This window comes from Collinsella aerofaciens, assembly GCF_040920445.1.
In the GTDB taxonomy this organism is placed as follows: Bacteria; Actinomycetota; Coriobacteriia; order Coriobacteriales; family Coriobacteriaceae; genus Collinsella; species Collinsella aerofaciens_BH.
This window is the reverse complement of record NZ_JBCOTQ010000002.1, coordinates 1-57,671: the sequence shown is the minus strand read 5'-3', so window position 1 is coordinate 57,671 and position 57,671 is coordinate 1. Positions and strand designations below refer to the sequence as shown.

General features: G+C 60.7%; 48 protein-coding genes, 1 tRNA gene and 1 pseudogene (1 of these 50 running past the window's edge). 5 read left to right on the top strand and 45 right to left on the bottom strand.

The window, feature by feature from the left end; translation table 11 throughout:
* Positions 1–1,696, bottom strand: the 5' portion of a protein-coding gene (gene alaS / locus AB5405_RS00555) for an alanine--tRNA ligase (RefSeq protein WP_343000847.1). It extends 962 nt beyond the left edge of the window; the window shows 1,696 of its 2,658 coding nt (coding positions 1–1,696); the start codon lies at positions 1,694–1,696; its stop codon lies beyond the left edge, outside the window.
* 194 nt (positions 1,697–1,890) lie between these two features.
* Between alaS and AB5405_RS00550 the strand changes: the two genes are divergently transcribed.
* Positions 1,891–2,130 (top strand): hypothetical protein, encoded by a 240-nt coding sequence (locus AB5405_RS00550; protein ID WP_368137205.1) that lies wholly within the window; start codon positions 1,891–1,893, stop codon positions 2,128–2,130.
* Between the two features lie 6 nt (positions 2,131–2,136).
* Here the strand turns inward: AB5405_RS00550 and AB5405_RS00545 are convergent, their stop codons facing one another.
* From AB5405_RS00545 to ileS, 11 genes are all read right to left on the bottom strand, one after another.
* Positions 2,137–3,549 (bottom strand): AI-2E family transporter, encoded by a 1,413-nt coding sequence (locus tag AB5405_RS00545; protein WP_368137204.1) that lies wholly within the window; start codon positions 3,547–3,549, stop codon positions 2,137–2,139.
* On the bottom strand, positions 3,546–4,337 hold the full coding sequence (locus AB5405_RS00540; protein ID WP_117564127.1) for an RNA polymerase sigma factor SigF: 792 nt from the start codon (positions 4,335–4,337) through the stop codon (positions 3,546–3,548). The genes AB5405_RS00545 and AB5405_RS00540 overlap by 4 nt, the downstream gene beginning before the upstream one ends.
* 1 nt (position 4,338) lies before the next feature.
* Complete coding sequence (locus tag AB5405_RS00535) at positions 4,339–4,716, bottom strand: ATP-binding protein (RefSeq protein WP_271737801.1); 378 nt, start codon at positions 4,714–4,716, stop codon at positions 4,339–4,341.
* Positions 4,709–5,296 (bottom strand): hypothetical protein, encoded by a 588-nt coding sequence (locus AB5405_RS00530; protein ID WP_343000850.1) that lies wholly within the window; start codon positions 5,294–5,296, stop codon positions 4,709–4,711. Before AB5405_RS00530 ends, AB5405_RS00535 begins: the two co-directional genes overlap by 8 nt.
* Before the next feature lie 100 nt (positions 5,297–5,396).
* Entirely contained in the window at positions 5,397–6,746 is a 1,350-nt protein-coding gene (locus AB5405_RS00525) for a replication-associated recombination protein A (RefSeq protein ID WP_271807288.1), read from the bottom strand.
* 60 nt (positions 6,747–6,806) lie between these two features.
* Positions 6,807–8,054, bottom strand: a complete 1,248-nt coding sequence (locus AB5405_RS00520; protein ID WP_368137203.1) for a deoxyguanosinetriphosphate triphosphohydrolase family protein — start codon at positions 8,052–8,054, stop codon at positions 6,807–6,809.
* A gap of 31 nt (positions 8,055–8,085) precedes the next feature.
* Positions 8,086–8,508, bottom strand: coding sequence for a prepilin peptidase (locus AB5405_RS00515; protein WP_195625080.1), 423 nt, complete (start codon positions 8,506–8,508; stop codon positions 8,086–8,088).
* An 81-nt stretch (positions 8,509–8,589) separates the two neighbouring features.
* On the bottom strand, positions 8,590–9,885 hold the full coding sequence (locus AB5405_RS00510; protein ID WP_368137202.1) for a glycosyltransferase family 2 protein: 1,296 nt from the start codon (positions 9,883–9,885) through the stop codon (positions 8,590–8,592).
* A gap of 82 nt (positions 9,886–9,967) precedes the next feature.
* Positions 9,968–10,981 carry an RluA family pseudouridine synthase gene (locus AB5405_RS00505; RefSeq protein ID WP_271807284.1) on the bottom strand — a complete coding sequence of 338 codons (1,014 nt, stop codon included), beginning with the start codon at positions 10,979–10,981 and terminating at the stop codon, positions 9,968–9,970.
* A complete protein-coding gene (lspA, locus tag AB5405_RS00500; protein WP_368137201.1) occupies positions 10,981–11,508 on the bottom strand; it encodes a signal peptidase II in 528 nt (175 codons plus the stop codon). Before lspA ends, AB5405_RS00505 begins: the two co-directional genes overlap by 1 nt.
* Positions 11,509–11,953: 445 nt before the next feature.
* Complete coding sequence (gene ileS, locus AB5405_RS00495; RefSeq protein ID WP_438265623.1) at positions 11,954–14,731, bottom strand: isoleucine--tRNA ligase; 2,778 nt, start codon at positions 14,729–14,731, stop codon at positions 11,954–11,956.
* A 510-nt stretch (positions 14,732–15,241) separates the two neighbouring features.
* On the opposite strand from ileS, the gene AB5405_RS00490 reads away from it, so the two are divergent.
* On the top strand, positions 15,242–16,324 hold the full coding sequence (locus AB5405_RS00490; RefSeq protein ID WP_217107867.1) for an iron-containing alcohol dehydrogenase family protein: 1,083 nt from the start codon (positions 15,242–15,244) through the stop codon (positions 16,322–16,324).
* Positions 16,325–16,372: 48 nt separating this feature from the next.
* Here the strand turns inward: AB5405_RS00490 and AB5405_RS00485 are convergent, their stop codons facing one another.
* Both AB5405_RS00485 and ftsH read right to left on the bottom strand, forming a co-directional pair.
* Positions 16,373–16,828 (bottom strand): 2-thiouracil desulfurase family protein, encoded by a 456-nt coding sequence (locus AB5405_RS00485; RefSeq protein WP_217107866.1) that lies wholly within the window; start codon positions 16,826–16,828, stop codon positions 16,373–16,375.
* Positions 16,829–16,903: 75 nt separating this feature from the next.
* Entirely contained in the window at positions 16,904–18,796 is a 1,893-nt protein-coding gene (gene ftsH / locus AB5405_RS00480) for an ATP-dependent zinc metalloprotease FtsH (RefSeq protein WP_195520463.1), read from the bottom strand.
* 122 nt (positions 18,797–18,918) lie between these two features.
* On the opposite strand from ftsH, the pseudogene AB5405_RS00475 reads away from it, so the two are divergent.
* Positions 18,919–19,373: pseudogene (locus AB5405_RS00475) on the top strand (cob(I)yrinic acid a,c-diamide adenosyltransferase).
* A 129-nt stretch (positions 19,374–19,502) separates the two neighbouring features.
* On the opposite strand, the gene AB5405_RS00470 reads toward AB5405_RS00475, so the two are convergent.
* The 4 genes from AB5405_RS00470 to thyA form a co-directional block, all read right to left on the bottom strand.
* The gene (locus AB5405_RS00470; protein WP_368137198.1) at positions 19,503–20,852 is read right to left on the bottom strand and encodes an MATE family efflux transporter; all 1,350 of its coding nucleotides are present in this window, start codon (positions 20,850–20,852) and stop codon (positions 19,503–19,505) included.
* Between the two features lie 124 nt (positions 20,853–20,976).
* Positions 20,977–21,891 (bottom strand): TrmH family RNA methyltransferase, encoded by a 915-nt coding sequence (locus tag AB5405_RS00465; protein ID WP_195362283.1) that lies wholly within the window; start codon positions 21,889–21,891, stop codon positions 20,977–20,979.
* Positions 21,892–22,000: 109 nt separating this feature from the next.
* Positions 22,001–22,519: a dihydrofolate reductase gene (locus AB5405_RS00460; protein WP_368137197.1), complete on the bottom strand. Its 519-nt coding sequence runs from the start codon at positions 22,517–22,519 to the stop codon at positions 22,001–22,003.
* A gap of 9 nt (positions 22,520–22,528) precedes the next feature.
* Entirely contained in the window at positions 22,529–23,377 is an 849-nt protein-coding gene (gene thyA / locus AB5405_RS00455) for a thymidylate synthase (RefSeq protein ID WP_368137196.1), read from the bottom strand.
* A 166-nt stretch (positions 23,378–23,543) separates the two neighbouring features.
* Here thyA and AB5405_RS00450 point away from each other — a divergent pair, with 166 nt between their 5' ends.
* Entirely contained in the window at positions 23,544–24,308 is a 765-nt protein-coding gene (locus AB5405_RS00450; protein ID WP_368137195.1) for a DUF134 domain-containing protein, read from the top strand.
* Positions 24,309–24,423: 115 nt separating this feature from the next.
* Here AB5405_RS00450 and ffh read toward each other — a convergent pair whose 3' ends face one another.
* The 26 genes from ffh to AB5405_RS00320 form a co-directional block, all read right to left on the bottom strand.
* A complete protein-coding gene (ffh, locus tag AB5405_RS00445) occupies positions 24,424–25,899 on the bottom strand; it encodes a signal recognition particle protein (protein ID WP_368137194.1) in 1,476 nt (491 codons plus the stop codon).
* A gap of 10 nt (positions 25,900–25,909) precedes the next feature.
* A complete protein-coding gene (gene ftsY, locus AB5405_RS00440; RefSeq protein ID WP_117769597.1) occupies positions 25,910–26,827 on the bottom strand; it encodes a signal recognition particle-docking protein FtsY in 918 nt (305 codons plus the stop codon).
* A complete protein-coding gene (smc, locus tag AB5405_RS00435) occupies positions 26,827–30,363 on the bottom strand; it encodes a chromosome segregation protein SMC (RefSeq protein WP_368137193.1) in 3,537 nt (1,178 codons plus the stop codon). Before smc ends, ftsY begins: the two co-directional genes overlap by 1 nt.
* Before the next feature lie 10 nt (positions 30,364–30,373).
* Positions 30,374–31,099, bottom strand: a complete 726-nt coding sequence (rnc, locus tag AB5405_RS00430; protein ID WP_138112385.1) for a ribonuclease III — start codon at positions 31,097–31,099, stop codon at positions 30,374–30,376.
* Between the two features lie 3 nt (positions 31,100–31,102).
* Positions 31,103–31,345 carry an acyl carrier protein gene (locus AB5405_RS00425; protein ID WP_055286398.1) on the bottom strand — a complete coding sequence of 81 codons (243 nt, stop codon included), beginning with the start codon at positions 31,343–31,345 and terminating at the stop codon, positions 31,103–31,105.
* Positions 31,346–31,469: 124 nt separating this feature from the next.
* On the bottom strand, positions 31,470–32,489 hold the full coding sequence (gene plsX, locus AB5405_RS00420; RefSeq protein WP_368137192.1) for a phosphate acyltransferase PlsX: 1,020 nt from the start codon (positions 32,487–32,489) through the stop codon (positions 31,470–31,472).
* 87 nt (positions 32,490–32,576) lie between these two features.
* Positions 32,577–32,756, bottom strand: a complete 180-nt coding sequence (rpmF, locus tag AB5405_RS00415; RefSeq protein WP_022094017.1) for a 50S ribosomal protein L32 — start codon at positions 32,754–32,756, stop codon at positions 32,577–32,579.
* A 64-nt stretch (positions 32,757–32,820) separates the two neighbouring features.
* Complete coding sequence (locus AB5405_RS00410) at positions 32,821–33,375, bottom strand: YceD family protein (RefSeq protein WP_368137191.1); 555 nt, start codon at positions 33,373–33,375, stop codon at positions 32,821–32,823.
* On the bottom strand, positions 33,375–33,872 hold the full coding sequence (locus AB5405_RS00405) for an ATP synthase subunit B family protein (RefSeq protein WP_040358176.1): 498 nt from the start codon (positions 33,870–33,872) through the stop codon (positions 33,375–33,377). Before AB5405_RS00405 ends, AB5405_RS00410 begins: the two co-directional genes overlap by 1 nt.
* A gap of 68 nt (positions 33,873–33,940) precedes the next feature.
* Positions 33,941–34,438 carry a pantetheine-phosphate adenylyltransferase gene (gene coaD / locus AB5405_RS00400; RefSeq protein WP_368137190.1) on the bottom strand — a complete coding sequence of 166 codons (498 nt, stop codon included), beginning with the start codon at positions 34,436–34,438 and terminating at the stop codon, positions 33,941–33,943.
* Positions 34,431–35,087: a 16S rRNA (guanine(966)-N(2))-methyltransferase RsmD gene (rsmD, locus tag AB5405_RS00395; protein WP_368137189.1), complete on the bottom strand. Its 657-nt coding sequence runs from the start codon at positions 35,085–35,087 to the stop codon at positions 34,431–34,433. The genes coaD and rsmD overlap by 8 nt, the downstream gene beginning before the upstream one ends.
* Positions 35,084–37,261 (bottom strand): ATP-dependent DNA helicase RecG, encoded by a 2,178-nt coding sequence (locus AB5405_RS00390; protein ID WP_368137187.1) that lies wholly within the window; start codon positions 37,259–37,261, stop codon positions 35,084–35,086. The genes rsmD and AB5405_RS00390 overlap by 4 nt, the downstream gene beginning before the upstream one ends.
* A gap of 10 nt (positions 37,262–37,271) precedes the next feature.
* Positions 37,272–38,933 carry a DAK2 domain-containing protein gene (locus AB5405_RS00385; protein WP_368137186.1) on the bottom strand — a complete coding sequence of 554 codons (1,662 nt, stop codon included), beginning with the start codon at positions 38,931–38,933 and terminating at the stop codon, positions 37,272–37,274.
* Positions 38,934–38,960: 27 nt separating this feature from the next.
* Positions 38,961–39,317 carry an Asp23/Gls24 family envelope stress response protein gene (locus AB5405_RS00380; protein ID WP_022093773.1) on the bottom strand — a complete coding sequence of 119 codons (357 nt, stop codon included), beginning with the start codon at positions 39,315–39,317 and terminating at the stop codon, positions 38,961–38,963.
* A 195-nt stretch (positions 39,318–39,512) separates the two neighbouring features.
* Positions 39,513–39,587, bottom strand: a tRNA-Asn gene (locus AB5405_RS00375).
* Between the two features lie 188 nt (positions 39,588–39,775).
* Positions 39,776–41,125: an RNA polymerase sigma factor RpoD gene (gene rpoD, locus AB5405_RS00370; RefSeq protein ID WP_368137185.1), complete on the bottom strand. Its 1,350-nt coding sequence runs from the start codon at positions 41,123–41,125 to the stop codon at positions 39,776–39,778.
* A 110-nt stretch (positions 41,126–41,235) separates the two neighbouring features.
* Positions 41,236–43,344, bottom strand: a complete 2,109-nt coding sequence (gene dnaG, locus AB5405_RS00365) for a DNA primase (protein WP_368137184.1) — start codon at positions 43,342–43,344, stop codon at positions 41,236–41,238.
* Positions 43,337–44,344 (bottom strand): riboflavin biosynthesis protein RibF, encoded by a 1,008-nt coding sequence (gene ribF / locus AB5405_RS00360; protein ID WP_368137183.1) that lies wholly within the window; start codon positions 44,342–44,344, stop codon positions 43,337–43,339. Before ribF ends, dnaG begins: the two co-directional genes overlap by 8 nt.
* A complete protein-coding gene (truB, locus tag AB5405_RS00355; protein ID WP_368137182.1) occupies positions 44,341–45,273 on the bottom strand; it encodes a tRNA pseudouridine(55) synthase TruB in 933 nt (310 codons plus the stop codon). Before truB ends, ribF begins: the two co-directional genes overlap by 4 nt.
* Positions 45,274–45,288: 15 nt before the next feature.
* Positions 45,289–46,332, bottom strand: a complete 1,044-nt coding sequence (locus AB5405_RS00350; protein ID WP_195568053.1) for a DHH family phosphoesterase — start codon at positions 46,330–46,332, stop codon at positions 45,289–45,291.
* The gene (gene rbfA, locus AB5405_RS00345; RefSeq protein WP_316370072.1) at positions 46,325–46,735 is read right to left on the bottom strand and encodes a 30S ribosome-binding factor RbfA; all 411 of its coding nucleotides are present in this window, start codon (positions 46,733–46,735) and stop codon (positions 46,325–46,327) included. The genes AB5405_RS00350 and rbfA overlap by 8 nt, the downstream gene beginning before the upstream one ends.
* A gap of 11 nt (positions 46,736–46,746) precedes the next feature.
* Positions 46,747–49,461, bottom strand: coding sequence for a translation initiation factor IF-2 (infB, locus tag AB5405_RS00340; RefSeq protein WP_195362080.1), 2,715 nt, complete (start codon positions 49,459–49,461; stop codon positions 46,747–46,749).
* A 91-nt stretch (positions 49,462–49,552) separates the two neighbouring features.
* Positions 49,553–50,800 carry a transcription termination factor NusA gene (nusA, locus tag AB5405_RS00335; protein ID WP_368137180.1) on the bottom strand — a complete coding sequence of 416 codons (1,248 nt, stop codon included), beginning with the start codon at positions 50,798–50,800 and terminating at the stop codon, positions 49,553–49,555.
* Between the two features lies 1 nt (position 50,801).
* Positions 50,802–51,296, bottom strand: a complete 495-nt coding sequence (rimP, locus tag AB5405_RS00330; protein WP_368137179.1) for a ribosome maturation factor RimP — start codon at positions 51,294–51,296, stop codon at positions 50,802–50,804.
* 257 nt (positions 51,297–51,553) lie between these two features.
* A complete protein-coding gene (gene leuS / locus AB5405_RS00325; protein ID WP_368137178.1) occupies positions 51,554–54,130 on the bottom strand; it encodes a leucine--tRNA ligase in 2,577 nt (858 codons plus the stop codon).
* A gap of 259 nt (positions 54,131–54,389) precedes the next feature.
* Positions 54,390–55,901, bottom strand: a complete 1,512-nt coding sequence (locus AB5405_RS00320) for an IMP dehydrogenase (protein WP_368137177.1) — start codon at positions 55,899–55,901, stop codon at positions 54,390–54,392.
* 193 nt (positions 55,902–56,094) lie between these two features.
* On the opposite strand from AB5405_RS00320, the gene AB5405_RS00315 reads away from it, so the two are divergent.
* Positions 56,095–56,439 (top strand): winged helix-turn-helix domain-containing protein, encoded by a 345-nt coding sequence (locus tag AB5405_RS00315; RefSeq protein ID WP_368137176.1) that lies wholly within the window; start codon positions 56,095–56,097, stop codon positions 56,437–56,439.
* Positions 56,440–56,571: 132 nt separating this feature from the next.
* On the opposite strand, the gene AB5405_RS00310 is transcribed toward AB5405_RS00315, so the two are convergent.
* Positions 56,572–57,564, bottom strand: coding sequence for a PLP-dependent transferase (locus AB5405_RS00310; protein ID WP_368137174.1), 993 nt, complete (start codon positions 57,562–57,564; stop codon positions 56,572–56,574).
* Positions 57,565–57,671: the final 107 nt, after the last annotated feature.

Sequence of the window (57,671 nt, the reverse complement as noted above, 5' to 3'; positions counted from 1 at the left end):
GCAGGAAGCCACGGCGCTCGGCGTCGAGCGCGGCGGTAACAGCGGCACCGACAGTCAGCGTGCCATCGGCAACGTGCGCGACGTGGGCATACAGGCCGTTGTGGTTCTTGGTGTCGGCAACGGTCAGAACAACGCCCTCAGCGGAAAGCTTGCCGGCGTCGCCCTGCTGGCCGCCCATCTCGGCATAGAACGGGGTGCGGTCGAGCACGACCTCGACGTCCTCGCCGGCGGCAGCGGAATCGACGGACTCGCCGTTGCGCACGATGGCGACAACCTTGGCGCCCTCGATCACATCGTTGTCATAGCCGTCGAACTCGGTCGCAGCGACCTTGTCGGAAAGCTCGACCCACACATCGTTGAAGCTGCCCCAGGCATCGCCCTTGGCGTTAGCGCGGGCGCGGGCCTTCTGGTCCTCCATGCAGGCAGTAAAGCCGTCCATGTCGACGTCGTGACCGGCGGTGCCGGCGATCTCGACGGTCAGGTCGATGGGGAAACCAAAGGTATCGTGCAGCTTAAAGGCGACATCGCCCGGAAGCACAGCGCCCTCGGCAAGCGCTGCCAGAGCCTCGTCCAGGTAAACGCGGCCGTTGTCGAGCGTCGTGGAGAAGCGCTCCTCCTCGGAGGCAACGATACCCTTGACGAGCGCGACGTTCTTGAGCAATTCGGGATAGGCCTCGCCCATCTGAGCGTTGACCTCGTCGATAAACTTGGTCAGGAAGGCACCCTCGATGCCCAACAGGCGACCGTGGAACACGGCGCGGCGGAGCAGGCGGCGAAGGACGTACTCACGACCCTCGTTACCGGGAAGGATGCCGTCCGAGATCATAAAGTCGACAGCACGGGAGTGGTCGGCGATGATGCGCAAGGAGCGGCTGGCACCGGAGTAATCGTCGGCGTCATAGGTCTTGCCGCTGATCTCCTCGCCCAGCTTGATGAGATGCTGCATCAAATCGCCGTCGTAATTGGCGGTCTTGTGCTGCATGATGGCGGCCATGCGCTCCAGGCCCATGCCCGTATCGAGGTTGCGGTGCGGCAGCTCCGGCATGGAGCCGTCCTCCTGACGGTCGTACTGGGTAAACACGAGGTTCCAGAACTCAAGGAAGCGGTCGCAGTCGCAGCCAGGCTTGCAGTCGGGGCTGCCGCAGCCGACCTCCTCGCCCATGTCAAAGTAGATCTCGGAGCACGGACCGCAGGGGCCGGTGGGGCCAGCGGCCCAGAAGTTGTCGTCCTCGCCCAAGCGGGAGATGTGGTCCTCGGCAACGCCCAGAGAACGCCACACGTCGTGGGTCTCGTCGTCCTCGGTAAAGACGGTGAAGTACAGGCGGTCGAGAGGCAGCTTGAACTCCTTGGTGATGAGCTCAAAGGCCCAGGCGCAAGCCTGCTCCTTGGAGACGCCGCCAAAAGAGAAATCGCCGAGCATCTCGAAGAACGACAAGTGACGGCCGTCCTCGCCGATGCAATCGATGTCATTGGTGCGGACGCACTTCTGGCAGGAGATCGCGCCGATCTCCTTCATGGTCTTCTTGCCCTGGTAGTACTCCTTAAACTGGTTCATGCCGGCATTGGCAAGCAGCAGCGAAGGATCGTCGGGGACGAGGGACGAAGAAGGATAGAGCTTAAGACCGCGCTCCTCAAAGAAGTTGAGGAACTTGGAGCGAATCTCGGCCGTAGTCATTGACGGGTAGTCAGCACTCATAGAGGGAATCTCCTCGGTTTCACATCGAAACAGTTCAAACGTAACGATATTACCATCCCGCCGCGCAAGTGCAAAAAAGAGGGCCGCCAAACAGCGACCCTCCAGCGAAAGTGCATGTTATTTAGGACTAAGCAATCCTTTAAAAAATAGTTTTAGTAAAATACCATATAAGAATCATCCGGAAGGAGCGAACGATGAATACCAAACGATTTGTCCTGAATGCACTTCTAGTAGTAGCACTTTTAGCGCTCTTGGCCTTCTCCTGCTGGTACGCAAACCAACCAGCATTTGGCTACGTATTGTATGCAGTAATGTCAGGCGATAAGGCTTATTACACTCTACGCACAATTGACGTTCTCTTTTTCTACGTAGCCGGCCCCTTATCAATCGCTTTGCTCGCGTTTCTTGTCATTTACAACTTCAAGAAACGCTAACGGGGCTTATTTAGAATCCGAATCGTCCATGGAGCCGTCGATGCCGGTTTTGGTATCGTCGTCCGAGTTGGAGTCATCGTCCTTGGCGAAGGGATTCTTGAAGAAGCCCGTGGCATCGGGTTGCAAACCCGAGAGCTTGATCCAGGGATTATCGAACTCGGGCTTAGGCATCGCCTTGGCCTCGGGCGCAGTCTCGTTGCCGATGAGCTCGGACTCGTAGATGAAGGTGTCGTCGCCGAGCGCGTCGTAGGCGGCGACCGGGTTGCCATCGGCATCGCGGTACGGCGTGCCCTTAAACACGGCGCCGTCATAGGCCACAAGCTGACGGCCGGTCTCATTCTCGAAGTAGTACACGAAGATACCCTTAAGGGCCGCACAAAGCGGGATGGCAATAATCATGCCGATGGGGCCCATGAGTGCCGAGCCGATAACGAGCGCCGTGAGGCTCATGATGGGATGCACCTGCACCGAGCTCTGCATAACCTTAGGGGAAATCACGTTATCGGTGACGTTTTGCGCGACCATCGTCACGATGAGCGTCCATAACGCCAGCATGGGGCTGAACATGAAACCGAGCACTGTGGCGATTGCTGCGCTCACCCAAGGACCGACGACCGGAACCAAATGCATGATGCCGGTAAAGATAGCCATGAGCGCCGCATACGGATGGCCGATGATCATAAAACCGATAAAGGCGAGGAAACCACCGCAGATGGACGTCACGACCATACCGCGCATATAGCCGCCGACAGAGCGAGAAAGGATGGCGACCATAAAGCGGTACGAGGTCTCCTTCTCCTGACCGATGATGGTGCAAATCTCGTGGTGCATGCGAGGGTAGTCGCAGGCCATCCAGTATGCAAGCACCAGACCAAGGAAGATCACGAACAACTGCGAGGCCGTATTGGTGATGAGCGGGAACACGCCGCGGCCAAGCTCGGCAGCGATCTGAGACACATACTTCGATGCCACGGCAACCAGGGACGAAAGATTATCGTCCAAATACTCCTTGAGCGGCGTGTTGTTGAGCGTCTTGGCATGCGAGATCATCTCATTGAGATCGCCACCCGCAACACGAAGCTGCTCGGGCAGGCGGCTCAGGACTTCCATGATCTGACCAAAGAGAATCGGCGACAAGATGCAAACGACACCGACGAGCACGGCAACAACAACAATAAGCGCGATAAGCGAACCGATGCCGCGATTCACGCCATGGTGCTCGAGCCAGTTGGTGATCGGGGACATCACAAAAGCAATGATGGAGCCGACGGCAAGAAACTCAATAACCGGTGCCAGGATGCCCATAAGGTTAAAGATGACAGCAGCAATAACAATGCAGCCGACAACAGCCCAAATGCGCAGCGTCAGAATGCGGGTGTCGCGCAGCACGCGATCGGTTTGTTGAGGGTGCTCACTCATGAACGAACCATCACTCCGTCGGGGTCGATCTTGTCCTGAATCTTCTTAAGCGTGCGGCGCAGCAGACGCGAAACCTGCACCTGAGAAATACCCAGCTTCTTGGCGATCTCGATCTGGGTCATGCCCTTCACGAAGCGCAGCTCGATAACCTCGCGCTCGCGCGGCGAAAAATCGCGGATGGCTTCCTCGATCACCAGGCGGTCATCGGTAAAGTCGAGCTCGTTGTCATCGTCGGCGTAACGGTCGAGAATCGAGGGCGCATCGTCGGAATCGGACGCACCAGGAGCCTCGATGGGCACCGAGGTATAGGCCGAAGACGATTCCATAGCCTCGAGGACCTCATCGACAGTCACATCTAGATACTCAGCGATCTCCTCAACCTTGGGCGAACGCTGCAGCTCGTTGGTAAGTTTGTCAGTAGCCTGGTTGACCTTGGCCGAGAGCTCCTGCAGACGACGCGGTACGCGCACGCTCCAGCCCTTGTCGCGGAAATGGCGTTTGATCTCGCCCAGGATAGTGGGTGTCGCAAACGTCGTGAACTCGAGTCCGCGCTCGGGGTCAAAGCGGTCGATAGCCTTGAGCAGACCCAGATAGCCAACCTGCATCAGGTCGTCGAGCGGCTCGCCGCGATTCTTAAATTTATTGGCAAGAAACCTTACCAGGTTCATATGGGACATGACGAGCTGCTCGCGGGCGTCCGGATCACCAGTCTCCTTGTAGCGACGAAACAGCTCGCGGGTTTTCTCCTTGTCCCAAGCGGTCTTGCCGCTCCGGGAACGTTCGGTCATATTAGATATCCGCCTTGAGGTCGAGGGAAAGCGTCAGGGGCGCCGCAGTCTTTTCGTAGGAGTCGCACACGCTCGCCAAAATAAGCTCGGCATAAACAGTAGCCTGGTCATCCTCGTCGACGGTGGCCTGATCGCCAAAGGTAAAGGTCATGCCAACGTGAGATTCATCGACATCGAATTTGATTGAGATGTCGTCGGAATCAACAGCCGTGCAGCCAAAGATAAAGGCTTCCTCGGCAGCCATGCGGATGTCCTCGATGCGATCGACAGACATGGAACACAGGGCACCAACGTTGGCTGCCGTCATGCGCACAAGGCGAGCGAGACGCGGGTCGCCGGCAACGGTCAGCGTGATGGGGCAGGTTGCTTCGCTACTCATCGCAGGACTCCTCAGAGGTCTCGGAGGGCATGTAGGTGTAATACTGGGCCGCTTTAACAGCTGGATTCTGGCCATCATCGTCACCAGCAGCGTCATCGTCCTCGTCAATTAGGACGCGCTCGGTAGGCCGCTCTGCCTCCGCAGCAGCAGCGGCGAGCTTGCGCTCGGTGTCAGCTGCAGGAGCCTTCACCTTGTTAAAGAGTTTCTGCACGGCACCTGCCGCAGAATCAGTCACGCTCGACACAGCATTGCTGGCCTCGGCCATACTGCCCGTAACCTCGGAGATGTCGCGAACGACGGCCTCAACCTCAACGAGGTTGGACGTCAGAGCGTCAACGGCGGTCTTGCTCGACTTGAGCAGCGGCTCCACCTGGGCAAGTGCCGGCGTGAGTTCGTCAACAGCACCATCGAGCTTTGCCACCACGGGCTGTGCCTCAGCAATCGTATTGTTGAGGTCGGTCACCGTCTTGTCGAGCGAATCGACAACGGTGCGGGTTTTGCGCAGGGTGAGCGCGAGCTCAACGATGGCCCACACGCCGGCAACGGCGAGTAGCAGCAGGGCGATTTGAATGGGACTCATACAAGCCTCCCGGAAGAATCGAAATACAGACGTTTTCCATGGTACCCCAAAGGGGACCGAACATGCTAAGAGCAGCAACGTGGGACAAAATTATCAGCAGCTACTTCGGTGCATTCCCGCTGCGGTCGCGTTCGCTTTGCTCTACGCGCCATTCTTCCCAACCACGGCCGGCAGGCTGCCAAAATGCACCGCGTTCTAAGCCTTCGGGTAAATAGCGCTGATCGACCCAGCCTTCGGGATAATCGTGCGGGTATTTATACACACCGTAGTCGTCGCTGCCTGGGCGATGGCGATCGCGCAGATAACTCGGCACCTCGCGAAGCCCACTAGAATGGATATCGGCCAGCGCCGCATCAATCGAAGCCTCACACGCGTTGGATTTAGGGGCCAAACACACATAGAGTGCAGCCTGAGCCAGGTTAATGCGGCACTCGGGATAGCCAATGACCTCGGCAGACTTAAACGCGGCATGCGCCACCAAAAGCGCCTGCGGGTCGGCGTTGCCAACATCCTCAGAAGCCTGAATCATAATACGGCGAGCGATAAACTTGGGATCCTCCCCCGCATCAATCATGCGCGCGAGCCAATAGATCGTGGCATCGGGGTCGCTACCGCGCATGGACTTAATAAACGCACTGATGATGTCGTAGTGCATGTCGCCGTTTTTGTCATACGAAAATCCACGACGCGGATTGGCGATCTTCACGTCATCCACGGTGATGGGATAGCGCTCCCCCGCCGCGGGCGCTGGCGTTCCCTCGGTATCGGGACGCGTGACGGCAATCTCGCTCGCAAGTTCGAGCGTCGTGAGCGCCGAGCGAGCGTCACCCGCTGCCAGCGTGCAGATGGTCTTAACCGTATCCTCATCGGCCGAGAACTTGCCGTTCAAACCCTGCGGCGCCTCGAGCGCACGCTCGATAAGCGTGGCGATATCCTCGTCTTTAAGATGCTCAAGCTCCACCACGCGACCGCGCGAGAGCAATGCCGAGTTGACCTCGAAGTACGGATTCTCCGTCGTGGCGCCAATCATAATGACGGTACGGTTCTCAACCGCATGCAAAAGCGCATCCTGCTGCGACTTAGAGAAGCGATGAATCTCGTCGATGAATAGAATAGTGCGGCGGTCGTAGGTATTCAGGCGCGTCTTGGCCTCGTCAATCACGCGGCGAAGATCCTTTACGGTACCCGTCACGGCGCTGACCTCGACAAACTCGCTCTTGGTATGGTTGGCGATAATGTGGGCCAGCGTCGTCTTACCCGTACCTGCCGGCCCGTACAGAATCACGCTCGAAAGCACGTCGTGCTCGATCGCGGCACGCAACCATGAGCCCTTACCGACGGCCTTTTGCTGGCCCACGTACTCGTCGAGCGAATTGGGGCGCATGCGCACCGCAAGCGGCGCATTCTGAAAGGAACGCTCGCGCGTCGAAGCAGAAAAAAGGTCGTCCATAGCCATCCCGTGTATCAATCAAAAACGTTTTCCACTAACAGTATACCGAATTAATACGAACTACCGTTCGTTAATATAGGTACGGTGCGGAAACTCCAGACCAGGGAACAGCTTGCTCGTCAGCTCGCAGAAATAACCGTCCGTCATGCTCGCGATATAATCCACCACGGCTTGATCCTTGTCGTCCTGCCAGGCATAGGTGCGATCATAGTAGGAAAGCTGCTGCTCAATGCGCGAAATATGGTGCTTAAAGATGTAAGAGGACTCGTCGCCACTGTTTAGATCCCGCAGGCAACGGTCGTAGAGCTTTTCGAACGCCTCGCGCAGCTCCACCTCGGAATCGCCTTCGATACCGCCCTTGCTATAGATCTTCTCGTAGTTCTCCCGCTTGGCCCGGCGGATTTCCTCAAACAGGTCCTCGCTCATCTCGATACGCGGCTTACCATAGCTGTGCTCAACGATATCGATGGAGGCATGCGTGAGGATCCAACTGTTGTAGGTACCGCCCCGGCCATCATCAAAAGCGTCGGGCGAAAGCAGGCCCGCCGCGATCGCATCCTGACGGTCACGACCGACGTAGGCAAGAATATCCGAGATGCGAACGACGCAGCCCTCGAGCGTCATGGGACGCAGATGCTCAATTGCGCTATAGCCCGTGGCAATGCAATCCTCAACCGTCTGGTCAAACTGGTCAAAGGAGCCCATGTCCGAGAGCTCAAACACACGCTGCTCGTACTCGCCGTTATGGCATAGCACGCCGTCGAGCGTCTGGAGCGACACGTTGCGGCCATACAACGCGTCGAGCACGCGGACCGACTGCACGTTATGGAAAAAATAACGCCCCGTACGCTCGTGATAGATATCGTTGAGGAAGCGCTCGCCGGAATGGCCGAAAGGCGTGTGTCCCAAGTCGTGGCCCAGGCCAATCGCCTCGATCAGATCGCAATTGAGCCCCAGGGCGCGACCGATATCGCGCGCAATGCGCGAGACAAGCTGCACGTGCAAACCGCGGCGTGACAGATCGTCATTGCTACGAAAGCTAAAGACCTGCGTTTTGCCCGCATACCGGGTGTAAGCCGGAAGATGAAGTATCTTTTCGGTATCGCGCATAAACGCCGGACGCATAAGCGTGCCTTTGTCGGCAGCGCGATCAATACGACGAATGACCTGATCATCGTTGCAACGATACGGGTTGACATAGCCCGAAGCACGATCGGCGGCAATGCGCTCGACAAGCTCGGGCGACAACGCTGAGGGAATACGGTCCATGCGCGCCTTAATGACGGCCGTTTCTTGATTAGATTCCATGGCATGCTCCTTAAGAAGGATGCGCAATCGGTTACAAAGTGCAGCCCACGACCTCGATTATGGCAAAAATCGGCACTAAAAACGGGAGCAATGGCAGGGAGCGCGATTTTGTGAAGAGGCAGGAAAGGGCCAGAGCCAGGAGTGCGACGGCAAATGCCACGATGCCACCCATAGGGTCGAGCGTGCAAAGCGCGAAGAGTGCTTTGGCGTCCCCCATGCCAATCCCCGGGGCTTGACGAAGGCGCCGCCAGAGCGACTCAGTAAGCACAAGGGCAAGGTAGACGATGACCGCAAGACCGGCATGATCAAGTGCAGTGTTAACGCCCCTGTCGAGCCAAACGCCTGCTAACGCCGCCACGGCACATGCGCCGGCAAGCTCATTGGGAAACCGCCGCTCACGGGCATCAATCCACGCGCCGGCAAAGATGCAAATCCAAAACGGGATATAGATCATCGAAAACCTCCTTGAGCAGCTGCTCAAAAGCAAAAACCACCACAAAGGTGCCTGTCCCCTTTGCGGTGGTTTTGGTGGTGGTTATTTGGCGCCTTGCATGACCTCGTCAAGGGTAACGCTGACGGCGTGCTGCGTCGGGACCCAGTCGACCTTCAGGAACAGCGCGGCCACCGTGATGGGGATATAGCTGAACATAAAGATCGGGAAGGTAAACAGGTTAGTCACCAGACGCCACTTTTGCGCGCAGTGAATGTGCTTGTACTCAAAGATAGTCGTGAGCAGCGCCAGGATAAAGAAAGTCAGATACATCATGGCGAAGGTCATAATGAGCGAAGCGGCACAGGCCTGCATCTCGACTTCGGTAGCCAAAAAGCCGTTCGAGAGTCCACCCACGATCAGGAACGTCGCATTGGCGAGCATCGAGATGAGCGACAGCAGCATACCCGGGGCGATCGTCATGAACATGTCGTAGGCGGCAAAGCGATGGTAGCGGAAGATCGACTTGACCAGGTGCTTACCGTAAGTAAAGAACACCTGGTAGAAGCCCTTGGTCCAACGCATGCGCTGTTTCCAGGACGCCTTAAACGTCACGGGTTGTTCGTCAAAGAACTCCGCCGGCGCATAGCCAATGCGAATGCCGTGAATGGCGCAGAACGTGGTGAACTGAATGTCCTCGGTCAGCGTGTGGAACTGCCAACCGTGCATGCCCTCGATAACGCTGGCGGAGATGAGGTAGCCCGAACCCGAAACAGCGCAGGACGTCTTGCAGATATTACGCGCGTTGTTGAGGAAGCGCGCCTCGCGTAGATACCACGTGGCATTAGCAGCCGAGATCCACGAGCTGCCGAAGTTCTTGGAATTGCGATAGCTCGTGACCACATGGAAGCCCTGGTCAAAGGCATCATTCATCTTGGAAACGTAATCGCGGGAGATAACGTTATCGGCATCGAAGATAAAGTAGCCCTCAAACGTGTCGGGATACTCGTTGAGAATGCGGTCGAAGCCAAAGTCCATGACCCAGCTCTTGCCCTTGCGGGCCAGGTCATTGCGCTCGTAAACAATGGCACCGGCCTCGCGCGCGAGCTGCGCCGTGTTGTCGGTGCAGGCATCGGCGACCACGAAAACCTCGATGAGCTCGGACGGATAATCCTGGTCCTTGATGGAGCGAACGAGGTTGGCGATCACGGCCTCCTCATTATGCGCCGCGATAAAAAAGGCATAGCGATGGAGTTTTTTGGCCTTGGGAGGCGCGACCTCGCCACGAAGGGCGCCAATGACAAAGAAGACCACCTGGTACAGAAAGCAGACCGTGAGCAGCGTGACGACAATCTGGTTGAAGATCACGATGGGCGTGTTGGTTTGTAAAAAGGCGAGCATGCAGGCTCCCAGGAACGCGTTACGTAAACAATCGTATATCTTACCGCAGGCTTACCGAGTTCAAGAAACCACCTAATACCGGCTAGGCTTCGAGCAGGCCAAGCTGCGGGACGATGTCGTCGCCGGCGGCGGTGCGACCAAGCGAGCGCGGGGCCAGGTCGTCAAGAACCGCAGCGAGATCCCACGGCAGCTCGTCGCGGCATTCGATGCGCTCGCCCGTCACGGGATGGTCGAATGCGACGCGCCAGGAATGAAGGAATTGCCTGGTCAGACCCTGATCGGCGCGTGCATCGCACTTGCCGTAGAGTTGATCGCCCACGCAGGCGTGGTTGATATGACGCATGTGTACGCGAATCTGATGCGTACGGCCCGTAAACAGGTGGCACTCGACGAGCGTATAGCCGTCGTCAAATCGCGTGGAATCAAAGCGCTCGAGGACCTTAAAGGTCGTAATGGCCTGGCGCGCGAAAGGATCGTCCGAAACCGCCATCTTGACACGGTCGCGCGTCGATCGGGCAATGCCGGTGTTGATGGTGCCCTCGTCCATGGCGATGTGCCCGTGAACAAGTGTGATATAGCGACGGTCGAGCGTACGCGTGCGGATGAGATTTTGGAGCGCGCGCTGGGTGTCGTCGTCCTTTGCCGCAAGCATGAGACCCGAGGTATCGCGATCCAGGCGATGCACAATACCGGGGCGGTCCTCGCCCTGCACGGTGCCCAGATGATCGATACCGCAGTGATAGACCAGGGCATTCGCGAGCGTACCGCTCTCATGGCCATGCGCAGGATGGCACACCAGGCCGCGCTGCTTGGAGAGCACGATAAGGTAGTCGTCCTCATAGCGGATATCGAGGGGAATGGCCTCGGGAATCACGTCGGTCGGGTCGTGCGGCTCGGGGAGGTCGACCGAAATACGGTCGCCGGCTCGCACGGCGTACTTTTTGGACAGGCAGGTCTCACCATTGACACATACGGCACCGCCCTCAATCAGATGCGCGCAGGCAGAGCGCGTGGGGCAGCCGTCGTTGGCACCCAGAAAGGCGTCGAGACGCTGGCCAGAGCAATCGTCGGCAACAAGAATATGGATGTCGGCCATTAACGCTCATTCCTTTCGCGAATCTTGCGGGCACGCTCCCCACGCTGCTGGGCCTTGCGCTTGGCGCGGGCCTCGTCACGGGCGTTAAGCTCAGCGGTCGCGTCGACCTCACGGGCCGCGGGGCTCAAGAACATGTATCCGAAGAGGGCGAGCACGACGCCCAAGGTAATGCCGATATCGGCCACATTGAAGACGGGGAAGTCGATGAAGGTGGTGGCAATAAAATCGGTCACGAAGCCAAAGGCCAAACGATCGATAGCGTTGCCAATAGCACCGCCCGCAACCATCGCCATGCCCACAACCTCAAGATGGGCAAGCTGGGGTGCACGAACGAGGTACACGGCAATAGCGATAATGACCGCCAACGCCAGCACGGCAAACGCGATGCCATGCCCCTCGCCCATACTAAAGGCAGCACCGATATTGCGGACAAACATAAAGTCGATGACGCCGGGGATGACAGTCACATGCAAAGCTTCGCCCACGGCACGAACCGCAAGCTTGGTCAGCTGGTCAACAAGCAGCACAACGAGCGCCACCCCACCAGCAACACCCAACCGCCAACGCAAAGGCGGCGTCATTTCCCCAGCACGACCCAAATCAATCCCCTACCCTCAAGAACATCGAATTACGTTTAACGCAAAGAACTATCTTATATTGCCATACGCAGAACGCACGACATATCCACCAACGCAAGCGAAATAACCAGCTAAAAACGAAAGCGACATTCCGAATAACGGAATGTCGCTTAATAGCTTTCGACTAAAAACGCAAGTCGAAAGAAAGCCTCTAGCTCCAGCAATGGAAACGCCGCGTTATCGTCACCAACAGCGAAAACGTCCCTAAGCGAGCAAGGTGACGTGAAAGAGGAGGGAAGCGTACTTTGGTACGCGACCGACGATTGAACGTCAGATTGCCGCTTAGGGGCGTTTGCAGCGTCGGTAGGTTACGGCGTTCTACGAACGCCGTAACCTACAAAGCATCGGCGCAGCGCTTGCAAATATGCGCGTGGCCGTTGTACTCGCCGACGGTGGTGCGGTAGTTCCAGCAACGGTCGCAGCACTCGCCCTCGGCAGCCTCGATAGCAACGGAGAGCTCCTCGCCCAGGGTCAGCTCAACATCGGAGACGATGTAGAACTCGGCCAGGTCGACAGCCTTGTCGCCGGTCAGCAGCGCGTACATCTCGGCGGGAACGACCGCCTTGACGCGAACCTGCTGGCTCTTGGTGAAGGTGCCGGCAGAGCGGGCATCCTCAAGGGACTTGGTCACGGCGCTACGGAGTTCGAGCGAAGCCTCGAGCACACCCTCAAACTCATTGGCCTCGTCGACCGTGATGGGCGACTTGTACCAATCGAGCAGCGCGGCGTACTTCTGGTGATCGACGCAGCCGGCGGGCGCATAGGCCATGGCCTCATCGACCGTGTAGGACAGGATCGGCTGCAGATCGCGCATGAGCATCGAGAAGAGCTCGGCCAGCACGGTCTGTGCGCTGCGGCGCTCGAGCGAGCCGGGCTTGTCGCAGTACAGACGGTCCTTCAGGGCGTCGAGATACACGTTGGAAAGCTCGGTAACCACGAAGTCGTAAAGCGCACGGTAGGCGCGCGGGAACTCGTAGCTGGCGTAGGCATCGTCGACCTCAGCCTGAACCTGGGTCAGACGGGCAACCATGAGCTTGTCGAGCGGCAGCAGATCGGCAAAGGCGACGCCGTCGCTCTCGGGCTCAAACTGACCCTCGAGCTCGGAGAGCAGGAAGCGCAGCGTGTTGCGGAAACGACGGTAGGCATCGGACGTACGAGCAAGAATCTCGTGGTCGATGGACACGTCGGAGCTGGTATCGACGGACGCAACCCACAGACGGATGATGTCGGCGCCCATCTCGTCGCAGACCTTGTTGGGGTCGATGACGTTGCCGAGCGACTTGGACATCTTACGGCCCTGGCCGTCGAGGGTGAAGCCCTGCGAGACGACCGCCTTGTACGGAGCATGGCCGTTGGCACCCACCGAGGTGAGCAGCGAGCTCTGGAACCAACCGCGGTGCTGGTCGGAGCCCTCGAGGTACACATCCGCCGGGTACTCAAGCTCAGGGCGATACTCGCAGACGGCCTTCCAAGACACGCCGGAATCCCACCACACGTCGAGGATGTCCTTATCGGCCTTGAGGTGATGACCGCCGCACTTGGGGCAGACGCAGGCCTCGCCCAGGTAGCTCTCGGGAGCGTCGGTGAACCAGGCGTCGGAACCCTTCTCGTGGAAGAGCTTGATGACGGCGTCGAGCGTGGCGTCGTTCATGACCTTCTCGCCGCAGTCGGCGCAGGTGTAGCTGGGGATAGGCACGCCCCAGTTGCGCTGACGGCTGATGCACCAGTCGGGACGCTGCTCGACCATGGCGCCGATGCGATTGGCGGCGTGAGCCGGATACCACTTGACGTTCTCGCGAACCTCCTTGCCAGCCTGCTCACGCAAACCGGTCTTGTCCATAGAGACAAACCACTGGTCAGTAGCACGGAAGAGCACCGGGTGCTTGCAGCGCCAGCAGTGCGGATAGCTGTGCGTGATCTTCTTCTCGAGGACCAGGGTGCCGCGCTCGCGCAGGAACTCGATGATGTGCGGGTTGGCCTCATCGGTATCCATACCGCTGAAGGGGCCACCGGTGCCAAACTCCTCGCCGGTGTAGAACTTGCCGTCGTCATCGACCGGCATGCAGATGTCGGTGATGCCCTCCTTGAGGCAGGCAAAGTAGTCGTCGACGCCGTGGCCGGGCGAGTTGTGGACGATACCGGTACCGTCATCGACACCGACGTAATCGGCCAGCAGCGCCACGCCCTCAACACCGTCAAAGATTGGCTGCTTGTAGTGGATGTGGTGGAAGGTCTCGGCGGGAACCACATAGGGCTTGCCGTCGACCATAACCGGGGTGTACTCCCAGCCAAACTCCTCACAGCACTTGGGAGCCAGGTCCTCGAGCATGACCTCGGCACGACCATCGTGCTCAACGGCAACGTAGGCGGCGCCGGGCTTGAGGGAAACGGCCTGGTCGGAGGGGATGGTCCACGGCGTGGTCGTCCAGATGATAAAGTCAACCGGGCCGTCGAAGTTCTCGAGGCCGGCGGGCTTGGAAGTCATCTCGAAGCGCACGAAAATGGACGGGCTCGTCTCGTCGGAGTACTCGATCTCGGCCTCGGCCAGCGCGGTGTGGCAGTGCTTGCACCAGTGAACCGGCTTGTGACCGCGATAGATCATGCCCTTATCGAACATGGCCTTGAAGACCTCGATGTCGGCGGCGTCGTGCTGGTGATAGAGCGTCAGATACGGGTTGTCCCAGTCGCCAAGCACGCCCAAGCGACGGAAGCCGGCCTTCTGGAGCTCGATGTTCTCGACAGCGAACTCGTTGCAAAGCTCGCGGATCTTGGCCGTGGAGGTCTGGTTGAACTTCTCGGTGCCGAGCTTTTCCTCGACCTTGTGCTCGATCGGCTGACCGTGACAGTCCCAACCGGGGACATAGGGAACCTCATAGCCCTGCATCATCCAGTAACGGTTGATCATGTCCTTGGAGATCTTGTTCATGGCGTGGCCGATGTGGATCGGGCCGTTGGCGTACGGAGGGCCGTCGTGCAGCACGAACTTCTTGTGACCCTCGTTCTTCTTCAGAACCTGCTCGTAGACCTTGTTGTCCTGCCAGTCCTTGAGTCGCTTGGGCTCGGACTTGGAAAGACCGGCACGCATGGGAAAACCGGTCTTGGGCAGATTCATCGTCTGCTTGTACTCGTTTGCCACGGTACCCCTTTCATGTCATGGGCGCGCACGCCCGCTGGGCACCAAAAAAGCGCCCGTCCCTACAAGCTGGGACGAAGCGCCACAAAACGGACTGTACGCCCGCAAAAGCTCTTCGTTTAACCACCCAGCTTAGATGCCCTCGCCCGCGTATTCGCGCGCTCGCATCCGTTACTCGGCTGGCCTGTATCGACGACCATCTCGGCGATATCTACTAGGACGAGCCTGTGCGACGCGTCCGTTGGGACCGCAGCTCCGGGGTGATTTTCATCGGTCGCATGCACGGGTTCTCAGCGCTCCCCGCTCTCTGTAACATGCGGACGGCCGACTACTCGTCCCCATCAACGCTTATGCGGAGTATGCTAGCACGTTCCGCGCCGGCGAAAAACCCTCAACACTGGTTTTATACGTTCGAAATTTCTCGCGGCTGTGGACCTTCTCTAGGAGCAAAATACCTGAAAGCACTTTATCGAAAGAAAGAAGGTTGCCATGCGCACGATTGGAATGAGTGATTATACCGTTGGCGAGGATTGCTTTACCGAGCTGCCCGCCGCACTGGCCGAGTACGGAGCGACCAAGGTCGCCATCATTGGCGGCAAGCGAGCCCTGGCTGCGGCGCTGCCGGGAATCGAGGCGGCACTTGAAGGTACCGATGTCGAGGTCCTGGAGACGCGCGTCTATGGCACCAACAGTACGCGTGCCAATATCGCCAAGGTCGTGAACTCCCCTGCCTGCCAGGAAGCCGACGTGCTCATCGCATGTGGCGGCGGCAAGGCACTCGACACTGTGAAGACGGCGGCCATCGAGCTCAAGAAGATCGTCTTTACCGTACCGACGATTTGCTCCAACTGCTCGGCCGCGACCGCCATTGCCGTTGTCTACAATGACGATGGCTCGCTCGAGGGCTATTCGTACCCCAACCGACCGGCGCACATCTTCATCAACCCCAAGATCATCGCCGAGGCACCGGCAGAGTACTTCTGGGCCGGCGTGGGCGATGCCCTGTCTAAGCAGCCCGAGGTCGAATACGCCACGAGCGCCGGCAACCTGGAGCACACCGCCGGTCTTGGCCTGGCACTCGCCCACACCTGCTCCGAGCCGCTGTTTACCTATGGTGTGCAGGGTCTTGAGGATGTGCGCCAGAATCTGTCGAGCGAGGCCGTCAAGCAGATCGCGCTCGACATCGTTGTCAACACGGGCTATGTCTCGAACCTGACCAACCAGAACGATTATTACTACAACTCGAGCGTGGCGCACGCGTTCTACAACGCCACCTGCAGCATTCCGCGTGAGGGCACCTACCTGCATGGCGAGGTCGTGAGCCTGGGCGTGCTGGTACTGTTTGCCTATACGGGCGATACCGAGAACCTTGAGCGCTACGCCGCCTTTAACAAGCAGATGGGGCTGCCCGTAACGCTTGAGCAGGTTGGCCTTACCGAGGCAGATATCCCGGCCCTGTGCGAATACGCGCACGCCACCAACGAGTGGAAGCAGGGAAACCCCGAGCCCTTCACCGACGAAAAATTCGCCGCCGCCATCAAAGCTGCCAACGCCTACGGCCACACCCTCTAGCTCTAACCCAAAACCACCACAAGGGAGCAGTACCTTTGTGGTGGTTTTTTATTGCTCCAGCATGCTGGGGTCGAACTCGCTAGCCGGGATCACGCGATAACCGTGGCGGAGCAGTAAATCAACGAAGACGCCGTTGCCCGCCGTAGGGGCGCCGCTGAATGTTCCGTCGTAGATGCGACCCGCGCCGCACGAGGGACTACGGTCCTGCAGGATGCACGCGGCGATCTCTTCCGGCCCGCCCGCCTGCTCGCACATATCGAGCGCTCGTTGGGCACCCAGGCGAAATTCGCGATCGACCGATATGCCCTCGCAGGTACGAACCTCTCCGTTCACAATCTCGGACGGCTTGCGCGGTGTGGGCAGACCGCCAAAGACCTCAGGGCACACCAACAGGACCTCGGTCCCCGTACGTTCGCACGCTTCGACCAGTTCGCGATGGTAGTTATCGAGCCCGTTATATTTGCAGCTCTCGCCCATCAAGCAGGCACTCACCACGATCTTCATACATATCCCTCCCAAACAAAACGCCCCATTTGAGATAGAAACTCAAATGGGGCGATTGACACTGCACAACTAGTATTACTGCTGCTTCGGCATCAGCGGATTTTCGCGCGTGAGGAGATTCATGAACTCCTCGCCCGTGATCGTCTCCTTCTTGTACAGATAACGAGCCAGCTCGTGGAGCTTGAACTTGTTCTCCTTCAGGATCTGCAGGGCGCGGTCGTGCGCATCCTCGATCAGCTTGGCGACAATCGCGTCCACGCGCTCGGCCGTACCGGGGGCGCAGGTGAGCGACGTATCCTGGTTGAGGTACGCATTCTGGACGGTACCGAGCGCCATCATGCCAAACTCGTCGGACATACCAAAGCGCGTCACCATGTTGCGGGCGAGCTTGGTGGCCTGCTCGATATCGTTGGCGGCGCCAGTCGTCATCTCACCAAAGATGAGCTCCTCGGCCGCACGGCCACCGCAGTAGACGGCGAGCTTGTCCAGGACCTCCTGGCGTGTGGTCAGGAAGCGCTCATCCTCCTCGACCTGCATGGTGTAGCCCAGAGCACCGCTCGTGCGTGGCACGATGGTGATCTTCGTGACAGGCGCAGAGCCCTTCTGGCGAGCGGCAACAATGGCATGGCCGATCTCATGGTAGGAAACGACCTGCTTCTCGTGGTCGGAAAGCACCGTGGACTTACGCTGTTGACCGGCAATAACGACCTCCACCGACTCCTCGAAGTCGTCCTGGGTTGCACGCTTGCGACCTTCGCGAACGGCACGCAGGGCGCCCTCGTTGATGATATTGGCCAGGTCGGCGCCCGAGGCACCGGGCGTGGCACGGGCAATCGCGGTCAGATCGATCGGCGGCTCGGTCTTCACACTCTTGGCGTGGAGCTCGAGGATGTTCTTACGGCCGGTCAGATCGGGCAACTCGACGGGGATGCGGCGGTCAAAACGACCGGGGCGCAGTAGAGCGGGATCGAGACTGTCGGGGCGGTTGGTTGCGGCAAGGACAACGATACCCTTGTGGTTATCGAAGCCATCCATCTCGGTCAGCAACTGATTGAGCGTCTGCTCGCGCTCGTCGTTGCCGCTAAAGCCGCCGCCATCGCGCTTCTTACCGATGGTATCGATCTCATCGATAAAGACGATACACGGGGCCTTTTCCTTGGCCTGCTTAAACAGGTCACGAACCTTTGCAGCGCCGCGACCAACAAACATCTCAACGAACTCAGAGCCCGAAATGCTAAAGAACGGAACACCGGCCTCGCCGGCAACAGCCTTGGCAAGCAGGGTCTTACCGGTACCCGGAGGGCCAACAAGGAGAGCACCGCGCGGCAGCTTGGCGCCGATCTCCTCGTAGCGCTGCGGCTTCTCCAGAAAGTCGACGACCTCCTTGAGAGACTCCTTGGCCTCTTCCTGGCCGGCGACGTCCTTAAAGGTCACGCCCACGTCCTTGGAGGCGATCACGCGCGCGCCGGACTTACCCAGTCCGCCGCCGCCAAAACCGCCGCCACCAAAGTTCATCGACGGGCCGTCATCGCCCATAGCCTTCTTCATGCGGCGGTTAAGCCACCAACCGATGAGGAAGAAAATCGCCATGGGAAGAATGAGAGTGAGCAGGTAGTAGGTCATCAAACCCGAGTTTTTATCGGGAACGACCGACTCCAGCGAAGCGCCAGACTCAAGCACGCGATCGGTAAAGCCCGCATCATTCGGCACACCGGTCGTCTTATAGGCGATGTTCTCGTCCTCGCCCTTCTTGGTGTAATAAATGGTGTAATCGTCCGTGTTGTACTCGACCTTGTCGACGCTCTTCTTATCGAGCGCTTTGACAAACGTCGAGTAGTCGGTCTTCGTAATCTGCTGCGTGTGACCGATGTTGGGGAACAGAACGGTCGAGAGCACGAGGTAGACGACGAAGGCGATGAGCACGTAGAGGATCATATTCCGTCTACGCTTGTTGTCATCCATCTCCATCTGCTTGAACTCCATCTACTGGGGTTGATAATGGTTTCTAGAATACCCAACCCGAGCGACGATAAACCGACGCCGGGCACGAAAGGACAGAGATGGCATCACTGTAGGTCGGCAAGGTTCAAATCTATACAGGCGACGGCAAGGGCAAGACGACGGCTGCGCTGGGGCTCGCGCTGCGCGCCACGGGCTATGGACTTAACGTTCTTAGGCTGCAGTCTGCCAAGAAACTGCACTGCGCCGAGCATGATGCGGCGCCCCGTTTGGGTCTGCGCATCGTACAAGCCGACCGCGACACCCCGAGGCCTGCGCGGCACAGATTCTGGAGCTAGCACACGAGCAGATATCACAGGTCGACGTTCTGATTTTGGACGAACTCGGCGAGGCTATGCGCCGCGGCTTCGTGACACGCGAGGATGTCGAAGCGCTGATCGCGATAAAGCCCGCCACCACGGAACTCGTGCTCACCGGCCGCGGGCTGCTGCCGTTGGCCGACCTCGCGGACTTAGTCACCGAAATGCGTCCCATCAAACACTACTTCGACGAAGGCCTCCTAGCCCGCCAAGGCATCGAATACTAATTGATTCGTTTTCCGCCAACACCTACAGCTCATAAGGAAGTTGCGGTGGAATAGTACTTGTTTGACGGTCCGCAAGGGCTTTTCAGGAACTATTTCACCGCAACTTATCAGGGGTATCCGACGGATGAGCTAGGCGGTGGCGCGACCTAGCCAGTTGCCGCTGTGGTGGTAGATGGTGAACAGCGTGGCCGTGATGAGCCAGGTTACGGGGTAGACCAGCAGTAGATGCTCGAGCGACGGATCGAAGGGCATGATCGCAAACACCCAAATCACCCTGAGTACGACGGTGCCAAAGATGGTGAGCATCATAGGCTGCAGACTCACGCCGGCGCCGCGGATGGAACCCGAGGCGTTCTCGATAATCGAGAAAATCGCATAGAACGGCGCAATGAAATGGAGGATGGTCGTGGTGTACGCCGAAATCGAAGCATCGTCGACAAACAGACGCGACAACGGACCCGAGAACACCAGCAGCACGGCAGACAGGCCACCAATGAGCATAAACGACAGCACGAGCGACGTATGGTAGCCCTTGCGCATGCGCTCGTAGTTGCGCGCGCCAAAGTTCTGCGCCGAGAACGTAGTGATCGATACGCCGAGCGCCTCGGTCACCATCCAGATAATGCCATCCAGGCGCCCAGATAGACCCCAAGCAGTCGTGACATCGGCGCCAAACGAATTAACCGACACCTGGATCAGCACGTTCGAGATCGAATAGGCAGCCGATTGAAAACCGAGTGGCAGACCACACGAGATCATACTCTTGCAAATACCGCGATCGATACCGAGCTTAGACAGCGAAAGACGCCATGCACCCGGAGCGCGCATCATGCGCAACATGATCATCGTTGCATTGGAGCAAATGGTCAGCGCCACTGCGATGCCGCAGCCCAGCGCCTCCATATGCAACACAGCGACAAAGATGATATCCAGCACCACGTTAACAAGGCAGCCAGAGGCAATGATCACGGCGGGCCCGCGCGTGTCGCCCACGGCACGCAGCAGTGCGGTTCCCATATTCAGCAGCAGCGCCGCAACCATCGCGGCAAAATAACAGCGAGCATAGGCCACACCCTCGGCCAATAGTTCATGCGGCGTGTTCATAAGCACCAGCATGGGCTCAACGAACACTATGCCAAGAATCGAGAAAGCGATACCGCCCACCAGCGCGAGCGTCATGGCTGTATGGACCGAACGACTCAGTCGCTCATCATCGTGCTGGCCAAAATACTGACCGGTAATGACCGCGCAGCCGGCGCCGACGCCAACGCAAAAGCCAATGCAGAGCTCGGTGAGCACCATCGTGGCTTGAATGCCACCCAGCGCGAGCTTGCCGCCAAACTGGCCAACGATATACGTACCGATAAGCGTGTAGGCCTGCTGAAAAAACGAACTAAAAAAGATGGGAACGCACAGCGACAGCAGCTGTTGCCAAATGACACCCTGCGTTACATCGATAGCCGTAGATTTCTTAGCCACACGCCCTCCCCGCCAGCATACGTCAAACAACATAACGGCAATTTAAGACCAAAGCCAATACTAGCTTAGCACCGACTGGCGGCGACCGAAACACCCCGAATTAGAGCGCGGTGCGGAAAACTGCCTAGTGATACAAACCCGGCTGGTAGTGATACTCATTGCTCACGTGCGGGCACAGCTGCCAAAAGGCGACGGCGCTCGCCGCGGCCACGTTAAGCGAATCGACCCCGTGCGCCATCGGAATGCGCACCGCGTGGTCACAGCCGGCAATGGTCTTGGCGCCCAAGCCGGCACCCTCGGTACCCATAAAGATTGCCAAGCGGTCAATCTCCTGCAGCACGGGATCGTCCAGCGATACGGAATCGTCCGTCAACGCCATAGCGGCACACGAAAAACCGGCATCGTGCAACGCGCTCAGGCCATCATGCGGCCACACACGAGCCTCGCTGCCAATGCGCGTCCACGGCACCTGAAACACGGTGCCCATGCTCACGCGGGCCGAGCGACGGTACAGCGGGTCGCAGCACGTCGGGCTGACCAAAATACCGTCAACGTTCAATGCGGCAGCCGAGCGGAAAATCGCGCCAACATTGGTGTGATCGACAATACCCTCAAGCACGCACACGCGCACCGGACGATCCCCCGCCGCCTCGACGACGCCGCCCAAGAACTCATCAACCGGAATCTGACGCGGGCGACGGAACGCCGCCAGCGCGCCGCGCGTCACGTTAAAGCCCGTCAACTGCTCCATGAGCTCCATGGAGGCCACGAACACGGGAACCGGACCCGCTCCCTCGCGCACGACAAGCTGGTCAAACAGCGGCATCATCTGGTCGAGCCAGCGCTCGCCCAGAAGAAAGCTCACCGGCTCATATCCGGCGCGCACGGCACGCTCGATGACCTTGGCGCTCTCCGCAATAAAGATGCCCTTTTGCGGCTCCAGCACGCAGCGAAGCTCACGCTCGGTCAGTCGCACGTAGGCATCGAGCCGCTCGTCCTCGAGCGAATCAATTCGCAGAACCTCAACGGCATCAGTCATAGCAGCCAGCCCGCACCCTTCTTTACAGCACATCTATACCAAACGAGGCGACGCTAAGCGCCGCCCCATGCATTCAATCAACCCGATGATACCGTTCACGCCAGACGATTTACGCCTCGATGCGACGATACGTCACGAACTCATAATCGACGCCCTCGTCACCCTCACCGGCGGCAATCGTCGCGACCCCGCTACGCTGCGCAATCTCCCACGCGGGATCGGCGTCCAAGTCGGGAAAGTACGTGTCCACGGGATGGACGCAGTGGTTATGAGTGACCTCGGCCTCCACGCAGTACGGCAAAAACTGCCGATAGACATCGCCGCCACCGATCACCCAGGCAACGAGCTCATCGGCAACCGCAGAGAGCGCTTCGTCAACGCTATGCACCACGTCGACGCCCTCGTGGGTAAAGCCCATATCGCGCGTAAGCACGATATTGCGGCGGTTCTTGAGAGGACGCCCGCCGGGAAAACTCAGCAGCGTCTTGCGTCCCATGATAACCGGGCAGCCCTTGGTGCAGGCCACAAAATGGCGCATATCGGCGCGATTGGACACCACCATGTCGCCCTCGCACCCAATGCCCCAATCGTCACACACGGCGACGATAGCAGATAGCTTACACGTCATGAGCACCACCTACACCGCAATGGGAATGTTCTTGACCTGCGGGCCGTGCTCATAGCCCTCGACGATCAGGTCATCGGTCGTAAACGCATAGAAGTCATGCACATCGGGGTTGAGCGTTACCTTGGGTGCCGCAAACTGCGGACGCTCGATAAGCTCGCGGACGATATCGACATGACGATCATAGATATGGGCGTCGGCGATCACGTGCAGCAGCTCACCGGGAATCATATCGACCGACTGCGCGACCATCATCAGCAAAATGGCGTACTGGCACACGTTCCAGTTGTTCGCGGCCAAAATGTCCTGGCTGCGCTGGTTGAGAATCATGTTGAGCGTCGGCTTGTCGTCCTGAGGACGCTGCGTCACGTTATAGGTCACGCTATAGGCGCATGGATACAGGTGCATCTCGGACAGATCGCTAAACACGTACGTATTGGTCATAATGCGGCGACTATACGGCGTGTGCTTAAGGTCGTACAGTACACGGTCAATCTGGTCGAAGTCGCCCTCGGCGTAATGGCTCTTCTGACCAATCTGATAGCCGTAGGCTTTACCGATGGAACCGGTCTCATCGGCCCACTCATCCCAGATATGGCTGTTGAGGTCATGGACGTTATTGGACTTCTTTTGATAGATCCACAGAATCTCGTCCATGGCAGACTTAAGCGCCGTACGACGCAGGGTGAGCGCGGGGAACTCCTCGCGCAGATCATAGCGCGCCGTGACACCAAAGTTTTTAATGGTATAGGCAGGGGTGCCGTCCTCCCACACCGGGCGGACCTTTTGGCCCTCGGTGGTGGTGCCATGGTCCAAGATATCGCGGCACATGGTTACAAACTGTTGATCAGCTTTGCTCATTGACCCTCCTGTCAGTCGCCTACAAGCGAGATTCATTGTAGCCCAGGCGCACGCGGCCCCACAGCCCAAACATAAGCCCTCATTTTCTGACATATGCCAGAAATTCATTGCGCAAATCTGCACGTTCGCTATTCTATTGTTGACATATGTCAGATAAGGAGTGCGCATGGCAGGAAGACGCGAGAAACTGCGCCGCGTCGGGATCATCCCCGAATATCGCGGTTTTACCCCCGATGGCCTGGCGAGCGGCGATGCCATCGATATGACAGTCGACGAGCTCGAGGTGCTGCGCCTGTGCGACTTGGAAGGCCTTAACCAAGAGGCAGTCGCCCAGCACATGGGCATTGCCCGCGCCACGGTGACGGCAATCTGCAGCCGCGCGCATCGCAAGGTGGCCGATGCGCTGGTCAACGGACGGGCGCTCGTTATCGAGGGCGGCAATATCGCATACTCCCCCATCACCACGACAACGGCCGCATGGCCAGCAAAGGAGGTCGACACCATGAGGGTGGCAACGACGTACGACAACGGCAACATCTTTATGCACTTTGGCCGCAGCGAGCAGTTCAAGATCTACGACATCCAGGATGGCAAGGTGCTCAACGAGCAGGTCGTAGGCACCGGCGGCACCGGCCACGGCGCCTTGGCGGGCCTGCTTGCCAAAGGTGGCGTTGACACGCTCATTTGCGGCGGTATCGGCGGCGGCGCTATCAACGCGCTTGCCCAAGCCGGCATCACGGTCTATGCGGGCGCCCAGGGCAGCTGCGATGCCTGCGTCGAGGCCCTCATTGCCGGCACGCTCGCGCAGACCGGCGAGGCCACCTGCGATTGCCATGGCCACGACCACGAGCACATCCATGAGCACGGCGGATCCTGCGGTTGCCACGGCCATCACGAGAACGAGGGTCACGAGGGCTGCAGCTGCCACTAACAGCAGGCAATCGATGCCATCACGCGTCTGCTCACACAACATATAACGCACCAACGACGAAGGCCGCCTGGAATACCATCCAGGCGGCCTTCGCCATACACGACTCTACCAGTCGTTACTTCTTATTGCGCATCTGCGCTTCCATCTGGCGCAGCAGATCCATATCGGACTTAGGACCGCCCGTCCCAAGTCCGCCCATGCCGCCCAGGCCCATGGCATCCAGACCGGGAATATTGGGCATGCGCATCTTTTTGCCCTTCTTACCCTTCTTGCCCTTCTTGCCGCCGGCCTGCGCCTGATTGGCCATCGAGCGCATGCGGCCCATCATCTTATTCATCTCGCCCCACTGCTTCATAAGGCTATTGACCTCAGTGGGGGTCACGCCGGCGCCCTTGGCGATGCGGGCGCGACGCTGACCGTTGATGATGGAGGGACGAAGGCGCTCCTCCTTGGTCATCGACATGATGATGGCCTCGTTCTTGTCGAAGATGCCTTCGTCCAGGTTGCCACCCATCTGGTTGAGCGCACGCTGGCCACCGGGGAGCATGCCCAGAATGCCCTTCATGCCGCCCATCTTCTTGACGGCCTTCATCTGGTCGAGCATGTCGTTCATGGTAAAGCCCTCGCGCAGCATGCGCTCGGCGGCCTCAAGCTGCTCGGCATCGGCGGCCTCCTGGGCCTTCTCGATAATGCCGACAACATCACCCATGCCCAAGATGCGCTTGGCCATGCGGTCGGGGTAGAACGGCTCCAGCGAATCGGGCTTCTCGCCCATGCTCACGAACTTGATGGGCTTGCCGGTCACCTGGCGCACGGAAAGCGCGCCGCCGCCACGGGCGTCGCCGTCGAGCTTGGAGATGATCACGCCGTCAAAGTCGGTGCGCTCGGCGAAGGTCGAGACGACGTTGACGATATCCTGGCCGGTCATGGCATCGACGACCATCAGCACCTGATCGGGCTTGACGGCCTTCTTGATGTCCACGGCCTCCTGCATCATCTGCTCATCAATCTGCAGACGACCGGCGGTATCGACGATGACCACATCGCGCAGGTGGTCGACGGCCTCCTGGATGGCACCCTTGGCAATGTCAACCGGGTGCGCGCCGTCACCGCGGAAGACCGGCACGCCGATCTCGCCACCGAGCGTGGCCAGCTGGTCGGCAGCGGCGGGACGATAGACGTCGCACGCGGCGAGCAGCGGCGAGCGGCCCTGCTTCTTGAGCAGGTAAGCCAGCTTTACGGCCGCCGTGGTCTTACCGGAGCCCTGCAGGCCCACGAGCATGATGACATTGGGAATGCGGTTACTAAAGACGAGCTTGCTCTCGGTGGAGCCGAGCATCTCGGTGAGCTCGTCGAGCACGATCTTGACGACGTTTTGCGCCGGCGACAGCGACTCCATGACCTCGGCGGTCATGCAGCGCTCCTTGGTCTTGGCGACGAACTCCTTGACGACCTTGAAGTTGACGTCGGCCTCGAGCAGCGCCATGCGAATGTCGCGCATGGCCGAGGTGATATCGGCCTCGGTCAGCTTGCCCTTGCCGCGCAGGCGGTCAAATGTGTCGTTGAGGCGATCGCTCAGGGAATCAAACACTAGTCACTCCTTAATTGGACTCGCCCACCAGGGCGCGGCAGAAATCTTTGGCATTAAACTCCTGCAGGTCATCGACCTGCTCGCCCACGCCGATGCGCAGGATGGGAAGCTTGAGCTTCTCGGCCACGGCCATGGCGATACCGCCCTTTGCCGTGCCGTCGAGCTTTGTCATGATAATACCGTCCAGGCCCAGCGCCTCGTTAAACTCGAGCGCCTGGTTCAGGCCGTTTTGGCCTGTTGCGGCATCGATTACGAGGACGACCGAGACGGGCATGGGGCCGGCGGCCATATTGGCGGCGCGCTTACGCGTCACGTTGACCACCTTGGCAAGCTCGCGCATGAGCTCGGGGCTCGTGTGCAGACGACCGGCGGTGTCGATAAGCACCAGGTCGCTGCCGCGCTTGTCGGCCTCGTCGAGCACGTCGTAGCAAACGCTCGCCGGGTCGGAGCCGCGGTCGCGCTTGATGACGGGAACGCCGGCGCGCTGGCCCCACACATCGAGCTGCTCAATGGCGGCGGCGCGGAAGGTGTCGGCTGAGCCGATCACGACGTTCTTGCCGCGGGCAGACATGGCGCTCGCGATCTTGCCGACCGTCGTGGTCTTGCCGGCACCGTTAATGCCCACAAACAGCACGCAACTCGGCGTGTCGGCGAACGGATCGCGCTCGACGGGCACAAAATGCTGCTCGAGCTGCTCGGCCAGGGCGCGACGGAGCTGCGGGGCGGTCTTAAGGTTCTTCTTGGCCGCGGCATCGCGCAGGTCATCGGACACCTGGATCGCGACCTCGGCACCCATGTCACCCATGACGAGGGTGTCCTCTAGGTCCTCCCAAAAATCCTCGTCGACCTCGCCGCCAAAGTAGAAGACCTCGTTGAGGGCCTCGCGGCTGCGCTCAAGTCCGCGCGAGAGAGCATCGAAGAATCCCATTATGCATTCACGACCTTTCCGGTTTCGCGATCGAGTTTTTGCGAGACGACGCGACTGACGCCGTCGGCTTGCATCGAGACGCCGTAGAGGACGTCAGCGTCCTCCATAGTACGGCGCTGATGCGAGATAACCAAGAGCTGCGTATCGGAACGCAACACGTCGAGTGCGCCGATGAGCTTGGACAGGTTGGCGTCATCGAGCGCCGCCTCGACCTCGTCCAGCACATAGAACGGCACCGTACGCGTGCGATAGACAGCAAAGAGCAAGGCGAGCGCCGTCAGGCTCTTCTCGCCGCCCGACATGAGCATCATCTTGGTGATGCGCTTGCCACGCGGCTGCGCCACGACCTCGATGCCCGTCTCGGCCGGATGCTCAGGGTCGGTCATCTCCAGATGTGCCTGGCCACCCGGAAACAGCATGGCGAAGATCTCGCGGAAGTTCGCATCGACCTTCTCGAAGGTCACCAGGAAGGCCTTGCGCATCTTACGGTCAATGGCCACGGTGATCTTGGTGAGCGCCTTGCGCGCGCTCTCCAGATCGGCCAGCTGCTCCTCGATGTAATCGGCGCGGCGCTTGAGCTGCTCGTACTCCTCCATGGCAACCTGGTTCACAGGGCCCAGGTTGTTGATCTGGCGCACGAGCTGGTTGAGCTCACGCTCGGCAGCGTCACGGTCGGTGGGCGCAGGAAGCATGAGCGCCTCCTCGAGCACCGTGGTGCCATCGGCGGTAATGGCCTTGATAGCCGCCTCTACCTGCACCTCAAGCTTGCCGCGAGCGACCTTGAACTCGTTTTGCGTCGCGGTGGCGGCATCGACCCGCTCCTTGGCGCGGGAGACCTCGGCCTTGGCGTCCTCAATGGTCTTCTTAAGCGAGGCCGAGTCAGCCTCCTCGAGCGAAGCCTGGTCACGCAGACGCGAGGCCCAATCCGACGCGCGCTCCAGCAGGGCCGAATAGCGTTCGTGCATGGGATCGACGCGCAGGCGCAGCAATTCGAGCGAGCGCGAGGCCTGGCGTGTTCCGCGGATACGGCGGTCGATGCCCTCAAGACGATGCTCCAGATCGGGCACGCGGCCCTTCAGCGAACGCAGGCGTTCGCTCGTCTGGGCTAGGCGAACCTTGGCGTCGGCGAGCTTGCCGGCAGCCTCGGAATCGTCACGGCGAACGCGGTCGAGTTCGTCGTTGGCCTCGGCAATCTGCAACCCCAGATTGCTTGCCTGCGCGCGAGCCTCGTCACGCGAACGGGTGAGCTCGTCAACGCGCGGGCGCGCAGCGCGAACGGCTTCGGAGGCCTGCTCGCGGCGCTTGGAGATGCGCACGCGCTCGACCTCGGCATTGTTGGCGCTTTGCTCCAAGCGGCCGATCTCGGAGAGCAGCGAGCGGCGCTCGCCCTCAAGACGGGCGATCTCGCCGGCGGCATCGCCCTCAGCGGCACGCGCTTCCTCAACGGCCGCATTGGCCTCAACGACCTGGCCTGACACATGTTCAAACACAGCGGCCAAATCGGGCTCAAGCCCCTCCAGCTCGCGGATACGGCGCTTGCGCTCCAGAGCACCCGAGGCCTCGCCGGCATCGAGGCCCACGCGCACCAGGCCGCCGCAGCTTACGCGAGCGCCATCGGGAGTCACGTAAGTCACGCCGTCAACGACCGGCGCCGACAGCGCGGCAGCAAGATCGTCCACGACGTAATAGCCGCCGAGCAACGCCTCGACGACGGGACCGTAGCCTGCGCGTACGGACAGACGATCAACCAGACGGGTACCGGCAGCGCCCTCAGCGGCGGTAGAGCTGCTCACGCCACGCGCCACCAGCAGCGCCTCGCCCGAGGCCTTCTTTTGGTCCAGAGCCGCACGACCGGCACGCTCAAGCGTGGCGGCGTCATCAAACAGCAGCGCATCGATATCGCCAGCGAGCAATTGCTCAACCAGGCCCTCAAGCTCGCGCGGGGCCTCCAGCACGTCGCCCAGACGACCCAAGACATCGTCGCCCAGCGTACCCACCAGACGGCTCACGAGCGGCGAGCTGTCGGCCATGCGGGCATCGAGTTTCTTTTGGCTGGCAAGCTCCGAGCGCACCTCGGACAGCTTGTTGCGCGCCTCACTCTCACGATTACGCAAGTCCTTCAGGGCTGCACGGGCGACCTCGGTGGCCTCACGCGCATCGGCCTGGGCCTGGCGCGCTTCCTCAAGAGCGCCTTCAAGCTCCTCAGCGCGGTCGCGACGGCTCTCGAGTGAGGCCGTGACCTCCTCGAGCTGCTCGTCAATCTGCTCCAGGCGCGAGGCGTACATGTTGTCCTCGACCTCGGCGTTGCTCAGCGAGTCCTTCACCTTGGCGAGCTCGAGCGCGGCGTTATCGGCCGCACGCTGCACATCGCGCTGCTCGCGCGTGAGCTGCGAAATCTGATTGTCGAGCGCAACGCGACGCTCGTGGAGCTGGGCGGCGGCAGGACCGGCGGCGTCAACGTCGTCCTGGGCCTGCATGTGCGCACCGGTAACTTCCTCAAGCTGGGCACGCGCATCCTCGAGCTCCTCGACCACGCGACGACGCTGATGCTCGGAGCTCGAAATCTGACCGCGCATGTCAGACAGGCGCGACACCATGTTGTGGCCCTTTTCCTCGAGCAGGCGCATGTCGGAGTTAATGCGGCCGACCACATCTTGCATATGACGGCGTTGCTCGCCCAGGTCGCCCACAAACAGGCCCTTTTCCTCAAGCATAACCTGGAGCTTCTCGAGCTCGCGCTCCTTTTCGCTCATGCGGTACTGCGCAAGCTCCAGCTCGGCAGCACCTTCCTTGGAGCGGCTCTCCAGGTCGTTCCACTGCGACTGCAGCGAACGAAGCTCATCGACAGCCAGCATCTGCGTAAGCTCGTTCGCGCGCGAGGACAGCTCTTTGTACTTGCGCGCGCGATCGACCTGACACTCAAGCGGTCGCAGCTGACGGGCGATTTCCTTATTGATGTCGCGGGCACGCGTCAGGTGCTCGTCCATCGACTTAATCTTTTTGAGCGCACGCTCCTTGCGGCGCTTGTGCTTGGAAATGCCGGCGGCCTCCTCGATGAGGGCGCGACGCTCCTCGGGGCGGCTCTGCAAAATGGCGTCGAGCTTGCCCTGGCTGATGATGGAATGCGTATCCTTGCCTAGGCCCGAATCGTGCAGGATGTCCTGAATGTCCATCAGGCGGCACGGACTCGAGTTGATGAGGTACTCGCTTTCGCCCGAGCGATACATGCGACGGGTGATGGCGACCTCGTCAAAGTCGACGGGCAACATATGGTCCGAGTTATCGAGCACCAGCGTGACCTCGGCGACACCCACCGGCTTGCGCGCCGACGAGCCCGAGAAGATGACATCCTCCATGGCCTGGCCGCGCAGCTGCTTGGCGCTCTGCTCGCCCAGGACCCACAGAATCGAGTCAGAGATGTTCGATTTTCCCGAGCCGTTTGGACCGACGATGACGGTCAGGCCCGGCTCAAACGTCATATGGGCGCGGTCGGCAAACGACTTGAACCCTTTGAGCGTGAGGGACTTGAGATACACGGTTCCTCGCTTACACGTGCTTCTTGTTCAGAATCACGCCGTTGGTGGTGTAACCCATGCGGTCGAGCGCTTCGAGCGCGGCAGCTCCCTCGGCTTCCTTCTTTGAGGAGCCGGAGCCGCGACCCTGGCGAATACCATCGATCAAAACCACAGCGGTAAAGGTGGGCGCATGCGCCGGGCCCTCGGAGCCAACGAGCTTGTACGCCGGAGGTTCGTGACCGTCGGCTTGCACGCACTCCTGCAAAAACGACTTGGGGTTCGCAGGATGCTCGGCACGCTCGGAAGCCAAATGCGGCTTAAGCGTACGGTGAATGAACTCCGCCGCAACGTCCCAGCCGGCATCCAGGTACAGCGCGCCCACGAGCGACTCATAGACGTTCTCGAGGGCCGAATGCAGGCCGCGCGCACCGGTACCGGTCTCGGAGGCACCAAAGATGATGATGTCGTCGATGCCCAGCTCGTGAGAAACCTCGGACAGCGTAGCGCCCGAGACAAGCGACACCTTCAAGCGCGTGAGCTTGCCCTCGTCAAACTCCGGATAGGACTCAAACAGGGAGCGTGCGACCACAGCGCCCAAAATGGAATCGCCCAAGAACTCAAGGCGCTCATAGCTGGCAGAAACCGGCTGGCCCTCGACTGCCGAGGGATGCGTAAGCGCCGCGCGCAGCAGCACCTTATTGTTGAACTCGTGGCCCAGGATTTCCTGGGCGCGCGTAAGTCGGTCGGATAAAGCCAAGACTTAAGCCTCCTTGGCAGCTTCGATAGCGTCGACGGCGTCGGCGACAGAGTTGAGCGAGAGCAGGGTCTCGTCATCGATCTCGAGGTTGAACTCGTCCTCGATAGCCGTAACCAGCTGCAGGCGCTCGAGCGAGTTGGCATCGAGGTCGTCAAAGGTGGTCTCCTCGCTAATTTCGGCAACATCGACGCCCAGAACGTCAGCAGCGACCTCGGCGATCTTGTCGAAGATTTCGGAGCGGTCCATAGCGCTTCCTCTCATAGTGCATGAATACCAAAAGAATGGTACCGCCCGGGCGGTACCAAGACACGGTTCTGATTCTACCCCACGACGTGCACCGCGAAGCACATAACAGCGCTCTAACTCGCTCTTATAAAACGATACCGTCCATAGAGTTGGCGACATTCTCGACCAGCCCGGCGCGCACGGCTTCGGCCGCCGCGAGCGTACCGTTTTTGACAGCCTCGACCGAGGTGGCACCATGGCCGATCAGGACCACGCCGCGCAGGCCCAAAAGAATCGCGCCGCCCTTGGCGTCGCCCGAAAGTTTGGCTTTAATCTCGCGCATCTGCTTTTTGATGAGCAGCGCGGCAATCTTGGTGCCGAGCGAAGACATAAAGACACCCTTGAGCTCCTGCAGCAAAAACTTGGCAGCGCCCTCGGTGGCCTTGAGCGCAATATTGCCCGACATACCATCGGCAACGACGACATCGAAGTTGCCTGAGGTGAGGTCGGTGCCCTCGCAGTTACCAACAAAGCCGGGAACGGCGGCCTTCATAGCAGGGAAACAGGCCTTGGTAAAGTTAGAACCCTTCTCGTCCTCGGTGCCGTTGGCAAGCAGGCCCACGCGAGGATGCTCGATGCCCAGGACGACGCGGGCATAGGCGCTGCCCATCTGGGCAAAACGCACCATATCGTCAACCTCGACATCGGGGTTGGCACCCATGTCGCACAGCACCGTCAGACCGCCGGCGCGATTGGGCAGCGCATTGGTCAGACAGGGGCGCACCGGCTGCTTCTTGCCTTCGGCCTGATACCTAAACGGCGTCACGTAGGCGGTGGCAGCGGCGGTCATGGCACCGGTCGAGCCGGCGGAGAAGAACGCATCCGCGTTGCCCTTCTTAATGGCGCGGCAAGAAAGCACGATCGACGACTTACGCTTGGTCATCACGGCGCGAATGGGATCGTCATCCATGGCGATAACGTCAGGTGCCTCAAGGGCCTCAACACGTGCATGGGAAGCTGCAAAGGGATTGACGATTTCGGCCGGGCCAGCCGCCAAGACCTCGATATCGAGATCGGCGGCAAGCGCAGCCTCGATACCATCGAGAACAACCTGAGGTTTCTCGTCTCCGCCCACAACGTCTACACAAACGCGAACGTTACTCATATACATGCTCCTTATACAAAAATGGCCGACTCATTGAGCCGGCCATTGTGGTTCCATTTGGAACGGCATCGCATCCAGAGTATACCGTTACTCGGTAACGATAACCTCGCGGTCCTTGTAGAAACCGCAGCTGGGGCACACGTGGTGCGGAAGCTTGACAGCGCCGCAACGGGGGCACGTGGACTGAGCCGCAGCCGAGATCTTCATGTTGGCGGAACGACGGGTGTGAGTGCGGATACGACCCTGCTTTTGTTTAGGTACGGGCATAGTGACCTTCCTTATGAACTATCCAGTGTGGCGATTACGCGCAAGTAGCGATACTACCACAGTTTTACTCATCAAGCTTGAGATTCTTCAATGCTGCAAATGGATTTTCCGTGACAGCGGCCCATTCCGCCTCTGCCTGGGCGGCGCAATCGCATTGCTCGACGTTGAGATTGCAACCGCATGTGGGGCACAGACCACGGCAATCGGGCTTGCAGAGCACCACAAACGGCGTGTCCATAACGACCGCGTCATTGATGGGCTCGCCCAGATCGACGATGCGGTCCTCACCCAGGAGCTCGTAGCCGTCCTCGTAGGCCTCGGGATCCTCGGGCTCCTCAAAGAGGTAGAACTCCTCGATCTCGCCGGCGATATCAAACGAGGCGGGCTCCAGGCAACGGTCGCACTCGCCGGTGGCGTGCGCGCGGACCATGCCCGTGAGCAAGACACCGGTACCGGCATTGGTAAAGACAACGTCGTAGTCGATGCCGTCCTGAAGCTGGTACTCCTTCTCGCCCACCGTGTAGGTGGCGACATCGACCTTACCGGTCAGCGGATACGAATCTCCAGGAAACTCGAGCTGCTCGGAAAGATCGACGGTAACGCTCGGGAACTCAGCCATTACCACTGACCATTCTGTTGGGCGGCACCCTCGTTGAGCTGCTGACGGCAACGGGTAACGGTGCCGGTCAGGCTCTTGAGGTTCTCCTCCAGGTGCGTAAAGACCTGCTCTGCGTAGTCCTCGGCAGCATAACGCGTCTCGCGCTCGTACTGCTGGGCACGATCGCGGATGTCGTCGGCCTGCTGCTGCGCAAGGCGGACGATCTCCTGCTCACCGGCAATGGTGAGGGCCTGCTGCTGAGCGTCGGCGATGATGGAATCGGCCTGAGCGGCGGCGGAAGCCATAAGCTCCTCGCGCTCCTTAAGGATACGGCGGGACTTCTGCCACTCCTCGGGATAGCTCATGCGGATCTCGTCGAGGATGTTGAAGAACACGTCGGCGTCGATGACCTTGAACTGAGCGTTCTTGCCGAAAGGCGGCTTGGCTTCCTCGATCAGCCCTTCGAGCTCATCGACCAAGCTGACGATCCTATCGCCAGGAAAATTCTCGCCCGGCATCCGGTCTCCTTTCATAGGTAACATATCATCGTGCTAGTTTACCACATGCCACCAGGCAATAAGAAACGTCACGAAAAGCGATGTTTGAGCGCTTCGACCACGTTGGACGGGACAAACGTCGATACGTCACTGCCAAGCGAGGCGATCTGGCGAACGACCGAGCTTGAGATATAGCCGTACTGCGGCGCACTCATGACAAAGATGGACTCCAGCTCGCTATCCAGGCGATAGTTAAGGTCGGCCTGCTGCAGCTCATACTCAAAGTCGGTCATGGCGCGCAGGCCCTTGACCACGGCCCCCGCTCGCTGCTCACGAGCGAAGTCGACCAAGAGGCCAGTAAAGGGCAGGACCTCGACGCCGTCGATATCACCGAGCGCCTCGCGGGCCAGCGCCACGCGCTCATCGAGCATAAACGTGGTGCCCACGCCGTTTTTACCCTGCGACTCGGCAACAGCGACGATCACGCTGGGAAAGATGCGACGGGCGCGACGGATGACGTCGATATGGCCAAACGTGATGGGATCGAAGGTACCCGGAACAATGACGCGGTTAATGGTGTCACTCATGGGCGTCCTCCTGAAACGTCGTGGCATCGTTGTTATCAGCATCGGTGACGGCACTATCGCCCTCACCGTCGTCATCGCCGACCCAACGAAGCAGGTCGACCGAGGTAATGCCGTAGCGCTTCTCACGTACAGTCTCAAAGCCTGCCGGATGCGCGCCCGCATCGGCGGCGGCATGCTCAAACAGGGCATAAGCGCCAGGTGCAAGCAGACCCTGATGGGCCAGATTCTGCAGCAGTTCCTCGACCGGCTCGGCACCAAAAGCATAGGGCGGGTCGAGCAGGACCAGATCAAAGGGGCCGCCCGGTACACGACCGCGCAAGGCACTCGACAGCATGTCGCCCGTGACCACGCGCCAACGCGCACGGTCACGGCAGAGCGACTCGATATTCTTGGTAATGAGCCGCGCGGCGTTGCGATCGATCTCAAACGTCGTGAGCGAGCGGGCCCCACGAGAGAGCATCTCTAACCCTAAGGCACCGGAGCCGCCAAAAGCGTCCAGCACACGAACCTCGTCCAAATCGAAATCGAATGCCGACATGACCATAGATGCGCACGCCTCGCGCACGCGATCGGTCGTGGGGCGGGTGACATCGCGACCACGGGGCTCCTCGATCTTACGACCGCGCCATTCGCCGCCGATGATTCTCATCCTCCGCTGACCTCCTTAAAAATGTGTCGATAACGCATGGCGACCGCGTCGCGCAAGGGAAGCGTCGCCACAGAGTCAAGGTTGCAAGCATACCGCAAGAGCTCGACCGCGTCCAAATGGGCCCATTCGATAAGGTCCTCATCGGCATCCAGGTCGACAAAGCGCAGGGTCACACCACCATGCTGGCGATAACCCAGGATCTCGCCTTCATGGCGCAGGCGCAGGTCCATCTGGGCGAGCGTAAAACCATCCGAAGTTTTTTCGAGCGATTGCAGGCGATCTTGTGCCGCCGATGCGCCGCCGTTGCCCTTGGAGTGCGTCATGACCAGGCACGTGCCCGACACGCTGCCACGGCCCACGCGACCGCGCAGCTGGTGCAGGGCAGCCAAACCAAAGCGCTCGCCGTTCTCGATGACCATGACGGTGGCGTTGGGCACGTCGACGCCCACCTCGACCACCGTAGTCGAGACGAGCACATCGATCTCGCCACGCTTAAAGGCATCGATGACCCGATCCTTCTCCCCCGCTGGCATACGGCCGTGAAGGCGCTCGATGGCAAGCCCCGGCAACGCCAGGCGCAGGCGGTCGAGCTCGGTTGCCGTATCGTGCAGTGGCACGGGGACGGTTACGCGGCCCTCGTCGTCGCGGGCAATACCGGGCACGTCTTCCAGCTCATCGGCCGAGTCACTCGGCTCCACAAGCGGGCAAATCACGTAGGCCTGCTGACCCTTTTCATGCGCCTCGCGGATGGCGCCATAGGCGAGGTCACGGCTCGACTCGGTGAGCACGCGTGTCGACACGCCAGCGCCGGGGACAGGCCGATGGCGGATGATGCTCGTGTCCAGATCGCCGTAGACCGAAAGCGCCAGCGTACGCGGGATGGGCGTTGCCGTCATAACGAGCAGATCGGCACCGGGGCCCTTCGCGCGCAGGGCGTTGCGCTGGCCGACGCCAAACCGGTGCTGCTCATCGATAACCACGAGCGACAGATGCTTGAACGCAACGTTATCCGAAAGGACCGCGTGGGTGCCGAAGAGCACGTTAAGCTCGCCCGATTTCAGCTGCGCATGGATCTGCTCACGCTCAGCCGCCGGCGTGGCACCCGTCAGGAGCGCCCAGGACATGCCCGCCTGCGAGAGCAAGGGGCCGGTCTTATCGGCATATTGGCGCGCCAGCACGCCCGTGGGCGCCATAACGCAGGCCTGCGTGCCGCTATCGGCAGCCACAGCCAGCGCGCAGGCGGCGACGGCCGTCTTGCCGGTACCGACATCACCCAGCAGCAGGCGGTTCATCACGCGCCCGCCATCGCACATATCGCGCAGGATATCCTGGAACGCGGCCTCCTGCTCGTCGCTCAGCGAAAACGGCAGGGCTTGCTTGAGCGCGGCCAGGTGCTCGCCCGCGGTGTGGGCATAGGGAACCACATCGACCAGGCCGCCGTCGTTGCGCAGGCGCAGCGCCAGCTGCAGGTAGAGGCACTCCTCGTAGGCCAGGCGACGACGCGCGATGTCGCGCTCTGCCATACTCGATGGAAAATGGATTGAGCGCAGCGCGCGGGCATTGCTCATCAGGCGACGCTTAACGCGCAGCGGTGCCGGAATGGGATCAAAGGGATTGCCGACGACCTCGATCGCGCCGCTTACGATGCGGCGCATCCACGCCTGGCTCACGCCGTCACTCACGTAATGGACCGGAAGGATGGTGCCCGCAGCACGCCCGTCATCGAGCTTTTCAAAGTGCGGCGAGGCCATCTGCTTAAAGCCGTAGGCAAACTCGACCTTGCCCATCACGGCCAGGCGGTCGCCCTGCTTAAGCTGCTGGGCAATCCAGGGCTGGCGGAAAAAGGCAACCTGCAGCACGCCCGTCTCGTCAACAAGCGAGACCTCGGTCACCTGCATGCGCGGACGCGGCTGCTTTTGGACGATGCGATCAACCGTGGCGATGATGGTGCACACGGTGCCGATGGGCGCCATCTCGATGGACCACGAACGGGTAAAGTCGAGGTATCGATGAGGGATATGGAGAAGGAGGTCCCCCACCGTCCGAATTCCCAAACGGCGAAGGGCCTCCTCACGTTTACCCGAAACATATTTGAGTCGCGCGATATCCTCGTCGAGCGCATTGCTCTGGGCAAAGCGCCCCGAGACGCGCGGCACGGAGCACAGCTCAGACATGGGCAGTTGCCTACTCGATCGAGAAGATCACGGGATAGAGCGGCTGCTCGCCACGATGGGCGTCGATCTCCAAGTCGGGCTGAGCTTCCTCGATGGCGTCGACGATCTCCTGGAAGTCCTCGTCGGACAGCTCCTCGCCGGCCAGAATCGTCAGCGCATCGCCCTCCTCTTCCTCCTGCATGCGGTTGATGCAGTCGAGCGTGACCTGTTTCACGTCGGAGCCAACCACGTCGATGGAGCCGGCGATGATACCCATGACGTCACCGGAGTGAATCGGAGAGCCGTCAGAGGCGCTGGAATCGCGCACGGCACGGGTGACCTCGCCATCGCGGACCTCGCTGATGGCGTCGACCATGGCGGCGACGGCATCCTCGAGCTCGGAATCGGGCAGGACCGCGAACAGAGCGGAGAAGGCCTGCGGAACGGTCTTGGTGGGAACGACGGCGACCTTCTTGTCGGTGCAGGCTGAGGCAGCGGCCTCAGCGGCCATGCGGATGTTGCCGTTGTTGGGCAGAATGATAACCGAGGTCGCGTTGACCTGGTCAACGGCGCCCAGAAGGTCTGCAGTCGAGGGGTTCATGGTCTGGCCACCCGACACGATCACGTCGACGCCGAGGGACTTAAGGATGTCGGCCTCGCCAGAACCGGCGGCAACGGCGACAAAGCCCAGGGCCTTCGCGGGCTCGGCGGCCTTCTCCTGGTCCTCGTGAATCTTGGCGGTACGGTCGTGGGCCTCCATCTCCATGTTGTGGATAAAGACCTCGTAGATCTGGCCAAGCTGCAGCATGTGCTCGAGCACCAGGTTGGGGGTGTTGGAGTGCACATGAATCTTGTAGTCGGGGTAGGCACCCACGAGCAGCTCGCAGTCGCCCATGGAGCCTAGGAACTTAAGGCACTCGTCCTCGTCAAACGGGGCGTCGGCCTTAAAGAGGAACTCGTTGCAGTAGCGGAACTCCGAGCCCTCCCAGTCGTCGTTGGCCTCAATCTCAACGCGGCCAAGAGCAGCATCGCGGGCAGAGCCGGCGGAGTCAAACGTAGCGGAGAAATCCTCGACAACGGTGCTGCGACCAAGCGCGGCGGCAACAAAGTTCTCCAGGAAGATGGCAAAGCCGAAGGCGCCTGAGTCGACCACGCCGTTCTCTTTGAGGACGGGCAGCAAGTCGGGCGTGCGGGCGACGGACTGGTACGCCTCGACGACGATAGCATCGAGCGCATCCTCGGCCGAGAACTTCTTCTTCTCGCACTCATCGGCCTTGGTCGAGACATCGCGCAGGACCGTGAGGATCGTGCCCTCGATGGGCTTGCGGACAGCCTGGAAGGCGACCTTGACGGCACGACGGAAGGCGAAGGCAATGTTGGCGGACGTAATAGGCTCGTCGGCAGAGACAAGGCCCTCGGCCACGCCGCGAAGAATCTGCGAGGTAATAACGCCGGAGTTACCGCGAGCGCCCATGAGAGAGCCGTGGGTGATGGCACCGGCGATGGCCTCCATATCGGCATCGGCGGGAAGGGCAGAGAGCTCCTTGGTCACCGAGGCGAGCGTGAGCGACATGTTGGTGCCGGTATCGCCATCGGGTACGGGGAAGACGTTGAGCTTGTTGATCTCCTCGGCCTTGTCGGAAACGGCAGCCGCAGCGATCGGAAAACAGGTGCGAATGGTCTTTGCAATCATGGGTATTTGAATCTCCGTTTTCGGATGCTAGTTCAGACGGCTCTTGAGCGCGTCGATATGGATGCCGATCTTAAGGCTGGCGGGATCGATCTGGGCGATCTCCTGCAGAGTGAAGGCAACGGAGCTCGAAAGATTGTGGCAGACGGACTTCATGTTGACGCCGTTCTCGAGCACGACGTGAAGATCGACCGTAAGGCCGTTCTCGTCGGCGGAGACAAGCACGCCCTTGCGGAGGCGCTGACCGGCAAGCAGGCGCACGCTCTCGGCGCCCTGGAGCTGCTCAGCCATACCGACAACGCCATAGCACGTCATCGCGGCATAACCGGCAATATCGGCAATAACGTCGTTCGAGACGCTCAGGCTGCCGTTAATGGTCTCAGACACAAGAATCTCCTTTTCTTGGTGCTCGCGGCACCATGTCGTGGGAGCAATCATTGCAATATTCTACAACGACCGCGCCATGTTGAGGTGGCGGGCCTCGGGATTACATCCTCGACACGAAATGTTGATACGGTAACGTTCGCGAACGGCGATCGCGGCATGAAAAAACCCGCCGCATAAGCGACGGGTTTTACAACCTGGCTCCCCGGGTAGGACTCGAACCTACAACAGCGCGGTTAACAGCCGCGTGCTCTACCATTGAGCTACCGAGGAATAGGTGCGTGCTCTCAAGCAACGAAGTTTATTATACGGACGAATCAGCTCAGGGCAAGAACTTTTTTAAGAAATTTTCCGACCTAATCATTGGGGACGTTCTTAAACGACTAGTCATTCAAGAACGTCCCCAACGACTACATGAAAGCGCCCTCAAGCGGATGTGCTTGAGGGCGCTTCTTGCTTGACTAGCTTTCGATATAGTCCTTCAGCTTGCTCGAACGGCTCGGGTGGCGGAGCTTGGCCAGGGTCTTGGACTCGATCTGGCGGATACGCTCGCGCGTGACGCCAAACTCGCGGCCGACTTCCTCGAGCGTACGGGGATGTCCGTCGACAAGGCCAAAGCGCAGCTCGATAACCTTGCGCTCACGATCGGCAAGCGAGTCGAGCACCTGGGTGAGCTGCTCCTGCAGCATGGAGAAGCTGGCCGCATCGGGCGGAACGATGGCCTGGGAGTCCTCGATGAAGTCGCCCAGCTGGGAATCCTCTTCCTCGCCGATGGGGGTCTCGAGCGACACGGGCTCCTGCGAGATCTTCTGGATCTCGCGGACGCGGTCGGCGCTCATGTCCATCTCGGCACCGATCTCCTCGGGGGTCGGGTCGCGGCCCAGGTCCTGAAGGAGCTGACGCTGCACGCGGACGAGCTTGTTGATGGTCTCGACCATGTGCACGGGAATACGGATGGTACGGGCCTGGTCGGCGATAGCACGCGTGATGGCCTGACGGATCCACCACGTGGCGTACGTGGAGAACTTAAAGCCCTTCTGGTAGTCGAACTTCTCGACGGCGCGGATCAGACCGAGGTTGCCCTCCTGGATCAGGTCCAGGAACAGCATGCCGCGACCAACATAGCGCTTGGCGATGGAGACGACCAGACGCAGGTTTGCACTGATGAGCGCCTGCTTGGCTTCGAGGCCCACGTTCTCAATGCGCGTAAGACGACGCATCTCGGCACGCGTGAGTTCGAGCTCACCAGCATCGGCAGCCTCGAGCTTCTCGGTGGCCTCAAGACCGGCCTCAATCTTCATAGCCAGATCGACCTCTTCGGAGGCGGTCAGCAGGTCGACCTTGCCGATCTCCTTGAGGTACATACGGACCGGATCGCCGGTCAGCATCACCGTGGAGGCATCGATGCCGCGCACGCGCGAACGCGAACGGGACGTCCGCACGGTGCGCTTCTTCTTGCTCTTGGAAGAACCCATCTCGGCGTCGGCCTGGCGGGCCATCTTGAGCTCGTGATCGTCGAGCGAGCCGGAATCGTGCTCGTCGTCGTCATCGAAATCGTCGGTATCAGAATCGGTATTTTCATCGTCGACGTCCATGGGGGCGTCGTCGTTACCGCTCGCGGAGATAATCTGGATGCCGCTGTTGCGCAGCGCGGAATACACCGCGGTGAGCTGCTCGTCAGAAACATCGATATCCTTCAGGGCGACCTGAATCTCGTCCTCGGTTACCGAAGTCCTGTTTGAGCCGTTGCCCATGAGCTTTGCAACGTAGGATTCCAGCCCAGTACCCGTGCTCTCAGTCTTTTTTGGCACAGATTCTCCCTTCATAGTCCACAGGACTCAATACTTTAGCACACACATTGACGTCTATACCCAAAAAGAGGACTGGATATAGGCGAGAATACGCTGGTTGACCACAACATCTAGGCTTGTTCGGTGCCTGCGGCCTCCAGGCCGATCAAACGGAACGGATCCGCCACGCCGCCGATCGACTTTTGCAGTTCGCGTTGACGCTGCGAGTCCTGCGCGGCCTGCACGGTCAGCGCGCGACGGGCCTCATCATCAAGCGAACGGTCCTGGCGCAGCTTGGCCTGTGCGGTACGCATGCGGCGTTTGATGGTGTAGAGCTCAAGCGTATCAAGCATAAACACGATGTTCGTCTCGGTGGGGTGCTTGCTCGTCGCGGAGATGCGCCCGGCACTCACAAGCGTTGCCGCATCGGGACACACTGAGCGCGCCGCATCCATGCAGGCTGCAGGATCGGTTCCCGGCGGCGTTGCCAGAACGGCCCATGCAATGGACTCGTGACGCGGGTCAACCCACTCGATGGAGCAGATGCGGTCGGCATACGTGCGGAACAGGTCGGGGTAGCTCGTGAGCATCGTCAACAGCTCGCGCTCCCCTGCCAAGGACTTGCGTTCAAGATCGGTAAGAACCATCGGCGCCGCCGCAGCCGGTGCGCCCGAACCGTCAGCCACAGGCACAGCGCCCATACCATCAGGCACATCGATCGGCGGCAGGTCGTCGACGACCTCCACGGGCGCGGCGCCGTAGGCATCGAGCGGGACGTAGTCGTACGGCTCTTCTTCGACCGGCGCGGACACCGGCGGCGTCGCGCCCGATGCCCAAGCACCGCGACCGGCATCGCGAGAACCCGACGCCCGACCGCCCGCGCTACCGGACCGCTCAGTCTGTGCCCGCTGGCGCTCATAGTTCTGCTCACGACGTCGTTCCGCATCCTCGCGCTTGGCGACATCGCGAAACACACGACCCGAGCTCGCGCGCACCGTCTCCAGATCCAAACCCAGCAGATCGGCAATCTGGATAAAGTACGTGTCGATCATATAGCTGTTGCGCAACGGATAGATAAGCGTCAGCGCATCTTCCAGCGCCTTAGCGCGACCGCCCGGCGTGGTGATGTCACTCGACTCCTGCAGCGAACGGTAGACAAAGTCCATAAGCGGCTCGGCAGCGTCGATGCGCGTCTGCAGTGCCTCGCCACCATGTGCGGTGATGAACTCCATGGGGTCGTTGCCGTCGGGGAGCACCACGCAGCGCAGGTCCATGGAATCCTGCTCGATAAACTGAATCGCGCGACGGGCGGCCTTCTGGCCCGCTGCATCGCCGTCGAACATATACACGATGCGCTTGGCAAAGCGAGTGAGCGTCTTGACGTGATGCTCCGTGAGGGCGGTGCCCAGCGTGGCGACAACGTTTTTAATCCCCGCCTCCCAGCAGGCGATGCAATCGGTATAGCCCTCTACCACGATGGCGGTATCCTGCGCGACGATAAACTCCTTGGCCCAATTAAAGCCGTAGAGGTTTCGCTTTTTATGAAACACGCTCGTCTCGGCGGTGTTGAGATACTTAGGCTGGCCGTCGCCCATAATGCGACCGCCAAAGGCAATGTTGTGACCCTGCTCGTCAAAGATGGGGAACATCACGCGGTCGTAAAAGCGGTCGGCAAGCTGCCCGCGCCCGCGACTCACGGCAACGTTGGCGTCGATCATCTCCTGCGGGGTAAAACCCGCCTGGGACAGGTGCGACACCAGCGCGTTACGGCCCGGTGCAAAGCCCAGGCAGTAGCGGCGGCAGACGTCGCCGCCCATGCCGCGGCTGGCAAAGTACTCGCGCGGACGGCCGTCCTTACCGCGCATGAGCATGGTGTGGTAGAACTGGGCGGTCTCGGCGCACAGATCGTAGATGCGGGCACGCTTGGTGCCGCGCTCGCGGCGATCTCCGGTGTCATGCAGCTCAATACCCGCGCGATCGGCCAAGTAACGGATTGACTCGGGAAAGCTCAGGTTCTCGCGCTTCATGATATACGTGAAAACGTCGCCACCCTCGCCGCAACCAAAGCAATGCCACACCTGCGTGGCGGGGATAATGTGGAAGGACGGCGTCTTCTCGCCATGGAAGGGGCAGCATCCCCAAAACTCATGGCCGCGAGGCTTGAGCTCGACCGTTTCCTGCACGATGGCAACCAGGTCAGACGCAGCGCGTACCTGGTCTTTTTCCTCATCGCTAATCACGGATGCTCACCCCCTGATCGCCCAAGTTGTGACGAATATCCTCGATATTACCCTCGACGGTCGCGATCAACTCATCCAGCGAATCGAACACACGCGAGGGACGCAGCCAGCGCGTAAACGCCAGCGAAACGGAAGCGCCGTACAGGTCGCCCGTATAACCAATTAAATTAGCCTCGAGATGCGCAGATGCCGCATCGTCAGCATACGTTGGCGGCAGGCCGACGTTCACAGCAGCGGGCCACGCGGTGTCATCGACCAGCACCAGACCCTCATACACGCCATCGGCTGGCACCTGAATGCCGTCGGGAACCTGCAAGTTTGCCGTGGGAAAGCCCATGCCAGAACCCTCGTGACGGCCGCGAATAACACCGCCACGCACCATATACGGACGGCCGAGTAACCCAGCAGCAAGCTCCACATGGCCCTGTCCCAGCTCATGACGAATGCGGGTGGCGCAAATGGCCTCACCGCCCTCGCAAAGCAGGTCGTGACCATACACGTCAACGCCGTGCTCGGAACCCCAGGAGCGCATCTCGGCAACACCAGAAGCACCGCCACGACCCAGCCTAAAGTCGCTGCCAACGCGAATCGATCGAATGTCGACCAGACGCGACACCAGCGAGAGAAAAGCAACATGGTCAAGCGCCGCAACCTCAGGCGTAAAGGGAACGGCCACCACCGCATCGACCCCAGTTTGAGCCAAGGCATGCAGACGGTCGGCCGTCGTCATCAATTTTTGAGCGGGCGAAGGGCTCACCACGACGTCCGGGTCGGGATCGAAGGTAACTACGACCGCCTTGCAGCCATGGGCACGGGCATCACGGACAAGCGCCGCAATGAGTTCCTGGTGTCCACGGTGAACGCCGTCGAACACGCCAATGGCGATTGAAGCGGCACCCAAGTGCTCACACTCATCAAACGTATCGGCAGCAACGATGCGAGCCTCGTCCGACTCGCCCGCGAAAAAGACACGCGCGAGCTCGCGAGCGGACAACATCATCGAACACCGCCGATTGCCTGCGGAAACACGTGCTCCATGACAAAGCGGCCGCCCTCAATGCGGGCGAGCGCCTTGAGTCCCCCATCGAGCACCAACGCAAACGGCGCCTTCGAGGAATCGAAATCGGCAAGCGCACGCTCAACGGGAATGCGTCGGCCGCAGAGCAGGTCGTCGGCAAGATTGCCCGGCAAGTCAACACGTGTGGCGCCCAGGGCCGCAATGGGATCCAGGGCAAAGCCAGCCGCGGACTCGGGAGAAAGCTCCTCGACCGCATGACAAGCGCCAATGGAAACAACACCGGAAGCCGTGCGGCGCAGCGCGGAAATATGCGCGGCGCTATCGCAAGCGCGGCCCAGTTCGCGAGCGAGCGCACGGATATAGGTGCCCTTGCTCACCGAGAACGCCACGGTCCACACACACGTATCACCTTCGCCGCCCACGGCGATCAGGTCGGCGGCATAGACCTCGACGGGGCGCGGAGGTAGGTCCACCGCATTGCCCTCGCGAGCAGACTTGTAGGCGCGAACGCCATTGACCGAGATAGCAGAAAACGCCGGCGGCACCTGCATCTGCGGGCCCAGCATGGCGGCCAAGCGCTCACGAGCATAGGCAGGATCGCGGAGCTCGTTGGCAACAGCCACCGTGCGGACCGCCTCGCCCTCCGCATCATCGGTATTGGTCTCGGCGCCAAACGAGATGTCGGCGACATAGCTTTTGGTATCGAGGGTTAGCATGCCCAGCAGACGAGTAGCCTGGCCCACGCCCACCACCATGACGCCGGATGCCATGGGGTCGAGCGTGCCGGCATGGCCGACGCGCCGCTCATGGAGGGCGCGTCGGCATTGCGAGACCACATCGTGGGACGTGCAGCCCACCGGCTTATCGACGGCGAGCAGCATATTCAGTTGAGAAGGCGTACGACGAGCCATGTACCATCCAAAAAGTTAAAGCTCGACGGTCACCGAAGCGGGATCCTCCCCCACCAGCTCGGCCAGCATGGGAAGTGCCACGGCGAGCGTCTCGCGAATTGTTCCGTTGTTGGAAAAGCCGGCGGCGGCATGATGCCCGCCACCGCCAAAGTTGGCAGCGATCTCGGACACATCAAGGTCGCCCTTGGAGCGCAGGTTGCCGCGCACCTTGGTATCGCCGTCGATGCCCTTTAAGAACAGGCAGACCTCGACGCCCATCACCGAACGCACCACATCGACCAGACCGTCACATTCATCCGAGGTGACGCCGCAGGCCTCAAGGTCGCTCTGGAAGGCATAGCTATACGCCACGCGCCCGTGCGCGACCGTCTTGATACGGCCCATGACAATGGACTTGAGGTGCAAAAACTCGACGCGCATGCTCTGATAGACCTCGAGTGCGACACGAGCCGGATTGGCGCCATGCGCCACCAGGCGCGAAGCAGCATGGAACGCGGCAGCATCGGCGTTCTGGTACTGGAAACGACCGGTGTCGGTCACCAAGCCGCACAGCAAGCAGGTCGCGACGCCGTCACGTGCGACAATGCCGCAATTGTCCAAGAAACGGTCGATGATCATGGCGCAGGCCGCGGCATCGACGCGCCTCAGACTGAGCTCGGCAAACTCCTCGCGCGCCGGATGATGATCGAAGCACACCACATGCTTGGAGCGACGAAGCACCTCGGCAGAATTATTGAGGCGCTCGACGACCGGTACGTCCACCGAGATGAACAGGTCAGGATTGCCGGCGTACGCAGATGCCGGCACCAGGCGATCGGAGCCTTCCATAAAGCGGTAGATACGCGGAACCGGGTCATCGTCTGCCAGCAGCAGCGCAATGTCCTTGTTGGGGAAAAACTTCATGAGCGAAAGGCCCAGACCCAATACGGAGCCCAAGGCGTCGCCATCGGGAGAAGTATGTCCCGAAATCGCAATGGAGGACGCACCCTCGATGAGCTCGAGGATGCGTCGCTGAATATCTGCAGACTCGCACGAGGCGAGGTCGGCGGAATTAGTCATCTAAAGCTGCCTCCTGGGCGGCGTCCGCTATCGGATAGCCGTCCTCGTCCTTTTCGATCCCAAGCGTGGCGGGAACGTTTTCCAGCGCACGCGTGATGCGCTCGGCCTCATCGGTCGAGCGATCGATGCGAAAATCGAGCTCGGGCGTAACACGCCAATCGAGCGAGCGAGCCAACAGGCTGCGAATACGGCCCTTAGCGCTAGCGAGCGCCTCCATGACCTCGTCGTAGCGGCTCGCATCGCACGACACGTACACGCGCGCGAACGAACGGTCCACCGCGACCTCGACCGCGGTCAAAGTAACCAGGTCGAGTCGCGGATCGGAAACCTCAAAGAGCAGGATATAACCGAGCTTCTCGCGAAGCTGCTCGCCCAGACGGCGGGTTGCCTGCGTTTGCTTCATAGCGCTACCCCCTACTCGGTACGGGCAACCTGGTCGATGCGGTAACCCTCGATCTGATCGCCGGGCTTGATGTCCTGGAAGTTCTCCAAGCCAATGCCGCCCTCGGAACCGCTCTTGAGGCTCTTGGCCTCGTCCTTGTAGTGGCGCATCGAGGCGATCTTGCCGTTGAAGACCACGATGCCGTCGCGCACCAGGCGCACGGAATCGGTCGCGGCGATCTCGCCCTCTTCGACGCGGACACCGGCGGCGATACCGACTTTAGGCACCTTGAAGGTGTCCAGGACGGTCGCGGTACCCGTGGCGACCTCGACCTCGGTGGGCTTGAGCATGCCGATACGGGCGGCGTCGAGCTCCTCGAGGCACTTATAGATGACGTCGTAGCAACGGATCTCGACGCCCTCGCGCTCGGCGGCGGAGCGGGCCTTACCGTCGGGACGGACGCCAAAGCCGATGATGATGGCGTTGGAGGCGTCGGCCAGGACCACGTCGGTCTCGTTGATGGCGCCAACGGCGGAGTGAATCGTGTTGATGCGAACCTCGGACTGATCCATCTTGTCGAGCGAGTCCTGAAGAGCCTCGATGGAGCCCTGGACGTCGGCCTTGATAATCAGGTTGAGCTCCTTGACCTCGGCGTCGGCGATGGTCTCGAAGAGGTTCTCGAGCGTGACGTGCTTGACGCGACTCTGCTCCTCGATACGGGCCTTGAGCGAACGCTCGTCGGCAAGGGCGCGAGCCTCGCGCTCGTCCTCGAACACGCGGAATTCGTCACCGGCGTTGGGCACGGACTGCAGGCCCAGGATCTCGACAGCGTCGGAGGGACCGGCCTCGGTGACGGCGCGACCCTTGGGGTCGAGCATGGCGCGGACGCGGCCGTAGGTGAGGCCAGCGACCAGCGTATCGCCTACGTGCAGGGTACCGCGGGTCACGAGCACGGTAGCGACCGAGCCGCGGCCCTTGTCGAGCTTGGCCTCGAGGACGTTGCCGGAGGCAAAGGTGTCCGGGTTAGCCTTGAGCTCGAGCACGTCTGCCTGGAGCAGCACGGTCTCCAGAAGGTCATCGATGCCGATCTTCTGCTTGGCCGAGATGTTGACGAACATGTTCTGTCCGCCCCACTCCTCGGGGATGACGCCGTACTCGGTGAGCTCCTGGCGCACGCGGTCGGGGTTGGCGCCCGGCTTATCGATCTTGTTGACGGCGACGACGATGGGTACGCCGGCGGCCTTGGCGTGGTTGATCGACTCGACGGTCTGGGGCATGACACCGTCGTCGGCAGCCACGATCAGAATGACGATGTCGGTCACCTTGGCGCCACGGGCACGCATAGCCGTAAAGGTGGCGTGACCCGGGGTATCGATGAAGGTGATCTTGCGGTCGTTGATCATGACCTGCGAAGCGCCGATGGCCTGCGTAATGCCGCCCGCCTCGCCGGCAGCAACGCCGGTGTGACGGATGGCGTCGAGCAGCGACGTCTTGCCGTGGTCGACGTGGCCCATGACGGTGACGACCGGTGCGCGCGGCTTAAGGTCGGCGGGATCGTCGTAGAACGAGAAGGTGTTCTCCTCCTCGGGGGTGATGATCTTAATCTGGCGGCCCAAGTCGTCGGCAACGAGCTCGACGAGGTCGTCGGACATGGACTGCGTCATGGTGAGCGGCGTACCCAGCAGGAACAGGCGCTTGATGATGTCGTTGGCCGGAACGTCGAGCGCCTCGGCGAGCTCCTGGACGGTAACGCCCTGGGAGACCTTGATAGCGTCGAGGTCCTCGGGGTTCACGCCCTGGGCCAGCGCCTCCTCTATCTTGCGCTCCTCCTGAGCCTTTGCGGCCTCGCGCTCGCGCTTCTCCTTGCGCTTTTTGCGGCGACCGGTGGACTCGCGAGAGGCCTCCTCGACGGCGGCACGAGCCTCCTCGAGCACCTTCTCGCGGCTGTACTCCTCGGCCTCGCGAGCCATGCGGCTGTAGTGGTCCTCTTCGTTGTTGTGACCGCCCTTGCGCTTCTTGCCCTTGCCCTGCTTGTCGGGGTTGGGGAAGTCCATGCCGGCAGCGACGTTGTTGCTGGCATTGGTGCGATGGCTGTGGGGACGGTTCTCGGAGGCATTGCGCTCGGAGTTGTTGTCGGAAGCGTTGCGATCGTTACGACGGCCACCGCGACGGTCGTTGTTGCCGCCACGACGGTTGCCGCGCTCGGCAGCGCGCTCGGCCTTGGCCTTCTCCTCGGCGTCCTTCTTCTCCTTGAGGACGGTCTCCTGTGCGGCGATCTGGTCGAGCAGCGAACGGAAACGCGAACCGGAATCGGAAGCGGGGACGGCGCGGCGCTGGGCCTCGCGGGCAGCCTCCTCCTTCTCGCGGGCAAGGCGCTCCTGCTCGGCCTTCTTCTTAGCCTCGGCCTCGGCGCGGGCGGCCTCCTCGGCAGCCTGGGCAGCGGCGAACTGGCGGCGCTCCTCCTCGCGTGCCTTCTCGGCGGCGATGCGCTCGCGCTCTGCCTCGGCAGCGCGTGCTGCCTCCTCGGCGGCAGCGGCCTGCTCCTCGGCCAGCTTGGCGGCCTCGACTTCCTGGGCGCGGGCCTCGATCACCGAGGCGAGCTGCTTGCGGACCATGGCGACGTATGCGTCCTCCAGAGCGGAGGAAGCGGACTTAGCGGGAATCTTCATTTCGGCGAGATGACCCATCAGTTCCTTGGAGGTCATGCCGAACTCTTTGGCCAGGGTGGACACACGGACTTTTGCCATATGACTTCACCTACCCTTTCTGGCACCTTGGGTGCCTAGAGACTGAACGAGCGTGGGGTATGCGCTGGGACCCGCCCGGCGCGACCGCGCGCTAGATCAGGTCCTCCGCATCATCGAAGGCGTCGGTGTCGTGGACACCGCAGAAACGGGAGCCGGAACGGGCCTGGTTGCGGCACTGGATGCCGTCCTCGGACACGAACTCGCAGCGACGGACGTCCTCGTCCTCCTCGTCACCGATCAGGTCGGCGGCGGGCTCCTCGTGAACGGGAACATTCTTGAGGATGTCGGCGGCAAGGGTCTCGGACTTAATGTCGATGTGCCAGCCGGTCAGGCGCGCGGCGAGGCGGGCGTTCTGGCCCTCCTTGCCGATGGCGAGGGACAGCTGGTCGTCGGGCACGATAACGCCGGCATAGGCCTTCTCCTCGTCGATGAGGACGCGGGTGACCTTGGCGGGCGACAGGGCGTTGGCGACGTAGACGGCCGGATCGGCATCCCACAGGATGACGTCGACGCGCTCGCCACGGAGCTCGCCCACGACGGCGCGAACACGGCTGCCCTTGGGACCGACGCAGGCGCCAACCGGATCCAGGCGATCGTCGAGCGAGTGAACGGCGACCTTGGAGCGCTGGCCGGGCTCGCGGGCGATCGACTTGATCTGGACGGTGCCCTCATAGATCTCGGGCACCTCCTGCTCAAACAGACGACGCATGAGCTCGGGGTGGGTACGGGAGATGACAATCGGCGGACGGCTGTGCTCGCCACGAACCGGCTGCAGGTTAGAGTTGGGGTCGCGAACGTCGATGATCACGGCCTTGATGTGCTGGTTGTGCAGGTAGCGCTCGCCCATCGGACGCTCGTTGCGCTCGTTCTCGTAACGGCGCTGGTCGAAGTGCGGAAGCTCGGCCTCGACGCCCTCGCGAATCTTGACGATCGTGAAGTCGGGTGTGGACTGCAGCACGGTACCGCTGATGAGGTCACCGATGCGGCCGGAGAACTCCTCGTAGATCTGCTCGCGGGCGGAGTTGCGCACGATGGCGTTGATCTCGGCCTTGGCGTGCTGGGCGGCGATGCGGCTCGTGTTCTTGGGGGTGACGTCGATCTCCTCGAACTCGGTGAAGTTGCCCTCCTCGTCCATGGAATCGTCGATCGGCTCCAGACGGTAGACGTAGATCTTGCCGGTGGTGCGGTCGATGGTCACCTTGGCGCCCCACTCAAGATGCAGGATCTCGGCATAGCTCTTGGCGAGCGACTGCTCCAGGCGGTCGATCAGGTAGAGCTGGTCGATGTGCTTCTCCTGGCAAAGCTCCATCAGGGCGGACATCATGTCGGATGCTGCCATCTTACTTTCCTTCCTTCGCGGGCTTGAAGTCATAGGTGGGCTTCAACTTGCACTTTTTAACATCAGAGAAATCGAGGGTAACAGACTCGCCGTCCTCGAGCTCGAGGGTCACGTTCGCCTCGGTGGCGGCGGCAATCTTGCCGGCGTACTTGCGTCGGCCCTCGGTGGCGGTGGAGGTGAGCTCGCAGTTCTCGCCCACAAAACGGGCAAAGTCACGCGGGCGGCGCAGCGGGCGCGCCATACCCGGGCTCGACACCTCGAGCGTATAGCTCGAAGAAATGGGGTCGAGCTCCTCAATCACATCGCCGACCCATTTGGTATTGGCCGTGACGTCATTGAGCGATAGGCTCTGACCCTCGGCACCCTCGATACGCACACGCACGCAGGGGGCCTTGGTGGCACCCACGAGCTCAACATCGACGATGTCGACATCGTGCTGGGGAGCGACGGCCTCGAGCGCGTCGATGATCGCCTGCTCGGTCTTGGTCTTGACCATTGCGGCACCTCCATCCATACAAAAAAGAAGCGGGGCCGAAACCCCACTTCTTTCAATTACAACTTCATTTGCAAGCAAACTATACCAATACCTGCGCAAACGTGCAACCACAACACAAACCCGCAGGTCAGCGTGAGCACAGGTTCTCCACAAGAAATGGATAATTGGGTGTTGTCGCAAGTATCCATAACCAAAGCGAGGGGCGACTCCCTGCGGAATCGTCCCTCGCTTTTACATGTCAGCTATGCGCGCAGCGCTTACTTGACCACCAGGTTAACCAGCTTGCCAGGCACGCAGATGGCCTTGACGACCGTCTTGCCCTCGGTCCACTTGGTGACAGCAGCCTCGGCGGCAGCCTGCATCTCCTCGTTTGAGGCGTCGCGGGCGACGTCGATGCGGCCACGGACCTTACCGAGCACCTGTACGACGATCTGCACCGTATCCTCGATGGACTCGGCCAGGTCGAACTCGGGCCAGGCGGCGGTGTAGGCGTTGCCCTCACAGCCGAGTGCCTCGTGCCACAGCTCGTCGGCCCAGAACGGGCAGATGGGAGCAAGAACGCTCACGATGTCCTTGGCCACACCGTAGCACAATGCCTTGTCGCGGGCAGCGCCCTCGGTGGCGTTGAGGTAGGCGCTCGCCGCGTTGACGAGCTCCATGACGGCCGAGATCGCGGTGTTGAACTGGCCGCGATCGAAGTCCTCGGTGCACTTGGCAATGGTGCGGTGACGCTCGCGGTAGAGCTTCATCGCGGTCTCGTCGAGCACGGACTTGTCGAAGGCCACGTTGGCGTCACCCGACTGGACGAGCTGCCACACGATACGCCAGGCGCGCTTGATAAAGCGGTTGGCGCCCTCGACGGCCTTGGGATCCCAGTCGAAGTCCTTCTCGGGCGGAGCGATAAACAGGATCGCCAGACGCATGGTGTCGGCGCCGTAGGGCTCGATAACCGAGCTCGGGGGCACCACATTGCCCTTGGACTTGGACATGGTGTCGCCGTTCTCGTCCTTGACCATGCCCTGGCACAGCAGGTTGGTGAAGGGCTCGTCCACGCTCAGCAGGCCCAGGTCGCGCAGCGCCTTGGTAAAGAAGCGGCTGTAGAGCAGGTGCAGAATGGCGTGCTCGATGCCACCGATGTAGTTATCGACGGGCATCCAACGGTCGGCGGCCTCGCGGGAGAAGGGCAGCTCGGTGTTGTGCGGATCGGTATAGCGCAGGTAATACCAGCTGGAGCAGGTAAAGGTGTCCATGGTATCGGTCTCGCGCTTGGCCGGGCGACCGCAGACCGGGCAGGTGGTCTCGTAGAACTCCTTGCACTCGGCGAGGGTCTCGCCGGCACCCAGGTCCAGGTTCTCGGGCAGCGTCACCGGCAGCTGGTCCTCGGGCACGGGCACGATGCCGCAGTGCTCGCAGTGGATGGCCGGGATGGGGTTGCCCCAGTAACGCTGGCGGCTGATGAGCCAGTCGCGCAGACGGAACTCGACCTTGCGACGGCCGCAGCCCATGGCCTCGAGGTCGGCCACGATCGCAGCCTCGCCCTCGGAATGCTTGCCGCCGCGCATGCCGGTGTACTTGCCGGACTGGACAAGCGTGCCCTCGGCAGCGTGGGCGCAATCCCAGTCGACGGTCTCGGCATGGAAGGTATCGATGGTCTCGCCGCTGGCCTCGACGGCAGCACGATCGTCATCGTCCAGGATGATCGGCACAATAGGCAGATCGTACTTGCGGGCAAACTCAAAGTCGCGCTGGTCGCCGCAGGGAACGGCCATGACGGCGCCGGTGCCGTAGTCGGCAACGACATAATCGGCAACCCACACGGGGACCTTCTCGCCGTTGACGGGGTTCACCACGTAGCGGCCGGTAAAGGCGCCGTGCTTCTCGAGGGTGCCCTGGGCACGCTCGACGGCAGAGATATGCTTGGAGTCCTCGACGATCTTGGTCACGGCCTCCTCGTATTCCGTGCCCTCGACGAGCTCGTGCAGGCCGGCGTACTCGGGAGCCAGGACAAAGAAGGACACACCGAAGAGCGTGTCGGCACGCGTGGTAAAGACGGTGATCTTACCCTCGTCACCCTCGATGGGCTCGCCATCCTTGTCACACAGGGTAAAGTCGACCTCGGCGCCCTCGGAGCGACCGATCCAGTTGGCCTGCATCTGCTTGACGCGCTCGGGCCAGCCGGGGAGCTTCTCCAGATCGTCGAGCAGCTCCTGGGAGTACTCGGTAATCTTGAAGTACCACTGCTCCAGGTCGCGCTTCTCGGGCTCGGTGCCGCAGCGCCAGCACTTACCCTCGGTGACCTGCTCGTTGGCCAGAACGGTCTTACAGGTGGGGCACCAATTGACCGGGTTCTTCTTGCGGTAGACCAGGCCCTTTTCCCACATCTTCTCAAAGATCCACTGGCCCCAGCGGTAATAGTCGGGGCTGCAGGTCTTGACCATGCGATCCAGATCGTAGGAGAAGCCCATGCGCTTCATCGTGGAAAGCGCCTGATCCATGTTCTTATACGTCCAGGCGGCAGCCTGCGTGTTGTGCTTGATGGCGGCGTTCTCGGCGGGCAGGCCAAAGGCATCGAAGCCGATGGGATGCAGCACATCGTAGCCGCGCATGCGGGCCTGACGGGCCATGGCATCGCCGATGGTATAGTTGCGCGCGTGGCCCATGTGCAGGTCGCCCGACGGATACGGGAACATCTCGAGCACGTACTTCTTGGGCTTACTGTCGTCGGTGTCGACGGCAAAGAGGTTGGAGTCCTCCCAGGCCTTCATCCACTTGGACTCAATGGCCTGCGCGTCGTAAGCGGGGGTCTCGTCCTTATGATCTGTGCAATCGCACATATCAGCTCCTTTAATCTTAGCTGGGGTCGGTCGGCTTGGCTTTGTTCGCTACTGCGGACAGTCCTGCGCAAGACGAAGAGCACATTTAGTGCTCTTCTTTGCGTGCGGAACTTGTAGCGAACAAAGCCAAGCCGACCGACCCTAAGGTTAACTTGACTGATGATAGCAAATACGACAAGCGAGATGCCTGCGACTTGCAGGCATCTCGCTTTATCTAAATAACGTGGTTGAAACTCAACCCTTATGTGAGGCTCTTACCTTATCGATAAGATACGGACTGCTGCGAATCCTTCACGACTACGTCGTGGGCGCCGCCTTCGACGATCGAGGTCGAGCTGACCAGAGTCAGGCGTGCCTTTTCCTGGAGCTCGGGGATCGAGAGGGCACCGCAGTTGCACATCGTGGACTTAACCTTGTAAAGCGTGCCGCCCACGCCGTCCTTGAGGGAACCAGCGTACGGGACGTAGGAGTCGACGCCCTCGACGAAGCTGAGCTTCGCGGCGCCGCCCAGGTCGTAGCGCTGCCAGTTGCGGGCACGCGCGGAACCCTCGCCCCAGTACTCCTTCATGTACTGGCCGTTGACGTTGACGCGCTCGGTCGGGCTCTCGTCAAAGCGGGCGAAGTAGCGGCCCAGCATCATAAAGTCGGCACCCATGGCAAGGGCGAGCGTCATGTGGTAGTCGTAGACGATACCGCCGTCGGAGCACACGGGCACGTAGACGCCGGTCTCCTCGTAATACTCGTCGCGAGCGCGGCAGACGTCGATCAGCGCGGTGGCCTGGCCACGGCCGATGCCCTTGGTCTCGCGGGTAATGCAGATGGAACCGCCGCCGATACCGACCTTGATGAAGTCGGCACCGCAGTCGGCCAGGAAGCGGAAGCCCTCGGCGTCGACGACGTTACCGGCACCGACCTTGACGTCCTCGCCGTAGTTGGCGCGGATCCACTCGATGGTGCGCTTCTGCCACTCGCTGAAGCCCTCGGAAGAGTCGATGCACAGGACATCGGCACCGGCCTCGATGAGCAGCGGCACGCGCTCGGCATAGTCACGGGTGTTGATACCGGCGCCGACCATGTAGCGCTTATCGCCGTCGAGCAGCTCGTTGGGGTTGGTCTTGTGGCTGTCGTAGTCCTTGCGGAAGACGATGCCCATGAGGTGATCGTTGTCGTCGACGATGGGAAGGGCGTTGAGCTTGTTGTCCCAGATGACGTCGTTGGCAACCTTGAGGCTGATGTTCTTGTCGCCCACGATGAGCTGCTCACGCGGGGTCATGAACTCGGAGACCTTCGTCTGGTGGTCATCGCGGCTGGGGCGATAGTCACGGCTGGTGACGATACCCAGGAGCTTACCCTTGGGAGTGCCGTCGTCGGTGACCGGCATGGTGGAGTGACCGGTCTTATCCTTGAGCTCGATGACCTGCTCCATGGTCATGTCGGGGGTCAGCGTGGAATCGGACTGAACAAAGCCGGCCTTGTGATCCTTGACGGCCTTGACCATGGCGGCCTCGGACTCGGCGCTCTGGGAGCCATAGATGAAGGACAGGCCACCCTCGGTAGCGAGCGCGACACCCATGTCGACGCCCGAGACGGACTGCATGATAGCGGAAACCATGGGGATGTTCAGGGTGATTGCCGGCTTCTCACCGCGCTTAAAGCGGGTCAGCGGCGTCTTGAGAGAGACGTTGTTGGGGATGCACTGCGAGGACGAGTAACCAGGAACCAGCAGATACTCCGAAAACGTGTGGGACTCACCGGGAAAGAACGTAGCCATGTTTCTCCTTTTTCCATGCGACCGGTCGGCTGCAGGCCTCGTAGGACCCAGCCCAACCTTGGGCGCCCAATACTGGGGAAGTATCTTAACGCACTTTGACTGCTACAATGCATGATTTAAGAAGAGCACACGAGGGTTTGACGCAGGCTTTGCGTTTGCCCAGCAAACACTTTAGCGGGGAGACGTGGAGTGTATGGAGTACAAGACGACGGCAAAGTTGGTCATTCAAGCGTGCGACAAGGATCTGCCGGGCGTGTTTGGTCACGGCTGCGTCTTGCTGCTGCAGGGTATTGCCCGCGAGCACTCGCTGAACCGCGCCGCCAAGAGCATGGGCATGGCGTATTCCAAGGCCTGGCGCATTGTGAACGAGGCCGAAGGTCAGCTGGGCTGCAAGCTCATCGAGCGCGACGGAGCCCGCGGATCCACGCTCACCCCCGCCGGCGAACGAGCCATAGCGGTCTACGAGGAGCTGCAGGCCGACATCAACAACATCATCGCCAACAAAGCAAGCGACCTTATCGCCAGCATCAAAGAGTAGCCAATTTGGGACGGGGCTTTTAGCTACACAACCCCTTCTCATAAGTTGCGGTGAAATAGGGACTGTTTATACGATCAAAACCGTAAGTCAATCCATATTTCACCGCAACTCATGGAGTTGAGGATGATTTAGCTAGTTGCGAAGGGCGTTGTCTAGGGTGGACGCTACGACCAGAGGGTCGTCGGTGCCGGCGAAGAGACGGATGGTGCTCCCCTGCTTGCCGCGTGGGGCCGAAAGGCGCGTTGTTGCGCCGCCGGCGGGCGATGTGCGGAATTCGTCCGGTAGCATGCTGAAGAATTCGCCCGCGGTGCAGTCCATCAGGTCAAATTCAACTGCCGGACCAAAGCCGTGCTCGAGGATTCCCGTTGCAACCGCATGGTCGGGATGCGAGCTCAGTCCGGGATAGCGCACGTTGCGCACCATCTCGTTCGCGGCCAAGTATTCAGCCAGCGCACGGGCACGATCGAAGTGCGCCCGCATGCGGGTGTCGAGCGTGTCGAGCCCGTACTCTAGAACCTCAGCCTCATCGGAGGACAAGTCGAGCGCGGCCAATCCGCACCCCTCGATCAGCGCATGCGCGCACTCGGCAGCGGCATCCACACGATGGCGCTTGAGCTGCGAGCGCGCGACCGAGGCGGCTACGAGCTTACGCGGAGCCTTACCGGCACACACGCGGTCGAGCGCCTCGAGCGACAGCGCAGCACCCAGCCGCAGCGGATCGCAGCCAAAAGCCGACGCCACGGTGTTGTCCACAACCAGCAGCGCGCGGGCCTCACGAGCCGCGCGGCCCAGCGCACGCAGATCGGGCACACGCAGGCCAAAGCCACCGATTGAGTTCACAAACCACCACAGGTGCGAGCCCTCAGCGTCAAACGAAACATCAAAGCCCTCGGACGCGGCGGCAAACGCTGCGGCCAACGGCTCATCCACCATAGCCACGTCGCAGGCATCAAAGCCGAACGCAAACGCTTCGGTAAAGTCATCCGCAAAGGCCACCAGGTGGTCACCGGGACGCACGATTCCCAGCAGCGACAGCGCTGCCGGAACATGCGGGGCCTCAACAAGACGCGCCTCACGCGAGCCGGCCCTTGCAGCCCAGGCCTCCTCTAGCTGCTGTACGCCCATACGGTACCGTCCCTTCAAAACAAAAACCCACGATACGGGTGTTCCCCGCATCGTGGGCAACGGCTGCAGTATAGCGCCGATATGCGACGAATCGACTAGATGTTGAG

What these genes read in the sequence shown, in the direction of transcription:
- AB5405_RS00315 (WP_368137176.1), top strand. Translation starts at nt 56,095, where the DNA reads ATGGAGTACAAGACGACGGCAAAGTTGGTCATTCAAGCGTGCGACAAG.
- rimP (WP_368137179.1), bottom strand. Translation starts at nt 51,296, where the DNA reads ATGGTCAAGACCAAGACCGAGCAGGCGATCATCGACGCGCTCGAGGCC.
- AB5405_RS00505 (WP_271807284.1), bottom strand. Translation starts at nt 10,981, where the DNA reads ATGGCCGACATCCATATTCTTGTTGCCGACGATTGCTCTGGCCAGCGT.
- AB5405_RS00425 (WP_055286398.1), bottom strand. Translation starts at nt 31,345, where the DNA reads ATGGACCGCTCCGAAATCTTCGACAAGATCGCCGAGGTCGCTGCTGAC.
- AB5405_RS00485 (WP_217107866.1), bottom strand. Translation starts at nt 16,828, where the DNA reads ATGAAGATCGTGGTGAGTGCCTGCTTGATGGGCGAGAGCTGCAAATAT.
- AB5405_RS00310 (WP_368137174.1), bottom strand. Translation starts at nt 57,564, where the DNA reads ATGGGCGTACAGCAGCTAGAGGAGGCCTGGGCTGCAAGGGCCGGCTCG.
- thyA (WP_368137196.1), bottom strand. Translation starts at nt 23,377, where the DNA reads ATGAGCAAAGCTGATCAACAGTTTGTAACCATGTGCCGCGATATCTTG.
- AB5405_RS00510 (WP_368137202.1), bottom strand. Translation starts at nt 9,885, where the DNA reads ATGCTCGCCTTTTTACAAACCAACACGCCCATCGTGATCTTCAACCAG.
- ftsH (WP_195520463.1), bottom strand. Translation starts at nt 18,796, where the DNA reads ATGGAGATGGATGACAACAAGCGTAGACGGAATATGATCCTCTACGTG.
- AB5405_RS00385 (WP_368137186.1), bottom strand. Translation starts at nt 38,933, where the DNA reads ATGATTGCAAAGACCATTCGCACCTGTTTTCCGATCGCTGCGGCTGCC.
- nusA (WP_368137180.1), bottom strand. Translation starts at nt 50,800, where the DNA reads ATGGCAGCATCCGACATGATGTCCGCCCTGATGGAGCTTTGCCAGGAG.
- rbfA (WP_316370072.1), bottom strand. Translation starts at nt 46,735, where the DNA reads ATGAAGCAAACGCAGGCAACCCGCCGTCTGGGCGAGCAGCTTCGCGAG.
- ileS (WP_438265623.1), bottom strand. Translation starts at nt 14,731, where the DNA reads ATGAATCTGCCCAAGACCGGTTTTCCCATGCGTGCCGGTCTTTCCAAG.
- AB5405_RS00405 (WP_040358176.1), bottom strand. Translation starts at nt 33,872, where the DNA reads ATGCCGGGCGAGAATTTTCCTGGCGATAGGATCGTCAGCTTGGTCGAT.
- AB5405_RS00520 (WP_368137203.1), bottom strand. Translation starts at nt 8,054, where the DNA reads ATGGAATCTAATCAAGAAACGGCCGTCATTAAGGCGCGCATGGACCGT.
- AB5405_RS00450 (WP_368137195.1), top strand. Translation starts at nt 23,544, where the DNA reads ATGGCAGGAAGACGCGAGAAACTGCGCCGCGTCGGGATCATCCCCGAA.
- AB5405_RS00525 (WP_271807288.1), bottom strand. Translation starts at nt 6,746, where the DNA reads ATGGACGACCTTTTTTCTGCTTCGACGCGCGAGCGTTCCTTTCAGAAT.
- rsmD (WP_368137189.1), bottom strand. Translation starts at nt 35,087, where the DNA reads ATGAGAATCATCGGCGGCGAATGGCGCGGTCGTAAGATCGAGGAGCCC.
- leuS (WP_368137178.1), bottom strand. Translation starts at nt 54,130, where the DNA reads ATGTGCGATTGCACAGATCATAAGGACGAGACCCCCGCTTACGACGCG.
- ribF (WP_368137183.1), bottom strand. Translation starts at nt 44,344, where the DNA reads ATGATGTTGTCCGCTCGCGAGCTCGCGCGTGTCTTTTTCGCGGGCGAG.
- ftsY (WP_117769597.1), bottom strand. Translation starts at nt 26,827, where the DNA reads ATGGGATTCTTCGATGCTCTCTCGCGCGGACTTGAGCGCAGCCGCGAG.
- infB (WP_195362080.1), bottom strand. Translation starts at nt 49,461, where the DNA reads ATGGCAAAAGTCCGTGTGTCCACCCTGGCCAAAGAGTTCGGCATGACC.
- AB5405_RS00530 (WP_343000850.1), bottom strand. Translation starts at nt 5,296, where the DNA reads ATGAGTCCCATTCAAATCGCCCTGCTGCTACTCGCCGTTGCCGGCGTG.
- rpmF (WP_022094017.1), bottom strand. Translation starts at nt 32,756, where the DNA reads ATGCCCGTACCTAAACAAAAGCAGGGTCGTATCCGCACTCACACCCGT.
- truB (WP_368137182.1), bottom strand. Translation starts at nt 45,273, where the DNA reads ATGGCTCGTCGTACGCCTTCTCAACTGAATATGCTGCTCGCCGTCGAT.
- plsX (WP_368137192.1), bottom strand. Translation starts at nt 32,489, where the DNA reads ATGAGTAACGTTCGCGTTTGTGTAGACGTTGTGGGCGGAGACGAGAAA.
- AB5405_RS00460 (WP_368137197.1), bottom strand. Translation starts at nt 22,519, where the DNA reads ATGACGTGTAAGCTATCTGCTATCGTCGCCGTGTGTGACGATTGGGGC.
- AB5405_RS00320 (WP_368137177.1), bottom strand. Translation starts at nt 55,901, where the DNA reads ATGGCTACGTTCTTTCCCGGTGAGTCCCACACGTTTTCGGAGTATCTG.
- AB5405_RS00550 (WP_368137205.1), top strand. Translation starts at nt 1,891, where the DNA reads ATGAATACCAAACGATTTGTCCTGAATGCACTTCTAGTAGTAGCACTT.
- AB5405_RS00515 (WP_195625080.1), bottom strand. Translation starts at nt 8,508, where the DNA reads ATGATCTATATCCCGTTTTGGATTTGCATCTTTGCCGGCGCGTGGATT.
- AB5405_RS00540 (WP_117564127.1), bottom strand. Translation starts at nt 4,337, where the DNA reads ATGACCGAACGTTCCCGGAGCGGCAAGACCGCTTGGGACAAGGAGAAA.
- AB5405_RS00350 (WP_195568053.1), bottom strand. Translation starts at nt 46,332, where the DNA reads ATGACTAATTCCGCCGACCTCGCCTCGTGCGAGTCTGCAGATATTCAG.
- AB5405_RS00465 (WP_195362283.1), bottom strand. Translation starts at nt 21,891, where the DNA reads ATGACTGATGCCGTTGAGGTTCTGCGAATTGATTCGCTCGAGGACGAG.
- AB5405_RS00410 (WP_368137191.1), bottom strand. Translation starts at nt 33,375, where the DNA reads ATGGCTGAGTTCCCGAGCGTTACCGTCGATCTTTCCGAGCAGCTCGAG.
- AB5405_RS00390 (WP_368137187.1), bottom strand. Translation starts at nt 37,261, where the DNA reads ATGTCTGAGCTGTGCTCCGTGCCGCGCGTCTCGGGGCGCTTTGCCCAG.
- AB5405_RS00490 (WP_217107867.1), top strand. Translation starts at nt 15,242, where the DNA reads ATGCGCACGATTGGAATGAGTGATTATACCGTTGGCGAGGATTGCTTT.
- coaD (WP_368137190.1), bottom strand. Translation starts at nt 34,438, where the DNA reads ATGAGTGACACCATTAACCGCGTCATTGTTCCGGGTACCTTCGATCCC.
- AB5405_RS00535 (WP_271737801.1), bottom strand. Translation starts at nt 4,716, where the DNA reads ATGAGTAGCGAAGCAACCTGCCCCATCACGCTGACCGTTGCCGGCGAC.
- AB5405_RS00545 (WP_368137204.1), bottom strand. Translation starts at nt 3,549, where the DNA reads ATGAGTGAGCACCCTCAACAAACCGATCGCGTGCTGCGCGACACCCGC.